The organism is Spirosoma spitsbergense DSM 19989 (assembly GCF_000374085.1).
GTDB classification, from domain to species: Bacteria; Bacteroidota; Bacteroidia; order Cytophagales; family Spirosomataceae; genus Spirosoma; species Spirosoma spitsbergense.
Genome location: NZ_KB893444.1, coordinates 1 through 57,671 on the forward strand (window position 1 = coordinate 1; position 57,671 = coordinate 57,671).

At 53.5% G+C, this 57,671-nt stretch carries 55 protein-coding genes; 20 read left to right on the forward strand and 35 right to left on the reverse strand.

The annotated features are described in order from the left end of the window. Nucleotides 1–315 precede the first annotated feature (315 nt). The 12 genes from B157_RS0107640 to B157_RS0107695 all read right to left on the reverse strand — a co-directional run bounded on the left by B157_RS0107640 (nucleotide 316) and on the right by B157_RS0107695 (nucleotide 8,476). Entirely contained in the window at nucleotides 316–1,215 is a 900-nt protein-coding gene (locus tag B157_RS0107640) for a UbiA family prenyltransferase (protein WP_020602765.1), read from the reverse strand. After that, nucleotides 1,216–1,860, reverse strand: a complete 645-nt coding sequence (msrA, locus tag B157_RS0107645) for a peptide-methionine (S)-S-oxide reductase MsrA (RefSeq protein ID WP_020602766.1) — start codon at nucleotides 1,858–1,860, stop codon at nucleotides 1,216–1,218. Between the two features lie 41 nt (nucleotides 1,861–1,901). Further along, nucleotides 1,902–2,396, reverse strand: coding sequence for a peptide-methionine (R)-S-oxide reductase MsrB (gene msrB, locus B157_RS0107650; protein WP_020602767.1), 495 nt, complete (start codon nucleotides 2,394–2,396; stop codon nucleotides 1,902–1,904). Nucleotides 2,397–2,414: 18 nt separating this feature from the next. Continuing rightward, nucleotides 2,415–3,620, reverse strand: a complete 1,206-nt coding sequence (locus B157_RS0107655; RefSeq protein ID WP_041951965.1) for a type III polyketide synthase — start codon at nucleotides 3,618–3,620, stop codon at nucleotides 2,415–2,417. A gap of 13 nt (nucleotides 3,621–3,633) precedes the next feature. Continuing rightward, the gene (locus B157_RS0107660) at nucleotides 3,634–4,194 is read right to left on the reverse strand and encodes a YceI family protein (protein ID WP_020602769.1); all 561 of its coding nucleotides are present in this window, start codon (nucleotides 4,192–4,194) and stop codon (nucleotides 3,634–3,636) included. A gap of 146 nt (nucleotides 4,195–4,340) precedes the next feature. Then, the gene (locus tag B157_RS0107665) at nucleotides 4,341–5,075 is read right to left on the reverse strand and encodes a hypothetical protein (RefSeq protein WP_020602770.1); all 735 of its coding nucleotides are present in this window, start codon (nucleotides 5,073–5,075) and stop codon (nucleotides 4,341–4,343) included. Nucleotides 5,076–5,122: 47 nt separating this feature from the next. Beyond that, nucleotides 5,123–5,599, reverse strand: coding sequence for a DM13 domain-containing protein (locus B157_RS0107670; RefSeq protein WP_020602771.1), 477 nt, complete (start codon nucleotides 5,597–5,599; stop codon nucleotides 5,123–5,125). 125 nt (nucleotides 5,600–5,724) lie between these two features. After that, nucleotides 5,725–6,492, reverse strand: a complete 768-nt coding sequence (locus B157_RS0107675) for a DUF1223 domain-containing protein (protein WP_020602772.1) — start codon at nucleotides 6,490–6,492, stop codon at nucleotides 5,725–5,727. A 61-nt stretch (nucleotides 6,493–6,553) separates the two neighbouring features. Then, nucleotides 6,554–7,003 carry a YHS domain-containing (seleno)protein gene (locus tag B157_RS0107680; protein WP_026308561.1) on the reverse strand — a complete coding sequence of 150 codons (450 nt, stop codon included), beginning with the start codon at nucleotides 7,001–7,003 and terminating at the stop codon, nucleotides 6,554–6,556. A 14-nt stretch (nucleotides 7,004–7,017) separates the two neighbouring features. After that, a complete protein-coding gene (locus tag B157_RS0107685) occupies nucleotides 7,018–7,431 on the reverse strand; it encodes a DoxX family protein (protein ID WP_020602774.1) in 414 nt (137 codons plus the stop codon). 12 nt (nucleotides 7,432–7,443) lie between these two features. Continuing rightward, nucleotides 7,444–7,962, reverse strand: coding sequence for a hypothetical protein (locus B157_RS0107690; protein WP_020602775.1), 519 nt, complete (start codon nucleotides 7,960–7,962; stop codon nucleotides 7,444–7,446). A gap of 13 nt (nucleotides 7,963–7,975) precedes the next feature. Then, nucleotides 7,976–8,476, reverse strand: coding sequence for a YHS domain-containing (seleno)protein (locus B157_RS0107695; RefSeq protein ID WP_041951961.1), 501 nt, complete (start codon nucleotides 8,474–8,476; stop codon nucleotides 7,976–7,978). Between the two features lie 326 nt (nucleotides 8,477–8,802). On the opposite strand from B157_RS0107695, the gene B157_RS36725 reads away from it, so the two are divergent. The 9 genes from B157_RS36725 to dprA all read left to right on the forward strand — a co-directional run bounded on the left by B157_RS36725 (nucleotide 8,803) and on the right by dprA (nucleotide 20,795). Next, complete coding sequence (locus B157_RS36725; RefSeq protein WP_020602777.1) at nucleotides 8,803–12,720, forward strand: hybrid sensor histidine kinase/response regulator; 3,918 nt, start codon at nucleotides 8,803–8,805, stop codon at nucleotides 12,718–12,720. Continuing rightward, nucleotides 12,699–14,192 carry a sigma-54-dependent transcriptional regulator gene (locus B157_RS0107705; RefSeq protein WP_052646978.1) on the forward strand — a complete coding sequence of 498 codons (1,494 nt, stop codon included), beginning with the start codon at nucleotides 12,699–12,701 and terminating at the stop codon, nucleotides 14,190–14,192. The genes B157_RS36725 and B157_RS0107705 overlap by 22 nt, the downstream gene beginning before the upstream one ends. A 184-nt stretch (nucleotides 14,193–14,376) precedes the next feature. Further along, nucleotides 14,377–15,159 (forward strand): NRDE family protein, encoded by a 783-nt coding sequence (locus B157_RS0107710; RefSeq protein ID WP_020602779.1) that lies wholly within the window; start codon nucleotides 14,377–14,379, stop codon nucleotides 15,157–15,159. Further along, nucleotides 15,137–16,309 (forward strand): ATP-grasp domain-containing protein, encoded by a 1,173-nt coding sequence (locus B157_RS0107715; RefSeq protein ID WP_020602780.1) that lies wholly within the window; start codon nucleotides 15,137–15,139, stop codon nucleotides 16,307–16,309. Before B157_RS0107710 ends, B157_RS0107715 begins: the two co-directional genes overlap by 23 nt. After that, entirely contained in the window at nucleotides 16,306–16,929 is a 624-nt protein-coding gene (locus B157_RS0107720; protein ID WP_020602781.1) for a LysE family translocator, read from the forward strand. Before B157_RS0107715 ends, B157_RS0107720 begins: the two co-directional genes overlap by 4 nt. Nucleotides 16,930–16,979: 50 nt before the next feature. After that, nucleotides 16,980–17,798: an alpha/beta fold hydrolase gene (locus tag B157_RS34700; RefSeq protein ID WP_020602782.1), complete on the forward strand. Its 819-nt coding sequence runs from the start codon at nucleotides 16,980–16,982 to the stop codon at nucleotides 17,796–17,798. A 77-nt stretch (nucleotides 17,799–17,875) separates the two neighbouring features. Continuing rightward, nucleotides 17,876–18,487 carry a DUF4254 domain-containing protein gene (locus B157_RS0107730; protein WP_020602783.1) on the forward strand — a complete coding sequence of 204 codons (612 nt, stop codon included), beginning with the start codon at nucleotides 17,876–17,878 and terminating at the stop codon, nucleotides 18,485–18,487. Next, nucleotides 18,487–19,557, forward strand: coding sequence for a glycosyltransferase family 9 protein (locus B157_RS0107735; protein WP_020602784.1), 1,071 nt, complete (start codon nucleotides 18,487–18,489; stop codon nucleotides 19,555–19,557). The genes B157_RS0107730 and B157_RS0107735 overlap by 1 nt, the downstream gene beginning before the upstream one ends. Before the next feature lie 113 nt (nucleotides 19,558–19,670). Beyond that, complete coding sequence (gene dprA / locus B157_RS0107740) at nucleotides 19,671–20,795, forward strand: DNA-processing protein DprA (RefSeq protein ID WP_020602785.1); 1,125 nt, start codon at nucleotides 19,671–19,673, stop codon at nucleotides 20,793–20,795. Nucleotides 20,796–20,816: 21 nt separating this feature from the next. Here the strand turns inward: dprA and B157_RS0107745 are convergent, their stop codons facing one another. The 8 genes from B157_RS0107745 to B157_RS0107780 all read right to left on the reverse strand — a co-directional run bounded on the left by B157_RS0107745 (nucleotide 20,817) and on the right by B157_RS0107780 (nucleotide 30,445). After that, complete coding sequence (locus tag B157_RS0107745; RefSeq protein WP_020602786.1) at nucleotides 20,817–21,608, reverse strand: glucosamine-6-phosphate deaminase; 792 nt, start codon at nucleotides 21,606–21,608, stop codon at nucleotides 20,817–20,819. After that, the gene (nagA, locus tag B157_RS0107750) at nucleotides 21,605–22,807 is read right to left on the reverse strand and encodes an N-acetylglucosamine-6-phosphate deacetylase (protein ID WP_020602787.1); all 1,203 of its coding nucleotides are present in this window, start codon (nucleotides 22,805–22,807) and stop codon (nucleotides 21,605–21,607) included. Before nagA ends, B157_RS0107745 begins: the two co-directional genes overlap by 4 nt. Next, nucleotides 22,795–24,117: a sugar MFS transporter gene (locus tag B157_RS0107755; protein WP_020602788.1), complete on the reverse strand. Its 1,323-nt coding sequence runs from the start codon at nucleotides 24,115–24,117 to the stop codon at nucleotides 22,795–22,797. Before B157_RS0107755 ends, nagA begins: the two co-directional genes overlap by 13 nt. A gap of 15 nt (nucleotides 24,118–24,132) precedes the next feature. Next, entirely contained in the window at nucleotides 24,133–25,500 is a 1,368-nt protein-coding gene (locus B157_RS0107760; protein ID WP_020602789.1) for a Gfo/Idh/MocA family protein, read from the reverse strand. A 31-nt stretch (nucleotides 25,501–25,531) separates the two neighbouring features. Further along, on the reverse strand, nucleotides 25,532–26,542 hold the full coding sequence (locus B157_RS0107765; RefSeq protein ID WP_020602790.1) for a Gfo/Idh/MocA family protein: 1,011 nt from the start codon (nucleotides 26,540–26,542) through the stop codon (nucleotides 25,532–25,534). Nucleotides 26,543–26,796: 254 nt separating this feature from the next. Next, complete coding sequence (locus tag B157_RS0107770) at nucleotides 26,797–28,095, reverse strand: PQQ-dependent sugar dehydrogenase (protein ID WP_020602791.1); 1,299 nt, start codon at nucleotides 28,093–28,095, stop codon at nucleotides 26,797–26,799. A 21-nt stretch (nucleotides 28,096–28,116) separates the two neighbouring features. After that, nucleotides 28,117–29,319, reverse strand: coding sequence for a chromate efflux transporter (gene chrA / locus B157_RS0107775; RefSeq protein WP_020602792.1), 1,203 nt, complete (start codon nucleotides 29,317–29,319; stop codon nucleotides 28,117–28,119). A 166-nt stretch (nucleotides 29,320–29,485) separates the two neighbouring features. Then, nucleotides 29,486–30,445 (reverse strand): isopenicillin N synthase family dioxygenase, encoded by a 960-nt coding sequence (locus tag B157_RS0107780; protein ID WP_020602793.1) that lies wholly within the window; start codon nucleotides 30,443–30,445, stop codon nucleotides 29,486–29,488. 215 nt (nucleotides 30,446–30,660) lie between these two features. Here B157_RS0107780 and B157_RS0107785 point away from each other — a divergent pair, with 215 nt between their 5' ends. Beyond that, nucleotides 30,661–31,620 carry an SGNH/GDSL hydrolase family protein gene (locus B157_RS0107785; protein WP_020602794.1) on the forward strand — a complete coding sequence of 320 codons (960 nt, stop codon included), beginning with the start codon at nucleotides 30,661–30,663 and terminating at the stop codon, nucleotides 31,618–31,620. Nucleotides 31,621–31,936: 316 nt separating this feature from the next. On the opposite strand, the gene B157_RS0107790 is transcribed toward B157_RS0107785, so the two are convergent. From B157_RS0107790 to B157_RS0107800, 3 genes are all read right to left on the reverse strand, one after another. Next, nucleotides 31,937–32,638 carry a superoxide dismutase gene (locus tag B157_RS0107790; protein WP_020602795.1) on the reverse strand — a complete coding sequence of 234 codons (702 nt, stop codon included), beginning with the start codon at nucleotides 32,636–32,638 and terminating at the stop codon, nucleotides 31,937–31,939. A 142-nt stretch (nucleotides 32,639–32,780) separates the two neighbouring features. Beyond that, nucleotides 32,781–33,392, reverse strand: a complete 612-nt coding sequence (recR, locus tag B157_RS0107795) for a recombination mediator RecR (protein ID WP_020602796.1) — start codon at nucleotides 33,390–33,392, stop codon at nucleotides 32,781–32,783. Between the two features lie 108 nt (nucleotides 33,393–33,500). Beyond that, nucleotides 33,501–33,791, reverse strand: coding sequence for an ATP-dependent Clp protease adaptor ClpS (locus tag B157_RS0107800; protein WP_020602797.1), 291 nt, complete (start codon nucleotides 33,789–33,791; stop codon nucleotides 33,501–33,503). Between the two features lie 112 nt (nucleotides 33,792–33,903). Here B157_RS0107800 and B157_RS0107805 point away from each other — a divergent pair, with 112 nt between their 5' ends. Next, nucleotides 33,904–35,367, forward strand: a complete 1,464-nt coding sequence (locus tag B157_RS0107805) for a sodium:solute symporter (RefSeq protein WP_020602798.1) — start codon at nucleotides 33,904–33,906, stop codon at nucleotides 35,365–35,367. Nucleotides 35,368–35,545: 178 nt separating this feature from the next. On the opposite strand, the gene B157_RS0107810 is transcribed toward B157_RS0107805, so the two are convergent. The 3 genes from B157_RS0107810 to B157_RS0107820 all read right to left on the reverse strand — a co-directional run bounded on the left by B157_RS0107810 (nucleotide 35,546) and on the right by B157_RS0107820 (nucleotide 39,707). Beyond that, nucleotides 35,546–38,077 (reverse strand): PAS domain S-box protein, encoded by a 2,532-nt coding sequence (locus B157_RS0107810; protein WP_020602799.1) that lies wholly within the window; start codon nucleotides 38,075–38,077, stop codon nucleotides 35,546–35,548. 256 nt (nucleotides 38,078–38,333) lie between these two features. Next, nucleotides 38,334–39,158 (reverse strand): 1,4-dihydroxy-2-naphthoyl-CoA synthase, encoded by an 825-nt coding sequence (gene menB / locus B157_RS0107815; RefSeq protein WP_020602800.1) that lies wholly within the window; start codon nucleotides 39,156–39,158, stop codon nucleotides 38,334–38,336. An 84-nt stretch (nucleotides 39,159–39,242) separates the two neighbouring features. Continuing rightward, nucleotides 39,243–39,707: a DUF2452 domain-containing protein gene (locus B157_RS0107820; RefSeq protein WP_020602801.1), complete on the reverse strand. Its 465-nt coding sequence runs from the start codon at nucleotides 39,705–39,707 to the stop codon at nucleotides 39,243–39,245. Nucleotides 39,708–39,826: 119 nt separating this feature from the next. Here B157_RS0107820 and B157_RS0107825 point away from each other — a divergent pair, with 119 nt between their 5' ends. From B157_RS0107825 to B157_RS0107835, 3 genes are all read left to right on the forward strand, one after another. After that, on the forward strand, nucleotides 39,827–40,294 hold the full coding sequence (locus tag B157_RS0107825) for a QcrA and Rieske domain-containing protein (RefSeq protein WP_026308562.1): 468 nt from the start codon (nucleotides 39,827–39,829) through the stop codon (nucleotides 40,292–40,294). A 79-nt stretch (nucleotides 40,295–40,373) separates the two neighbouring features. Next, a complete protein-coding gene (locus B157_RS0107830) occupies nucleotides 40,374–41,444 on the forward strand; it encodes an AMP-binding protein (RefSeq protein WP_020602803.1) in 1,071 nt (356 codons plus the stop codon). A gap of 26 nt (nucleotides 41,445–41,470) precedes the next feature. Continuing rightward, on the forward strand, nucleotides 41,471–42,211 hold the full coding sequence (locus B157_RS0107835) for a hypothetical protein (protein WP_020602804.1): 741 nt from the start codon (nucleotides 41,471–41,473) through the stop codon (nucleotides 42,209–42,211). Here the strand turns inward: B157_RS0107835 and B157_RS0107840 are convergent. The 9 genes from B157_RS0107840 to B157_RS0107880 all read right to left on the reverse strand — a co-directional run bounded on the left by B157_RS0107840 (nucleotide 42,206) and on the right by B157_RS0107880 (nucleotide 51,286). Then, a complete protein-coding gene (locus tag B157_RS0107840; protein WP_245565040.1) occupies nucleotides 42,206–42,913 on the reverse strand; it encodes a class I SAM-dependent methyltransferase in 708 nt (235 codons plus the stop codon). The genes B157_RS0107835 and B157_RS0107840 overlap by 6 nt on opposite strands. Before the next feature lie 68 nt (nucleotides 42,914–42,981). Beyond that, nucleotides 42,982–43,623, reverse strand: a complete 642-nt coding sequence (locus B157_RS34705) for a Uma2 family endonuclease (protein ID WP_020602806.1) — start codon at nucleotides 43,621–43,623, stop codon at nucleotides 42,982–42,984. Between the two features lie 114 nt (nucleotides 43,624–43,737). Further along, entirely contained in the window at nucleotides 43,738–46,101 is a 2,364-nt protein-coding gene (locus B157_RS0107850; RefSeq protein WP_020602807.1) for a glycoside hydrolase family 65 protein, read from the reverse strand. 30 nt (nucleotides 46,102–46,131) lie between these two features. Beyond that, the gene (locus B157_RS0107855; protein ID WP_020602808.1) at nucleotides 46,132–46,575 is read right to left on the reverse strand and encodes a type II toxin-antitoxin system VapC family toxin; all 444 of its coding nucleotides are present in this window, start codon (nucleotides 46,573–46,575) and stop codon (nucleotides 46,132–46,134) included. Then, entirely contained in the window at nucleotides 46,572–46,781 is a 210-nt protein-coding gene (locus B157_RS0107860; RefSeq protein WP_020602809.1) for a hypothetical protein, read from the reverse strand. The genes B157_RS0107855 and B157_RS0107860 overlap by 4 nt, the downstream gene beginning before the upstream one ends. A 5-nt stretch (nucleotides 46,782–46,786) precedes the next feature. Beyond that, the gene (locus B157_RS0107865; RefSeq protein WP_020602810.1) at nucleotides 46,787–47,383 is read right to left on the reverse strand and encodes a DinB family protein; all 597 of its coding nucleotides are present in this window, start codon (nucleotides 47,381–47,383) and stop codon (nucleotides 46,787–46,789) included. Between the two features lie 11 nt (nucleotides 47,384–47,394). Then, nucleotides 47,395–48,000 carry a nucleotidyltransferase family protein gene (locus B157_RS0107870; protein ID WP_020602811.1) on the reverse strand — a complete coding sequence of 202 codons (606 nt, stop codon included), beginning with the start codon at nucleotides 47,998–48,000 and terminating at the stop codon, nucleotides 47,395–47,397. A gap of 81 nt (nucleotides 48,001–48,081) precedes the next feature. After that, nucleotides 48,082–50,073, reverse strand: coding sequence for an alpha/beta hydrolase family protein (locus B157_RS0107875; RefSeq protein WP_020602812.1), 1,992 nt, complete (start codon nucleotides 50,071–50,073; stop codon nucleotides 48,082–48,084). 217 nt (nucleotides 50,074–50,290) lie between these two features. Beyond that, nucleotides 50,291–51,286 carry a type I phosphomannose isomerase catalytic subunit gene (locus tag B157_RS0107880; RefSeq protein WP_026308564.1) on the reverse strand — a complete coding sequence of 332 codons (996 nt, stop codon included), beginning with the start codon at nucleotides 51,284–51,286 and terminating at the stop codon, nucleotides 50,291–50,293. 334 nt (nucleotides 51,287–51,620) lie between these two features. Here B157_RS0107880 and B157_RS0107885 point away from each other — a divergent pair, with 334 nt between their 5' ends. From B157_RS0107885 to B157_RS0107915, 6 genes are all read left to right on the forward strand, one after another. Further along, nucleotides 51,621–53,924, forward strand: a complete 2,304-nt coding sequence (locus B157_RS0107885) for a glycoside hydrolase family 20 protein (protein WP_020602814.1) — start codon at nucleotides 51,621–51,623, stop codon at nucleotides 53,922–53,924. Between the two features lie 29 nt (nucleotides 53,925–53,953). Beyond that, complete coding sequence (locus B157_RS0107890; RefSeq protein ID WP_026308565.1) at nucleotides 53,954–54,610, forward strand: DMP19 family protein; 657 nt, start codon at nucleotides 53,954–53,956, stop codon at nucleotides 54,608–54,610. 36 nt (nucleotides 54,611–54,646) lie between these two features. Continuing rightward, nucleotides 54,647–55,330, forward strand: coding sequence for an SIR2 family NAD-dependent protein deacylase (locus tag B157_RS0107895; protein ID WP_020602816.1), 684 nt, complete (start codon nucleotides 54,647–54,649; stop codon nucleotides 55,328–55,330). A 94-nt stretch (nucleotides 55,331–55,424) separates the two neighbouring features. Continuing rightward, nucleotides 55,425–55,607 carry a hypothetical protein gene (locus tag B157_RS40235; protein ID WP_342664693.1) on the forward strand — a complete coding sequence of 61 codons (183 nt, stop codon included), beginning with the start codon at nucleotides 55,425–55,427 and terminating at the stop codon, nucleotides 55,605–55,607. Next, nucleotides 55,604–55,891: a DUF3347 domain-containing protein gene (locus tag B157_RS40240; RefSeq protein ID WP_020602818.1), complete on the forward strand. Its 288-nt coding sequence runs from the start codon at nucleotides 55,604–55,606 to the stop codon at nucleotides 55,889–55,891. The genes B157_RS40235 and B157_RS40240 overlap by 4 nt, the downstream gene beginning before the upstream one ends. Nucleotides 55,892–56,145: 254 nt before the next feature. Further along, entirely contained in the window at nucleotides 56,146–57,567 is a 1,422-nt protein-coding gene (locus tag B157_RS0107915) for a M20/M25/M40 family metallo-hydrolase (protein ID WP_020602820.1), read from the forward strand. Nucleotides 57,568–57,671: the final 104 nt, after the last annotated feature.

The following is a 57,671-nucleotide window of genomic DNA, read 5'->3' on the forward strand; positions in this document are numbered from 1 at the left end:
CGTTACTTTGCATAGGGAGTAGTTGGAGGGGTTTACGTTTAGCGACACAAAACTACCTCAACATCAGCTACTCCCTACTTTTGTCCTGTACTTAGCTTTTCGTCATAATGTTGATCATCTCGAACGCAGGCAAAAATTAGTCAGGCCGTCTTCGATAACCTTGCCCGCTGGCAGGTTGAAGGGTTGCTTAAATCTAACCATAAACTGCTCACAGAAGTAAATAATCTGAGTTATACAGAATCCCCAAAATAGCCCTATACGGTCTCAACTACTTTCCATTTTTGTATTTTCCAGCTGTCCTGTCCCCCACCCTGGTTAGTTCAGTCCCCAGAGAATTATAAAAAACAGGTTTAGCCCGATGCCCGCCAGCAGGGTCATTCGCATGGCCGACCGGTAATCGGCGGCATTGGGATTACGATGCACCCGACTGTACCAACGCACAAAATATACGGTAGCCGGAAGCAGGCAAAGTTGCAGGCCGTAGAAGGGAGCCTGTCCGCGAAAAAAGATGTAAAAGCCAATCATAGTCAGGGCAAACAGGATAGCCGTACACCAAAACGTACCCCGAATGCCCAGCAATCGACTCATGGTCAGGTCGCCCCGTCGGCCATCTTCGGCGTGTTGGTACACCTGCGTAATGGGGTAAACAGCCAGTATATTCAGCGAACAGAGCGTAGCCGCCAGCAGCAACGATGGCTGGAGCAGTTCCGCCACCGGTACCTGATTAATGGCCTGATAGGTAGCCAGATAGGTTAGCCCTCCCTGGCATGAACCCACAATCAGCCAGCTTAGTACGGGGTATTTTTTCAGCCGGATACGGTCGTAGCTGTAGGCTCTGGAGATGAGTCCGTATACGAGCAGATACCCCACAAACGGCCACCCTACCCCTATGCCAAGCAGCAACGCCAGCGCATCGAGACCCAGCGCCACCCACCACAAGGTTCGGTCGACGGGGGGCGGAGAGGCCAGCATCCCGATGCTGTCTTCGTCCTTATCGTAGTAGCTGTTATAGGCGTGACTGGCCGGATACAGCAACAGGTGAATAATTAGCACCACCGCCCAGGTTCGGCCCACATCCGGGTGGGCCGACTGGCTGAGGGCAAACCAGAAAACCGGCAGCAAAAAAAAAGAGAAGGGCACCCGCAGATGCAACCCTATATCCCGCAGGCTCATGGCCGACCGGATTTTTGGTGAACTATTTACGGGTGCTTCCATTTAACTATCCAATTTTAGTTTACCATGCATGGCCTTCCTTAGTTTTTCCACCTTGGGGAGCGACACGCGTTGAATGTATGGCTGATCGGGATGCAATTTGCAATAATTCTGGTGGTAGTTTTCGGCGGGATAGAACACCGTAAAAGGCGTTATTTCCGTTACCACCGGCCCGGCATAGTGTTTTTCGGCATTGACCCGCCGGATAGCCGCTTCGATTTCGGCTTTTTCGGCCGGGGTGCGGTAAAAAGCCACCGAGCGGTAATCGCGCCCGGCATCGGGTCCCTGCCGGTTGAGTGTAGTGGGATCGTGCCCGGCAAAAAAGGCCGTGAGCAGGTCCGTGTAGCGAATCACGTTGGGGTCATAATAGACCTGTACCGATTCGGCATGCCCCGTTCTGTCCGTGCCTACTTCCTGATACGTGGGGTTTTTAACCGTTCCACCGGCATAGCCCGAGATAACCTCCCGAACGCCAATGAGTTGATCGAACCCTTCTTCCTGCGCCCAGAAACAGCCACCGGCAAAGGTAGCCACTGCTTCGCCCGGTTTTAGTTTGGGCAACTTCGCCGGTGATGCATCGGGGGTTTGGCCCTGAACGTAACCCGCCAGTAAGCCGATACTGATGATAATGGATTGAATGAATTTCATGGTTTCGGGGCCTGAATAAGGCCGGTTAACAAAACAGACATTTATTTCTTGACAAATTCAAGGGCTACCCCGTTCATGCAGTAACGCAACCCTGTTGGTTTAGGCCCATCGTTGAATACGTGGCCGAGGTGCGCATCGCATACCGCGCACTGAACCTCTGTACGAACCATGCCGTATTGAGAATCGCGCAATTCTTTCACCACATTTTTACTGATGGGCGCGTAAAAACTTGGCCAGCCCGTACCGGACTCAAACTTGGTTTCTGACTGAAACAGAGGTTCGTGACAACCCACGCAGCGGTACTCACCATGCGCGTGATTGCTGGCCAGCGGACTGGTATAGGGGCGTTCGGTGCCCTGCTGCCGGGTCACGGCGAATACATCGGGCGACAGTATCATCTTCCACTCGGCTTCCGATTTCTCCACCCGACGGGGCGGTTTACCGCCATCAACGGGGCGGAAGGAAGCGGTTATCAGTGTGATAAGACCGGCAATCGCCAGCCCTGTCAGGTAATTAAACAAGGTACTACGTTTCATCTTTGTAAATCTAATATGTTAGTGAAAATCAACTAATTCAACGGGTTCGGATAGTGCGTAATGGTCAGCAACCGGCCATTCGACCTGCGCCACCAGCAACATCGATTCGAGCGTTAGTCCCGGCCCGAAGGCAATGCCGGCAATGGTTTGGGTAAACCCGTCGGGCATCGGACCGGTTGCACAGGCAGTAGCTTCGGCCAGTTCGTTCCAGATTGCTTTCAGCACGAACAGTACCGAGGCCGACGACATATTTCCGTACTGATCCAGTACATCGTAGGCATGGTGGGTCTTGGTCCGGTCAATCGCAAACTCGGTTTCGATCAGGTCCAGAATTCGCCGTCCGCCCGGATGCAGGGCAAAATAGTCGATGTCAGCCACCGCCAGCCCATTCTGGTTCAGGATGCGGTGCAGCACGTGGCCGATGTGGTGCCGGATCACGTCCGGCACCTGCTGGCTCAGCACCATATCGAACCCCTGATTACCAATCGTCCAGGCCATCTCGTCGCGACCGTCGGGCAGCAGGTCGCACTGAAACGACTGGAGCCGGAACGACTGATCGGGGTGGGCCTGTCCCTGCACCAATACCGCAGCGGCTCCATCGCTGAATAGTGCGTTGGCCAGCCAGTTCGATACCTCATTCGACTTCTGAAAATGAATGGTGCATAACTCAATACACACCACCAGCACGTTTGCCTGCGGATCGGCCCGCACAATGGCGTCCGCTGCTTTCAGGCCATTGAAAGCGCCGTAACACCCCATAAAACCAATCAGCAGCCGCTGCGTCGTTCCCGGCAATCCCAACGCTTCGACCAGGTCAATATCGGGGCCCGGCGCGTAAAATCCGGTACAACTCACCACAATCAGGTGCGTAACCGACCGAACCGCGAAAGCGGGGTAATTGGCCAGGCAATCCCGAACGGCCCGCAGGGCCAGTGGCATGGCCTCCCGTTTGTACACCTCCATGCGCTGCCCAACCGACGGAAAAGGCTCCAGGTCCGGTGTGTTCGGGTAAAAGGTAAATTCTCCGTTTGTCTGGCTGTAGTCCGGCAACACCGAGTACCGGCGACTTATTTTCGTTTGCCGATAGAGTGCCCCCATCCGTCGTTGCGCGGGTTCATCGAGCTGGAGCGCATTCGCCATAAAATGGGCCAGTTGCGTCTGCGCGTGTTCGTGCTCCGGCACTGCCGTGCCAATAGCATTGATAAAACTTCCGGGTCGATTCATGTACATAAACCTGTTAATTGGTCGCTACGGCAGTACCCGCCGACTGGGCCTGAATGGACAGGGAGATCGTTGCGTCGTTACTCATCAGCATACTACGACCGCCCACGTCGTAATCCCGCCGATCTATGGCAAACTCACCCGAGAATTGGGCCGTTTCGCCGGATTGACTAACCGTAAACGGAATCGTTACGGTGCGGGTCGTTCCCTTGAGGGTCAGCGCAAACGTACCCACGTACTTGTTAGCCCCTTTTTTCTCGATACGCGTCGACTTGAGACTAATTTTAGGGTGTCTGGCCACGTCAAAGTATTCTTCTTTTTTGAGGTGGTTATCCCGTAACCCGATGCCGGTATCGACGGTAGCGGCATCGACGCTGGCCGAAAACTGGGCTTTTTCGGGTGCAGCCGGATCAAATACCAGGCTACCGGTAAAGCCGCTGAATGAGCCATTCACATTTAACCCGGCATTACGGATTTTAAAGGCAACAGTAGCTTTAACAGGCTTCCAGTTTGGCTGAGCCATAACCGAAAAAGTGATGAACAGGGCAACAAGAAGAGAAAGAATGCACTTAGTCATGTGGTTTACGATTTGAAGTTTACAGTTTTTTATTTTTGGTTTGTATTCTTTGGCTTACGGTTCCAGGTTGGCTGATGCAACATGAACACTGTCTGTCATAAACTGCTCTGGTGACCGGCGAACCCTGAAACCTCCAACAAAAAACCTTAAAAATGATACGAAACGGCCAGCAGGGGCATGGCGTTTTTAGCCCGGAACCGGTCGTTCTCGAGCGTCAGTTTTCGCAGGGTGGTGTATTCATTGAACTGGAAGCCAAGGCCACCGCGTACACTCAATTTTGGCGTAAACCGATACCGGATGTAGGCTTCGGAGTTCAGACTCCCCCGGTCGCTGTCGCTGATGAGCAGCAGGTTGAACGCCGTTGGTTTTGCTTCCTGAGTCGTTCCACTCAGCGATGACCGCACGGGGCTGTTGGCCGTGAAGGTACCCCTCTGATTACCACCGAAACTAACCCCAATGGCATCGATGTTGAAACCAACCTCCAGTTTCCGGGATATTGCGTACTCCAGGTTGATACTGATATTGAGCGAGTTGATCTGGGTTTTGGAAAAGCGTATCGTGTCGATATTGGCAATGATATCCTCACTGAACAGGGCCACGATACTCTCAGTGCCGGAGGTCAGTTTGGCGGGGGCTGTCCGGTAATCGGTATTGCTGCCAAAGGCCGAGGTAAACCGCAGCCCGTAGCCAATCCGGAAGCGGTGCGACTGTCCCAGCCCGTGCAACCGGTTCAGCGACAGGGCAACGGTGGTAAAATCCCCTTTGGAGGCCAGACTCAGGTCGAGCACCTGAGTCGTCTTTTTAAAATCATGCGGATCACCCGACTGGGCGAAACTAAACACGGGTAAACTGAGCAATAGCAGGAGTCTAAGCGTTTTCATAGCGTATTGGAAAATGGATTTGACTGATTGGCAGATGAGACGGATACTTACTTAAGGGTGGCGGAGCCAAACAGTACGCCGAAGGCTTTGCACCAGATAAGCACCGTCTTGTGTTGGCTGGGGTTGTAGCTGGTGGGTAAATCGAGCGAGAAATTACCGGTCTGGGTGAGCTTCGACACTTCAAGGAAGTTGGTCAGGGCCACGTCTTCGGCCACATAGATCCGCAAATCCGGCCCACCTTCGGTCGAGAAATCAGTGAAGGTCAGTCTCCGGCCTCCTCCCTGTTCGTACACCTTCACTGTCCCTTTCACGACATGCACGGCGTTGACAAAAGAACCCTGCAGGAGTAGTTTACGGCCCGTAGTGTCGGTGGAAGCAATGGGGTTACCGGGCGTAGTGGTGCCGGTGGTCGTATCAGGAACCGGGTCCGCAGATTTGGTGCAGGCACTCAGCCCGGCAATCAGTAAGAAGGAAAACAAAACGCCCCATTGGCGTATCCGAAAAATCAATTCGTTTATAAACATGGCTTGGGTGGTTTAAGGATTAGTGAAGAGTTATGAGTGTAGAGCACAGAATAGTTTATGAGCGCAATTAATTGACAATAAGACAGTTAATGGTTACACACCCTGCACTATACATTCTACACTTTTCATTCCTTTAACAGGTTGATTTGCGAAGCGCCCCGAACATCCAGTTTTTGCTGACCCTGGACATAGGCGACTACCGCTCCGTTTCCGGCATCGAATCCGGCGGGTAACGTCAGGGTCGCGGTACCGGTGGTGGTGGCCGGTACCGTTTGGAAAACCCGGACAACGTTGTTGTGGGCTAGTTTCCGCCCGGCATTTTCGCCCCGCAGCACAGTCGTGTAAGCAGTTTTACTCACCAGGGCAATGTTCAGCACGGCGTTCGTGAGTTCGCCGTCGAGTTGGTAGGTGACCGTGCGGGTCGTTGTGGACGGGGCCGCTATGGTTAACTGCACACTAGCCGTAGCAGGATGACTCAGGGCGGAAGCCAGCCCGCTGCTTTGCTTTGCCCGATTTGAGCCGACAAATTCCTGCTGCCCGTTCACTACTTCCTGCGGAGTATAGGCACCATTTAACCCGAAATACTCGCCGTACTGGTACTGCCGTTGGGTAAACGCGTGATTGCTGAACGGGTCTTTCCAGCCCAGCCGGTCCCAGTAGTCGACGTGGAACGACAGCCCGATGATGTTACGATTCGTTTTGGCGGCTTCCGTAATGGTTTCCGTGAGCAGGTGATCGGCAGCCGGGCAACTCGAACAGCCTTCCGACGTGAATAATTCGACGACCGCTACCGGTTCGTGTTTGATGCTTTTGTCCGGTATGTAGCTGCTGACGACCAGCGTGGCACAGACTACGGCCAGTGATAAAAAGACTGCTTTACGTTTGGTTGACATGGTTTTGATTGATTACGTGATGAACGAGTAGCTAACCGGAGTCGGTTGGCCCGTTTTTGGGCTATTCTTTCGCATTTTTCAGTTTCGGCCAGTTCTGGTCAGCCTGCTGAATATTGTCAGCCTGACGCTGTACCCATTTAGTTTTCACCTTCGGATTGTAGTTGAGGTACAGTTTGTCGTCGACGATGGTCCAGGCTTCAGGGTCGGTGGGAGCTTTATGGCCTTGCGAAAGACCGTAGGCACAATAACCACCATACTGCGGCATATACCGGTCCGGGTCTGCTTTGAACGCATCACGATTGGCCGCGCTGGCAAACAGCCAATTCGTTTCTTTATGGGTGTAGCTGTAATTGGGGTTGCCTTTAACGGGTTTGTTCTCCGTGAAATAAGCAACCGGATCGTAGCCCCGGATGGCCTGATTGTCGGACGAAAATACCGCAGCCTCCTGGCCAAACGATAGGGTCACACTGAGCATCAACAGAGTAAGTAATTGACAGAAAACGGGTTTCATAGCAGACTGATAAATTAATTAGTTGGCAAAATCTTTCTGCGCCAGGTGCCAAGCATGGGGATCCAGTCGTGGCGGGTGATGGACAAAATGGTCAGGCAACTGGCGGCAACAACCAGGGCCAGTATAAACAGATACCCCCCATCGCCCTGTACCTCGATACCCAGCACCGTCAGGTGCGATACGATAGCACCCAGCATAACGCCCAGTCCCAGTCCGGCCCCAATCCAGGACGTGGCCGGAATTAAAATGAGGATGGAAGCAATCAGCTCAGCGATACCGGAACCGTAACGGCCCCAGGGTTCGATGCCCAGCGTCGAAAAAATATAAATACTTTCGGGCTGACCGGTAAACTTGAAATACAGCGTCTGGAGCATGATCAGAGCAGCTACCAGACGGGCAATCCAGAAAATAATGAGTTGAACGTTCATGGGTAACAGGGTTTAGGTAAGTGTTTGCGTTAATGAAGATTGGTGCTGTACGGTAGCGTAGGCGATACCAAAATTGGCCGGGATACGTACGTGCGGAAAAGTCTTTTCCAGTCCGATTCGGATAATAGCCGAATGATGGATGGCGTGTTCGATGTTGTAGAGCAGTTCCCGAAAAAACGTGGTGGTAATCGTCACGTCGGGTTCGGCATCGGCCGAATAGGAAGCCTCGAAGCACAGTATCCGGTCGTCGGTATAGGTCTGGAGCCGGCAAACCATCTGTTTCATGGTGTCAATAGCCACCTGCGGGTCATTTTCGAGTTCAGTCTGCCGCACCCGCTGGTCGTAGTTGATGTGACTGGTCCGGTAGCCCGTCAGGGCAATGGCGTAACACTCCAGGACGTGGCGGAGGTGCTTTCCGATAGAAGCCCCAAACAGCAGATCCAGCGGCTGGCTGAACTCTTCGGGGGTTAGTTGTTCGCTGATGGCGGTGAGCTGGCCAAAAATATCGGTTGAAATTTGCTGTAATCTCATGGGGATACGGCGGTTATTTGGCCAAAAGTGCAGCCCAGTTCTGATCGGCTTTTCGCAGAAGAGTCGGTTGATCTTTCTGCCATTTGGGCAGCGTGTTAGTAAACAGCGTATGGTAAAACAAATACAAATGCCCATCGCGTACCTCAAACGTTTCCGGATCGATGGCCACTTTCTCCCCACTGTCGCCCATGGCGTAGGCACACCAGCCCCCGTAGGCGGGTTCGTAGGCCGCTGGTTTTTTCAGGAACTGGTCGCGGTTGGCCGCCGAAGCAAACTGGTAGGTCACCCCATTATAAGTTGTGGCAAACTGGCCCGCCCCTTTCACGGCTTTATGGCTGACGAAATACGCAACCGGGTCGTATCCCTGAATAGCCACTCCTTTACTCAGGTTATATCCCTGAGTCCGGTTACGTTCCGTTTGAGCTTCGGCCGTTGAGAAGGTCAGCAGCAGTAGTATGCCTGCCACTATCAACGGCGCGTTCCTGTGAATGTGGCTTGTGACTGTCGTGAACATGATAGGTAGTACCTTTAGTGCGTTGATACGTTTCTGTATCAGCGTAGAAGCCAAACAACGTGCCATGCCGGGGGAGCGGGTCAAAAAGCCTTTCTAAGGCCATTCGGGGCGATTTCCCTGATACTAACGAGTCGGCCCCGCCCGTGCCAATAGCGACATTTCAGGATAATCCTGAAATATCGGGAGAATAGCCAAAAACCAGTCGGGACAGACGGTAGCCGATTCGCGGACAAGGCCCCGGAAAGGCCTATTCTGTACAAACCCGGAAAGTGGAATGAGAATTGTTATATAATCTCTGAGTCCTACCCATTCTTAACCAGTCATTTATGCAGCGAACAAGGGGTTTATACAGCGTCGTACTGGTCCTGACAATGGCCTTCTCCGTCCGCAGCCAACCGGCGGGCCTGCCATTCATCCAGCACTACGACCCCAACACGTACCGCGCCCACCCCGAAAGCCGGGCTATTGTTCAGGACGGCCAGGGTATGCTTTACGTAGGGAACCAGCACGGGTTGCTAACCTTCGATGGTAGCAACTGGCAACTGACCGGCGTACCGGGTCAGGCCGTTCGTTCGCTGGCCGTCGACTCCACCGACAGGCTCTACATCGGTACAGATACTAATTTTGGCTACCTCCGGGTAGATGGCCAGGGGAAGCATCGATACATTTCCCTGAGCGACAAACTGCCTTCCGGTCAGTTTACACCGTCGGCTGTTACCTGGATAACCTGTTCGGACAGAGGTGTTTATTTTGGCACTGGCAAAGCCGTTTATTATTACCAGCCCGACCGGGCCAACCCATTTAGCCAGTGGAAAACCACGTTGGGTTTTCAGCATGGCAGTTTCGTACAGAACCGGCTTATTGTACAAACAAAAGATGGGCGCGTTCTACAGGCCAGTGCCGAACCAGACACCCTTACTCCGTCAACCAGCACACTAACGGCAATGCCCGGTACCGACCGGCTTATCCACGAACGCATAGCGGCTGTGCTGCCCTACCCCAACAACCGACTCCTGTTCGTTACCTGCCAGGGTGGCTTGTTTCTCTACAACCCGAAGCAGGCTGCCCTCACTCCTTTTCAAACCCAGGCCGACGGCTGGCTCCACCAGGCACGGGTATTCAGGGCCATCTACGTCTGGAATGGCATGACGCACCGCTACATGATTGGCAGTGCCAAAGACGGGGTCAGGATTCTGGACGAACAGGGACACGAAATCCAGCGCATTACCGAAAGCAACGGCCTGCACCGAAATGCCGTATTAAGCCTGTTTTACGACCGCGAAAAATCACTCTGGGTTGGCACCAGCAGCGGCCTCGACCGCATCGAAATAAACCTGCCCGTCAGCCGGTTCGAGAGTAGCTTCAATGTGCGCTCTACGGTACGCGCCATCCGGCGGCACGAAGGCCAACTCTTTATCGGCACCGGACTGGGGCTATACAGCTGGAGTGAAGGCTCCCGTCAGTTTGCGCCCCTGCCCGGCACCGATGCCTCCTGCTGGTCGTTACTGACCGATGGTCCCGACCTGTGGGCGGGTGGCACGGGCTATCTCTGGCGGGTACGCCAGAACCGGGTTGTCGAAACGTTTCTTACCGACGACCAGCCGGTTACGGCCCTGTTACGCCCGGGCCACTACCCTAATCTGCTGCTGGCCACCTCTAGCGGGGGGGTCCGGCTCTATCAGCGTCAGCAAAACCAATGGCGGTACGCCGGTAATCTGGCGGCCATTCGTACCGAGTGCCTTTCGCTGGCCGAAGCCAGGGATGGCACCATCTGGATTGGCACTCACCGGGATGGTTTTTACCAGATAAAACCAGTGCAGGCACTTAGCACCACCACGCCCGTTCAGCACTTCACCACCGACAGTGGGCTGGGGACAGTAAACTGGAGTTATGTTTTTACCACCTCCCTGGGCCTGCATTTCGCGGCTGGCGGTCAGTTTTATCGCTTTCAGCCCACCACGAACCGTTTCATTAGCAACCCTACGTTTGGCCCCATTCTGAAAGGGCTTCGGGCGGACGCCCCTTTTCTGGCCGAAGGCAAGGAACACAGCCTGTGGTTTGCCAATCCGCCGGTGGTGTTCCGACCTGAAACCAGCAACAACTGGAACGCGGACACCCTCAGTCTGAAACCCATTCGGCAGGGAGGCTACGTGGTATATCCCGAAGCGAATGGACTGGTCTGGCTCGGCAATGACGAAGGGCTGTTCCGCTATGATGGGGAACAAATGGTGATGCCCCCCAATTACCCAGCCCTGATTCGGGCAGTACGCCTGCTGGCCAACGACTCGCTGGTGTACGCCGGTAGCGATACGTCCCGACAAACGCGCCTTGTTCTGCCCTATCGGTACCGGGCCGTATCGTTTCAATACGCGGCTACCAGCTACGTGGGCGAAGGCGGTAACGAGTTCCAGGTGCGTCTGGTGGGTGATGCCCAGATGGCCAGCGATTCCGTCTGGTCCGACTGGGCAGCGGGTCGGTGGAGCCGCGAAACGCAAAAAGACTACACCAACCTCCCCGCCGGTAACTATACCTTCTGGGTGCGCGCCCGCGACCCCTACGGCCAGCTCAGCCGCGAAACCCACTTCGCGTTCGAGATTGCCCTGCCCTGGTACCGCGAACCCTGGGCGTATGTCGTGTATATTTTGCTGGCCGCCGGGCTGATTGCCGCTTTAGTACGTTACTACACCCGCCGGCTTACCCTCGATAAAGTAAAACTGGAAACACTGGTGGATGAGCGTACAGCCCAGGTGGTTGAACAAAAAGAAGAGCTGATGGCGCAGTCGGTCCGGTTGCAGATGGCGAAAGAAACGGCCGAATCGGCCAACCGCGCCAAAAGTGAATTTCTGGCCAACATGAGTCACGAACTTCGCACACCACTCAATGGCATTTTGGGCTTTGCCCAGATTCTGCAACGGGATACCAATTTGAACGGGAGTCAGTTACGGGGTCTTGGGGTTATCCGCAGTAGTGGCGAACACCTGCTCACCCTCATCAACGAAGTGCTGGACATTGCCAAGATTGAAGCCCAGCGGTTCGAGTTTCAGCGGGCACCCTTTTTACTCCCCGACCTGTTGCAGAAAGTAGCTATTTTCTTCCGGTCACGGGCCGAACAGAAAGGGCTTACCTTCCTCTACGAGGCCGAATCAAAACTTCCGCCATCCGTGGTAGGCGATGAAAAACGATTAATGCAGGTACTGAATAACCTGCTGAGTAACGCGGTGAAATTTACCGAGCAGGGGCAGGTGACCCTGGCCGTGAGCAGTCAGGAAATAAGACCCGGTACGTTTCGGGTGGTATTCCGGGTGAGCGATACGGGAATCGGTATTCCCCCCGACCGGCAGGCGGAGATTTTCCAGCCTTTTTATCAGGTGCACGGTCAGCGCCAATTCATTGAAGGAACCGGACTGGGACTGGCCATTTCCGACAAATTAGTCGGCCTGATGGGGGGCAATCTAAGTGTCGACAGTACACCCGGACAGGGCAGCGTGTTTACCGTAAGCCTGCCACTCACGGCATCCTCGCCGGGTACGGCTATCCCCGACCAACCTGCCCGCCAGTGCATTACCGGCTACGAGGGCCCACCAAAACGTATTCTGGTGGTTGACGACCACGTCGATAACCGGCTGGTGGTAACTGCCCTGCTGTCGTCGCTGGGGTTTATCGTCGACGAAGCGGTAGACGGGCAACAGGCACTCGATAAACTACAGGAACAGCCGTTACACCTGAACGACCGAACGACTCAACCGCCCGACCTGATTTTGATGGACCTGGTGATGCCCACCCTCAGTGGATTTGATGCGCTGCAAACGCTGCGTCAGTGGCCCGAACTGGCCCACGTAAAAGTAATTGCTTTCTCGGCCAACGTATTCGAGCAAAATCAGCAGCGCAGTCTGCGCGAAGGCTTCGATGATTTTGTGGCCAAGCCGGTCGATGTCGATAACCTGCTCGATAAAGTAGGGCATCACTTACAGCTAACCTGGCAGTGTCATCAGGAAACGCCACCGGAGCCGAACGCCAATGGTCATCAGCACGACCTGCTGCTTCCCCCCGCCGACCTGCTCGAAGGACTGCTTGAGCGGGCCAATCAGAGTGATATTAAGGGTATTCTGGATAAGTTGACTGTCATTGAAACGACAGACGCTGCTTACCAGCCTTTTGCCCGGAAAATACGTCACTGGACTGATGAGTTTGATACCCGTTCTATCCGCACCTACCTGACCGAATGCCTAACGACTGCCTCATGACAACAACGGCTGCCAGTATTTTAGTCGTGGACGACACGCCCCACAACATCAGTATTTTATTCGACGCCCTCAGCCATTACGGCTACCAGGTACTGACCGAACGCGATGGGAAAAGTGCCATCGAACAGATACGCTACGCCCGACCCGACCTCATTTTGCTGGATGTGATGATGCCCGGCATGGATGGTTTCGAGACGTGCCGACGCTTGAAAAGTGACCCGGATACCGCCGATATCCCCGTCATCTTTATGACGGCCATGACCGAAACCATCGATAAAGTCAACGGCTTCAACATGGGGGCGGTCGATTATATCACCAAACCGTTCCAACTGCCCGAAATGATGGCCCGCGTACAAACGCACCTCACCCTCAGGCAGTTACAGCGCGAACTGGAGCAGACCAACGCCCAACTGGAGGAGCGCGTGGCGGAGCGAACCCAGGCATTGACCACGGCCCTGGCCCAACTCGATGCCTCGAAGAATCAGCTACAGGCCGAAAACACTTACCTGCGCGACGAGATTAAGGAAACGGGCGGTTTTGGCGAGATTGTTACGCAGAGTCCTGCCTTTACGCCCATACTCCGAAAAGTGGAACAGGTGGCCCCTACGCCCACCACGGTGCTGATTCTGGGCGAATCCGGCACGGGTAAAGAACTCCTGGCGCGGGCCATCCATCAGCACAGCCCGCGTAAAAACCAGCCCATGATTAAGGTAAACTGCGCGGCCCTGCCCCCTAATCTGTTTGAAAGCGAACTGTTTGGCCACGAGAAAGGCTCGTTTACCGGGGCCGTGAATCAGAAAATCGGCCGCTTCGAACTGGCCAACAAAGGCACTATTTTTCTGGACGAGATCGGGGAGATGCCCCTCGACTTGCAGGTTAAGTTGCTGCGCGTGTTGCAGGAGGGTGAGTTTGAACGCGTGGGAGGCACCAAAACCATCAACGTGCAGGTACGGGTCATTGCGGCCACCAACCGCGACCTCGAAACCGAAGTGCAGGCCGGGAACTTCCGGGCTGATTTATATTATCGACTCAACGTTTTCCCCATCCGAAGCCTGCCCCTGCGCGACCGTAAAGATGACATTCCGGTGCTGGTTCGCCATTTTTGCGACAAACACGGTCCGGCCATGAACCGGCGTATCGAACAGATTCCTACATCGGTTATCAACACGCTGATGGCCTACAACTGGCCCGGTAATGTCCGGGAGCTGGAAAACATTGTGGAACGGGCGTTGATTGGTTCGCCCGGTCGTCAGCTTGAACTGGGCGACTCACCCGGCCTCGACCGAAACAGTGCCCTGGCCCGGTCGGTGTCGCCCCGCACCCTGGAAGAGTGCGAACGGGAACATATTATCTCGGTGCTGGAACAGACCAAATGGAAAGTCAGTGGCGAAAACGGAGCCGCCCGGATTCTGGACATTATCCCGACTACGCTCGAATCGAAGATGAAGAAGCTGGGCATCGTGCGGCCGTAGGAAGGGCGTTTGATCGCTGCCACGCCTAACCAGACTGTTGGTCCGAACTCCCGAAATATCGTCAATGTCAGGTAGGTAGAAAAAGACACTATACTCACAATAGATTAACAGTCAGCAGGTTTACAATAAAATAAAACAGGTACACGCTTTGCCTGTATGTTGAACAAACACAACGTATTTACTCATGTGTACGGTCACCTACCTGCCTTTGTCGCACGGCGGCTTCCTGCTCACGTCGAGCCGGGATGAACAGACCGCCCGCCCGGCGGCCCTGTTTCCCACAGTTCGTACACGGGCTAAACAGACGGTTTACTTTCCGCAGGACCCGCAAAGCACCGGCACCTGGATAGCAGCTTCGTCTCAGTTGACCGTTTGCCTGCTCAACGGGGCCTTTCGGGCGCATACGCCCCAGCCCCCCTACCGGCACAGCCGAGGTTTGGTAGCCCTATCCGTCTTTGATTACCCCTCCACGGCCGACTGGCTGGCCGGCTACAACTTCGCTAACCTGGAACCGTTCACCCTGGTTATCGTGCCATCGAAACAAGCTATCCGGTCACCCGGTAAGGCCAGCGCACATCCGGTAGAAAAATGCCGGGAAATCCGCTGGGATGGTCAGTTGACGCACAGCCGGATACTCGACCCGCAGATGCCCGCCATCTGGTCGTCGGCTACGCTTTACGATAATGCAGTAGCGGCCCGGCGGCAGCAGTGGTTCAGCGACTGGCTGTGGCAGCAACTACCCGGCGGGTTTACCCGGCAGGCTATCCGGGATTTTCACAAACAGGCCGGAGCGGGCGATACCAAAAACGCGGTGCGCATGAGCCGGCCCAACGGGCTGCAAACGGTGAGCCTGACAACGATTCAGCATGACGGCACGCAGGCCAGTATGTGTTACGAAGACTTCCTGACGAACACGGTACGCCACCAACCACTCACTCCTGCCTATGAACACGACCTTGCTCTCTAACCAGACCGACGAGTCGGTCAGCCCGCTGAACAGGAACCGGGTTACCCAACCAGCCACGAACCCCTTATCCACCCCTACCGGCTGGAAACGGCGGATCGAACCGGCCCGCCAATGGCTCACCCGCTTCCTGATTCGGTTGCGGCACTGGGAATACTGGCCGTTCGAGGTGGTATACGTCCCCGTTTTTGCGTACTACCTCTACCTGGCGGCCAAAGCCCGGTCGCTGTTTTTTTTCTCGGCGTCCAACCCCGCTATCGAGAGTGGTGGCCTGCTGGGCGAATCGAAAATAGCCATCATGGACATGATTGATGACCACTTCAAACCCAAAACCTTATTTTTTGGCGAACCCGTTTCGACCGATGAAGTCATCAACCGAATGCTGCTGACGGGGTTCTGGTTTCCCATTATTGCCAAACCCAACCAGGGTGAACGCGGCTGGCGGGTAGAAAAACTAACGTCCGAAGCCGAACTGACCCATTACCTGCTCGACAATCATATGGAACTGATTGTGCAGGAATACGTGGATGAACCCATCGAACTGGGGGTATTTTACCACCGGATGCCGGGGCAGCAAACCGGCACGATCTCGTCGGTGGTCCAGAAAGAATTTTTATCGGTCATGGGCGATGGTCAGTCGAGTCTACGGGCGTTGATTCAGCAGAATGACCGTGCCCTGCTACAACTACCCGTCTTAACCAAACGCTACGGCAGCCAACTGAATGAAGTACCGGCACGGGGCGTTGTTCGTCAACTGATGCCCATCGGGAACCACTGCCGGGGCACGAAATTTATAAACGCCAATTACCTGATCACGCCCGAACTGGTGGCGGTGTTCGACCGGATAAGCCTGCCCATCGAAGGCTTTTACTACGGGCGTTATGACCTCCGGTGCCATTCGGTGAGCGACCTGTACCGGGGAGAAACAATTCGCATCATGGAACTGAACGGGGCGGGTGCTGAACCGGCGCACATCTACCAGCCCGGCTTTTCTCTTTGGGAGGGCTGGCGCACGTTACTCCGGCACTGGTATATCCTGTACACCATCAGCCGGGAAAACCATCGGCGGGGGGTACCCTACATGACCATGCAGCAGGCCTGGTCTATCGGGTTGCGCATCCAGTCCTACAAAAAAACGGAATCCGGCCAATGAGCTATATAATCAGCACCTTTCTGGCCGGTTTGCTCGTCAGTTTTCTGGGCACCCTCCCACCGGGCGTACTCAACGTGACCGTTACGCGGATTACCCTGCAACAGGGACGCAAAGCCGCTTTCTGGTTCGTGCTGGCCTGTGGTCTGGTGGAGTGGGGCTATAGCTACCTGGCCGTGCGGCTGACGCAACTGGTTGTAGAAAACGGGGTTATCCGGTACCTGACCGATGGGCTGACGGCGGTGGTCTTGCTAATCATGGGCATCTACTACCTCCGTAAACCCGCTGCCCAGCCGGTGGCCAGTCAATCTGATGCGACTCCGTTTCGGCTTGGTGTCGGGCTGAGTCTGCTCAATCTGGCCGCCTTTCCCTTCTGGACTATTTATACGACCTTACTCATCCAGAAAGGGTGGGTTAGCCTGATGCACACGCCCGACCTGTTTATCTACGTAACGGGTATTGCCCTGGGTACGCTGGCCGGCTTATGGGTGTTTGTCTGGCTGAGTGGCCGTATCCGGTTGCTACTGACCAGCTACACCCACCGAATCGACCAGCTTACCGGTTTATTACTGGTCGGTTTATCCGTTGTTCAGAGTGTCATCTGGCTGGCCTATCCACTGTGAAGCAACGCAACGGGATGAAAAGACGCCCCTACCTAATCACGGGAGTACTGATGGGAACGTTACTGCTGCTGGCCCAGGGTTGTATGCGCTTCAGAACGAGCGACCAGGAAGCTGTAGCTGATTTCGCGATGGGGGGGCTGACGCTTATCCCCCACAGGCTGGCCATTGGCCATCGAACCATGCACTATATGGCCATTGGAGCACCCGATCAGCCCACACTGGTTTTTGTACATGGGTCACCCGGAAGCTGGGATGCGTTCAGTACCTACCTGAAAGACAGTTTATTACGGGAACGTTATCGAATGGTCAGCCTGGATCGGCCGGGGTTTGGTTATAGTGACTTTGGCGACGCGGTCGGCATTCAGCAACAGTCTGAGTTGATCAGTCCAGTACTACAGCAACTGAATAATGGCCAACCCATGTACCTGATTGGGCACAGCCTGGGTGGACCGATGGTGATCAAACTGGCCGCCGACAATCCCGATTTGCCCATACGCGGACTGGTTATACTGGCGGGGTCTGTTTCTCCCTCCGACGAGCCGCCCGAACGGTGGCGGTACGTACTCGACGTACCACTCCTTCGACTCCTGTTGCCGGGTGCCATGCGTCCCAGCAATCACGAACTGACACTGTTCAAGCAGGATGTTATTACCCTGCAACCGGCTTTTGCCCGCGTCACCTGCCCCGTTTTTATCCTGCACGGTGATAAAGACCCCCTGGTGCCACCGCCCAATGCGCTATATGCCCGGAGAATGCTGGTCAATTCAACCCACGTTGAGCTGATCTGGCTGAAAGGAGCCAACCACTTTATTCCCTGGACGCGCTACAACTACATTCGGGCGGTGTTACTCCGGCTGGACAAACCATAACCAGCTACCCGCCATACCGGGAGTACAGGCCCACTTTTTCGATCAAAACCCATATCTTTGCGGCTGATTAACGACTCATGGACGCTACGTTTGCCAACGACATTTTTCGCGAGAGTATTCAGACCTATCACCAGACCGACCAGGTCGATACTCCCCTTCGTAACCCGTATTCCCCGAACGGCATTGCCTTTCTGCTGTACCAGAAAAACTGGATCGACACGGTGCAGTGGCACCTCGAAGACCTCATCCGAAGCCCATCCATCCGCCCCGACGAACTGGTAGCCATCAAACGGCGAATCGACCAGTCGAACCAGGACCGGACCGACACCGTGGAGCAGATAGACAGCTGGTTTGTCGATCTGTTTTATGGCATCATCCCCAAACCGGAAGCCCGGATGAACTCCGAAACGCCCGCCTGGCTCCTCGACCGGATGTCGATTCTGCAACTCAAACTATACCACTTCCGGGAGCAGGTTGACCGGCAGACTGTTTCGGACGAACACCGCCAGAAAGCGCAGCAAAAGCTGGCCGTACTGACGGAGCAGGAGCAGGATTTAGCCCGCTGCTTCGACGAGTTGATGGAGGACATCCGCAACGGCGACCGCTACATGAAGGTGTACCGGCAGATGAAGATGTATAACGATCCCACCCTGAACCCGGTCCTGTACGGCACGGCATCAAAAGCCTGATGGAGCCGATCAGGAAGCAGATTCTCCTTCTTCGTTTTTCGGCTATGGGCGACGTGGCCCTGCTGGCTCCCGTTGTGCAGGCATTCACCCAACGCTACCCCGACGTACCCATTACGCTGGTTACGCGGCCAAAATTTGCCATATTTTTCAGTGGTTTTCCTAACGTGCATATCGTGGAGGCCGACTTCAACGAGCGGCACAAAGGGTTTGGGGGACTGGTTCGGTTGTTTGGGGAGTTACGGCAACTGGCTCCGGTGGGCATGGTGGTAGATGCCCACCAGAATCTGCGTTCGGGCGTATTGAAAGGTCTATTCCGGCTCATCGGCGTACCTTCCGTCACCATTGACAAAGGAAGGGACGAAAAAAAAGCCCTCACCCGGAAAGAAAATAAAGTACGCCGGCAACTGCCGCATAGTGTAGACCGTTACGCCCAGACATTCGACCGGGCTGGCTTTGCGCTCCAGCCCGCCCGCCCCTTTCAGTTTCCGCCGACTCCTTCCGCCGACTCCGAACTGGCTTCTTTTTTTGATCGGTGCGCTTTACTCAGTAAACCCCGCCCCTGGCTTGGCATCGCCCCGTTTGCCCAGCACACTCAGAAAATGTGGCCCTTTGACCGGTTCGCTCCGTTACTGGCAACCCTGTTCGCGGGCCCACCCCTAACCGTTTTTCTATTCGGTGGGGGGGCGGCAGAAATAGTTCAGCTGGAAACCCTGCGGCAGAAGTTTCCGCAGGTGATATTGGTGGCGGGTCAGCTTTCCATGGCGGCTGAACTAGCACTCATCCGTCAACTCGACGGAATGCTGTGCATGGATTCGGGTAATATGCACCTGGCGGCTTTGAGTGGGGTTCCCGTACTATCCATCTGGGGTGCCACTCACCCCGATGCGGGCTTCGGTCCCTGGGGGCAGGGCGATGAAGCCGTTTTGCAGATACCAGCCGACGTACTGACCTGTCGTCCCTGCTCCGTTTTTGGCAATAAGCCCTGCTGGCGCGGTGATCTGGCTTGCCTGAACGATATTTCCGTCGATGCCTTAGCGGAAAGAGTAAAAAAGATCCTCTCGCTGGCTTAATTTGCAGGTGGTTTATAGTTTATTGTTAGCTGATACGTTCCTCTGTCCTGAGTCGGCCAACGACAAACAAGAGACGACAAACCACAAATTATAAGCCAGTAACCTTCTGCTACGTGTCCACCGATACTCACCATCAAATTGCGCTGACGCTCGTTCCCGGCGTGGGCAGCATCCTCATCCGGCAACTCATCAGCTACTGCGGCTCGGCGCCCGACGTATTCCGGTCTCCGTTAGCGCGGCTGATGAAGGTACCCGGCATCGGTGAAGTAACCGCCCGCGCCATCCTCAAACCGGGTGCGCTGACCGAAGCGGAACAGGTAATGAACCGCCTGTCGACGATGGGGGCGCAAGCCCTGTTTTATACCGACAAGGCGTACCCCGCCCGGCTGAAAGCCCTGTACGATGCTCCCGCCCTGCTGTATTACCAGGGTTCGGGCGAGTTGAATGCGCTGCGCACCATCGGGATTGTTGGCACCCGCCAGGCCACCGATTACGGGCGACGGATTACGGGCGAAATTATCGACGCCATAGCCCCCTACGGCGTCAGCGTTATCAGTGGACTGGCATACGGCATCGACATTGCCGCCCACCGCAACAGTCTGGTAGCCGGTTTACCCACCATTGGCGTCATGGCCAGCGGTCTGGACGTTATTTATCCCAACGTTCACAAAAAGACCGCGCAGGAAATGCTCGTAACGGGTGGCCTGCTCTCAGAAAGTCAGCCCGGCACCAAACCCGATGCCCATCTGTTCCCGGCCCGCAACCGGATTATTGCGGGCCTAAGCGACGTGGTGGTAGTGGTGGAAGCCGCCACCAAAGGCGGGGCACTCATCACGGCCGAATATGCCAATAACTACCACCGGGAGGTTTTTGCCGTGCCCGGTCAGTTGACGCAGACTTTTTCGGCAGGGTGTAACAAACTAATCCGGGAAAATAAAGCGCAGATTTATACCAGCCCGAAAGATATCATTGAAACCCTTAACTGGGACCAGGTGGCGCGGGGACTCAATGAGCAGACGTTACGGAAACCGTCCCTGCCACCCCTGCCGGTGGATATGACAGAGGAAGAAAGTCAGGTGATGGCTCTGTTGCGCCAGTCGGTGGATGTACACATCGACGAACTAAGCTGGAAGAGCCAGATTCCGATGGGCCGACTGGCTTCCCTCCTGCTCAGCCTGGAATTTCGGGGATTTGTGCGCTCGCTGCCCGGCAAGAAATACGCCGTCGTGTACGTGTGATAAAACCGGACCTTTCCAGACCTAACGGCTTTCCCAGTATAGTTTGGCACTATCCTGATCGATAAACAGGGTCGTATCGGGATGCGACCGCAGGCAGGTAGACGGGTATTTTTCCGAAATAGCCTCAACCAGCGTATGGTAAATGGCCTGCGCCTTGTGGCGACCGGGTACCATGCAAAACAGATGAGGTGCCCGGATGAGTGCCGGAATCGTTAGGGTCAGGGCCTGCTCCGGTACCTGCTCCAGCGAAGCAAAACAACCATCATGTACCTGCTGCACCCGGCTCGTCTGGTCCAGTTGCACGGGTTTCACCAGGTCGGGGTCGTTGAAATCGGCCACGTGGGGGTCGTTGAAGGCGATGTGGCAATTTTCGCCGATACCCAGGCACACCATATCCGTGGGGTATTGTTCCAGCAGGGCGCTGTACCGCTGTCGTTCCGTTTCCAGATCGGGGGCGTTTCCGTTGATGTAAAACACCTCCCCTATGGAGACTTTATCGAAAAGCCGCTGTTTCAGGTAGCGCCCGAAATTCTGCGGGGCATCGTCGGGCAGTCCGAGGTATTCGTCCATGTGAAACGCCCGAACGCGCTGCCAGTCAATGTCATGTTCCTGCACCAGCGCATCCAGAAATTCATTCTGGGACGGGGCCGAGGCAAAGATCATATTGACAAATGATTGTTTCCGGGTCAATTCCCGGATTGTATCCCCCACGGCCCGTGCGGCCAGCTGGCCTAATTCAGGTCGGTTTTTGGCTATGTTGACCTGTAGTTTGTCAACCTGGAATGGCTGGTTAGCCGGTATTGCTGACGTCATGTGGTTACCTGGTATTTATCGGTAGTTGAATGGACTAGTTCCCCCCCTACAATGGTCGAGTGAATGGTTAACTGGTCGTCGAAAATAACGATATCCGCATCTTTCCCCACGGCCAGCGTCCCTTTCCGATTGTCGACACCCATGATGCGGGCGGGCGTGGTGCTGGCCATCCGAACGGCATCCGGCAGGGAAACATCGGCCATTTGTACCATGTTGCGGACGAGCCGGTTTGTGGTGGCCACGCTTCCGGCGAAAGCGGTTCGGTCGGGCAGCTTGGCCACGCCGTCTTCCACAATCACCTTCAGGCCGTTTTTCTGCGAGCCGAGGGTACTTTCACCTTCCGGCATACCGGCAGCCCGCATGGCATCGGTAATCAACGCGGTTCGGTCGGCCCCTTTTATTTTGTACACCAGTTTGAGCAACGGCGGAGGTAGGTGGACCCCATCGGCAATGATTTCAACATCCATATCCAGCAGAAACGCACTCTCGACTACCCCGGCATAGCGATAAGCGTTCCGGCGCGTCACGCCCGACATGCACGAGTACAGGTGCGTTGCCAGCGAGTAACCCGCTTCGTAAGCCAGCAGTACCTCTTCGTAAATAGCGTCGGTATGGGCTACGGCGGCCAGAATTCCTTTCTCCCGCAGCCGTCGGCCAAAGGGAATGGCACCGGGTAACTCCGGGGCGGCACTCCACCGCACAATGGACGATGAATAGGCCAGGATTTCTTCGTACTCCCGCGGGTCGGGGTTGCGGATGTACCGTGGGTCCTGCGCTCCCCGCTGACTCTGCGCCAGATAAGGCCCTTCCAGGTGCATACCCAGGAGATTTGCCCCGCGGGGGTTGTTTCGGCGGGCCTGCTCAAAAGCATCCAGCGTCTTGAACAGATCCTCTTTTTCGGCCGTGAGGGTGGTGGGCACCAGCGAGGTTGTGCCGTAGCGGGCGTGCAATTCGGCGATGGTCAGAAAAGCGGCTTCGGTGCCATCCATAAAGTCGCAGCCCCCACCGCCATGCACGTGAATATCGATAAAGCCGGGAGCGATGTAGCGGCCACCCGCATCCAGTTCCGTGGCATCCGGCACGTCCACCTCACGCTCATGAACGCCCACAATAAGGCCATCCTGAATAACCAGGGTGCCCCCCCGAATAAGCCGGTAGGGTGTGATGAGTATGCCGTTTGTAATTTTCAGAAGCCCCATGTCCGTACTTTATGGCCTTTAATGGCGTAAAAAACCAGGTACAGGTAACAGGGCAACAGCACCCAGTAGGCCGTTCGGAGGTCGAACCGGTCGGCAAAGTACCCGTAGAACAGGGGTAAAATGGCGTTGCCGCACAGCCCCATAATCAGGATAGAAGCCCCCAGTTTGGTAAACCGCCCCAGCCCATCCAGCGCCAGCGGCCAGATACCCGCCCATATTAACGAGTTGGCCAGCCCCAGCAGTACCACAAACCAGATGGACACATCGGCCGCGTGGCCAAGCAGGGTTACCGGACCACGGGCAAAAATAATGAGCAGCGTAAACAGCGTTCCCAGCCCGGTACAAATCCGCAACGCATTGACCTGACTGATGAAACGGGGAATGGCGATAATGCCCAGCACGTAGCCGCAAATGGTGCAGAACAGCGTGTATGACGGAAAGACTTTAGCCTCCAGCAGGTTGATACCCATCGACCCGGCATAGCCGATAATGGTGTCGATGGCAATGACTTGTGTACCCACGTGCAGGAAGATGGCCATGGCTCCCAGCACCAGGTGCGGAAACTGGACAATGCTGGTTTTTTGAGCGTTAGCGGTCGCCACGTCCGGGCTTTCCTGTTCCGTGTTTAGTTCGGGAAGGGGTGATCGGTAGACCAGGTAGCCCAGCACCAGAAGAAAGGTGCCCAGCACGGCGTAGGGCAGCATTACCCGGCGCACCAGTTCGTCCAGGGCCGCTCCCCGTTCCGCTGGTCCCATGTTCCCCAGTTGAGCGAATAAATCGGTATCGGTGGGGCGCAGGATAACAGCGGCAAATACCAGTGGCGACAGGATACCAGCGGCCTTGTTGCAGATACCCATGAGGCTGATTCGCTGGGCAGCCCGTTCCTGCGGCCCCAGAATGGTAATATACGGGTTGGCGGCCGTTTGCAGAATAGACAATCCGATGCCAATGGTAAACAACCCCATCAGAAAAAAGCCATAAGTGCGGGTCTGGGCCGCGGGAATGAAAATAAATGCCCCCAGCGCCATCACCCAGAAACCGATCATCATCCCTTTTTTGAACCCGACCGCTTTGAGCAGGTAGGAGGCCGGCACCGACATGATGAAGTAGGCGATGTAAAAGGCAAAGGCCACCAGATAAGCCTGAAAACTGGTCAGTTCGCAGGCTATTTTAAAGTACGGAATCAGGATTGAATTGACCCACGACACGAAACCGAATATAAAAAACATAATCCCGATGAGCCCGATGGATACCAGTGTATCCCGACGGGTAAGGTTACTGGCATCAATGGGTATCGCAGCTGCTTTCATAGTACATTACAGACTTTAGACGGTAGGTTCCCAGCCTTTCTGGTAGTCCCGTTGCCAGAGTTTTTGGGCTTCCGGGTTGTTTTTGATGTGGCCGTTGGCGGGGTCGATGGTCAGCATACCGCCGGAGCGCAGGGCAATGTTTCCCAACTGTGCCAGCAGCGTACTCTGATGACCGCCCACAATATCGGAAGCCAGGGCCGTCCCTTCCTTGATTCCGTCGAAGAAGTTCTGGATGTGGATCGCGTCCAGCGCCTGCGAGGGGTCCATCCGATTGCGGGGGTCGATGACGAGATCATTTTTCACAGCCTTGACCAGTTTATTTTCCAGGTCGAACACTTTGTACGAGTTACCCGATTCGATAAGGACCGAACCCGTCTCCCCGTAAAAGATTACCCCAACACTGGTGCCCTCCACGGTGCGTCCATTGCAGCTTCGCCCCTCCCACGTCATGGCTGTGTTGTTGGGAAACTCCAGACTGATTACCTGCGTGTCGGGCGTTTGCCAGTCGTCCTTGTAGCGGTAACGCCCACCGGACGATGTGACTTTGGTGGGATAGGTTACGCCCAGGCCCCAGCGCATCAGGTCGAGCATATGGGTGCCGTTATTGAGGGCTTCGCCGGTGCCCCAGTGCCAGAACCAGTGCCAGTTGTAATGCAGGATATTGTCTTTGAAGGCCCGCCGGGGTGCGGGGCCCTGCCACAGGTCGTAATTCAGCCAGGCCGGTACGGGGGCTTCTTTACCAATACCAATCGATGGCCGGTTGTTGGTGTACCAGCCCTTCACAAAGTAAGGCCGACCGATGGCCCCGCTGTGGACTTCCTGAATAGCCTGTGCCACATTGGGCCACGACCGGCGCTGATTGCCCATCTGAATCACGTTCTTATAGTTCTTCGCGACCGCCACCAGCAGTTCACCCTCGTGGGGGTTATGACTACACGGCTTTTCGAGGTAAACGTGCTTCCCGGCTTTAGACGCGAGGATGGCGGCCGGTGCGTGCCAGTGGTCGGGGGCGGCAATCACCAGCGCGTCCAGGTCCTTATCCTCCAGCGCCTTCCGGAAATCGGGTTGATTTTTCGGCTTCGACTGCTGAATACGTTCTACTGTTGCCAGGCATTTATCAGCCGCCCGACTATCCACATCCGAAACGGAGATGACTTCACAGTTGGGCTGAAGGGCGAAGTTACCGGCCAGTGCCAGTCCCCGGCTGTTGACGCCCATCATGCCCACCCGAACCTTTTCGTTGGCGCCCAGAATACGTGCGTAACTCCGGGCACTAAAACCGGGCAGCACCCCTCCTGCCGACAGCACAGCGGTAGCCGTAATCGTTTTTTTGATGAACGTCCGGCGGGCATTGTCGGGGCTGGTCGATTGGGGAGTATCCATAGAGATTATCGTTTTCTATCTGGTCAGGGGCTTACTTTTTTACTTTTTCGAATACGCTGGCCAGAGTCACAGAGGCACCACCGCGCCGTTTACTTTCGTCGGCGGCTTCCATGAACGCAAACAGCTCAATGGTTTCTTCGGGCGATACGGGCGGGATGCCGGTTTCGAAGTACCTGATGATTTCCGTCAGCAGCGGCTCGTAGCCATTGTAGGGCCCCAGCCGGACGTTGCCGGATGTCAGGTAAACCGTTCCACCGTAGTCGTGCTTGCCCGTTCGGGTTCCCCGGAAGGTACCGATTCGCCCGTCGGCCCAGGTTCCCGTTACGACATCCGTGCTGTCCGTATGCGTCCGCACCACCGACTGGCAACCCGTTCCCATGGCGGCATAGAGCGCTTCAACTCCGTGAATACCGTACCAGAACAGATCGGGATGCGTTTTTTCCAGCACCGCCGGACTAAACGTATCGGCCCCCAGAACATGGCTTTTATCAATACCCGCCATGCCGGTGATGTACCGAAGGGACGACGCCGAAAAGAGGGGAATTTTATAGCTTCCTGACGCGTCAAAAATAGCGACAACGTCGGCCAGCGAAGCGGCCATGGGTTTGTCGATAAACACACGTTTTCCGGCTTTCAGCACGGGCATGACCTGTTCCCGGTGCAGCCGTCCGTCATTGGTTTCCAGGAGGACAACGTCCACGTTTTTGAGCAGTTCATCAATCGAATTCACGATGGCAACCCCCTGCTTTTCCACTTCCTCCGTGTAGCCTGGTATCCGTTTCGCGCTGCTTTCAATATCCCGGCTACCATACGGATAAGCCGCCACAACTTTATACCCTTTGTAGTCGGCACTGGCTCCGGCACTGTTGAGCACCTTCACGAAGGCCGTACTGTGGGACGTATCCAGTCCGATCATACCAACCCGTTTACCCGTTTCAACCGGGTCAATAGTCAGCCAGTCAAGGCGGGGCGTAGTCAACATTATACTACTGAGGGCGGCATTCCGGACAAATGTTCTTCGCGTCTGAATCAGAGGGTCCATGCAAGTACGAACTGGCTAAGGAAGCGGGCTACTAAAGCCGCTATCCATCTACTAAAGCCATTGGGGTCGGTTCTATAATGATGTTAGCGTCTATCAGGTTTCGGCAAGCCATTTTTTAACGAGGCTGGCGAGGAATATCTTCGTCCGTAACTGCTGCTATACCTGCATAAATACCTCATCCTCAACAAAAAAGAGCAGCACGCAATGTCCTGCTCTTTTTTCATCAAAGTACCCGGCTGTTGAGTCAACCTCCCTTACCGGCTGATGCGGAGAATACGACCCTGTGCATCATCGGTAATGAGGTAGATAGACCCGTCAGCGGCCTGCGTCACGTAGCGCATCCGCTGTTTCTGATCGACCAGTAACTGCTCCTCTCCTACTACCCGGTTGTTCTCAATCACCAGCCGGTCCAGGTGCATACCCCGGAGGGCGGCTACGAACAGGTTGTTTTTCCATTCGGGAAACATGGTACCCGTATAAAACATAATACCACTGGGGGCAATGGATGGGTCCCAGTAATAGACCGGCTGTTCCATGCCTTCCTGCATTGTTTTGCCCCCGTTTACCGGTTCGCCACTGTATTCGATGCCGTAGGCAATAAAGGGCCAGCCGTAATCAGCACCCGGACGAATAATGTTGAGTTCATCCCCCGCGTTGGGACCGTGTTCACTTTCCCAGAGGTCGCCGGTTTGCGGGTGGAAAGCCAGTCCCTGCGGATTCCGGTGGCCCATCGACCAGATTTCGGGCAGGGCTTTCGGATTACCATTGGCCGTTGTCCTATAAGGATTATCGGCAGCAGCCGTTCCGTCTTTATTAATTCGGATTATTTTTCCCAGCGACGAATCGAGTGCCTGTGCTTTCTTGCGAATTTCGTCGTCGAATCGCTCCCCGAAGGTAACGTACAGACGTCCCTGCGCGTCGAACAGCATCCGGGAGCCATTGTGGTTAGGACCACTGTATACGGGCGATGCGCGGTAAATAACCTGCACATTTTCCAGTTTCGTTTCGTCGGTCGACAGGCGGGCGCGGGCTACGGAGGTAACGCTACCGCCCGCAACGGGCTCTACATAGCACCAGAAAACCTGCCGGGTCGTAGCAAAGTCCGGGTCGAGTTTAACGTCGTATAACCCACCATCACCTTCAGCGCGAACGGCGGGAACACCGGCAATTTCTTTCCCCACCACCCCCTGCTGTGTCACGATGCGCATCGTTCCTCTTTTTTCCGTCACCAGCATCCGGCCATCGGGCAGAAATACCAGCCCCCAGGGTTGAACCAGCCCGCTGGCCACGGTCGTCACGGTAAATGTCGTCGTTGATTTTATGCTGCCAATCCTTGTTTGCCCCGGAAAAGCAGGTCGCTGATCCTTCGCCATCGTTGGCCGCGTTTCAACAGGCGCCCCCGTTTCGGAGCGGGGCGATGTGACGGCCCGGTTCTGACTGAAACCGGCATAACTGGTCAGCACAAGAACCATTGTCAGGCAACCGATAAAGGGCATCCTTACACGGGTAGCCAGCACCAGGGTATTCATCAACAGGTCAGAAAAAGAGTTCATAGAGCAATTAGTAAGTTTTTTTCATAGCAACACGCCAGCGACTAATCCAACCAGAATCAGCGCGTAGGGAGGAATTTTCGTGTACAGTAATACCCCCATGGTAAGCAATACAACGACGACCGATGGCCAGTGCGGGGCCATTGGCTCGAACAGGGCGATGGCCGCAGCAGCCGTTAAACCGGTACTGGCCGCGTTGATACCACTCAGGGAAGCCCGTACCACGCGGTAGCGTTTGAGTTGCTCCCAAAACCGGTACACAAAGAAAATAAGGAACGTACCGGGCAGGAAAATACCGGCGGTAGATACCACACTACCCCAGAACTGCCCCTGCATGCCCATGTCCCGCAGGGAGAGTGCGCCAATGTACGAAGCAAAGGAAAATACGGGGCCGGGCATGGCCTGAACCAGCCCCAGCCCCGACAGAAACTCCTCGCGGGTGAGGTAGTGCTTAAACGCCACAAATTCGTTATACAGCATGGGGGTCAGCACCTGCCCGCCCCCAAATACGAAACTGCCGTTCCGGTAGAAGTTCTCGAACAGCCGCACAGGCAGCAACTGCGTGTAGGCTCCCAGTAAAGCCGCCCCGATGAACACGCCCAGCCATAGAAAAAAATTAGCCCACTGCACACGCAGGGGCTGCTTCTCCATCCGTTTCTGTTTCTGATAGGTCAGGGCCGTAATCAAACCACCGGCCGCAATAACGAAGGGAGTCATAAACGGCGACCGGAACAGATAGGCCACGAGCGTGGCAGTCAGGGCCAGGGCCAGTGTTATTTTGTCTTTGATAACCTTCTGCCCGATTCGGTACCCGGCCACGACCATAAACCCAACGGCCATGGGCTGAATGAACCGGGTAAATTGCAGAGACAACTGGTGTTTTTCCAGGTAGTAAATCCCCATCCCGGCTGCCGTCATTACACTAACGGCGGGCAACACCCAGATGAGCAGGGTAAGGTAAGCGAGGTTGGGGCCACCGATTTTAAACCCCAAAGCCGTGATCGTCTGTGTGGAGGTTGGCCCCGGCAGCACCTGCCCCAGTGCGTTCAGTTCCAGCAGTTCCTCTTCGGTCAGATAGCGTCGTTTCTGAACCAGTCGTTCATAAAACATGGCCAGGTGTACCTGCGGCCCGCCGAACGTGGTAAGCGCAAGAATCAGTACATCTTTCAGGAAGATGAAATACCGGATTCGGCGTACGGGCTGGGCAGTCGTTAAGTAGGGCAGCATACTACTTTAGGTCATTTAGGTATCATTCCTGGTCATTGGTTGTCATTCAATGGTCATTCCAGGTCGTATGTGAGTCGCTCTAACATACATAAACCACATATTGACCAAAAAATAACCATCAATACAATGAAATGACAACCAATGACTACTAAATAACCATTAATGACTACTTTTTCTTAAGCCCCAGTTCCATCAGTCGCTCATCCAGAAATGCCCCGGCGGTCATGTCGACATACAGTTTTGGGTGCTGGGTGTCCACGCAACTATCCAGACAGCTCAGGTTCATCTCGGCGCGGGGATGCATAAAGAAGGGGATCGAATACCGCGACTGGTTCATCTTCTCCCGCGGTGGGTTCACCACCTGGTGAATGGTCGACTTCAGTTTGTGGTTGGTGAGCCGGTCAAGCATATCGCCCACGTTCACCACTACCTGATCGGGCAGGGCGGTAATGCCAATCCATTTGCCATCGCGCCGGAGCACTTCCAGCCCATCGGCCGAAGCACCCATCAGCAGCGTAATTAGGTTAATGTCGCCGTGCGCAGCCGCCCGAACGGCTCCGTCGGGCGTTTTGTCGGGGTCGAGGGGGAAGTAATGCAACGCCCGCAGAATGCTGTCGCCATTACGAACTTTATCGTCGAAGTAATTTTCGGGCAGTTCAAGGTATAGCGCAATGGCCCGCAGGAGTTGTTTCCCGGCGTTTTCGAGGGTTCGGTACGCCGTTACGGTTGCTTCCCCGAATTCGGGGTATTCTTCGGGCAGAATATTGGCGGGCATGTCCCCTTCCGGCTCCGGTTGCCCAATGTGGTAGAACTCTTTCAGATCGGCCACTTTAAATCCTTTGGCGGTTTCCTTTCCTTTGCCAATGTAGCCGCGCTGCCCGTTCAGTTCCGGGTGCTCGTACTGCTGCTTAACGCTGTCGGGCGAGGAGAAAAAAGCCTGCGCCGACGAATAGAGTTTCTTCGTCAGTTCTTCCGTCAGGCCGTGGTTGCGGATAGCCACAAAACCAATTTGATTAAAAGCCCGGCCCAGGTCCTGCACGAAGCGCGCTTTTCTGTCGGGGTCACCGGACGTAAAATCTGCCAGATCCAGTGACGGTATTTCGTTATATAATTCCTCTGTAGCCATTGTTGATACTCAATTTAGGCAAAAATACAAAAGATTACCCAAACGCAGCGATTCGCTTTTTTTGGGTAATTCAACCAGGCAGCAAGCTCGTTGTCTGGCTCCAGAAAGCATATTCTGCCTCATGCAGTTGGTCCATTCGATTGCCGGGGTGGACATAGCGAAGGGTAGATAGTTCCGGAACAGGGTCTTTCTCCAGCGAAATCAACGGTTATAGTATGGTCCATTTTTTTCGATATACTGCCCACTTGCTCCTGTTTTTTTACCTGGCACAATCAAGTCGTCATTGTTACGGCCAATCGCTGTTTCCCCCTACGGTCAAACGGATTGTGTTTCTGGGTAACAGCATCACCTATGCCGGAAAATACGTCACCGCCATCGACATTTACTACCGGTCGCACTACCCAAACCAGCCCATCGAGTTTATCAATGTCGGATTACCGAGCGAAACGGTTTCGGGGCTTTCCGAAGAAGGCCATGCCGGTGGTAAATTTCCCCGCCCCGACCTGCACGAGCGGCTGGGGCGGGTGCTCGCGCAAACCAAACCCGACCTGGTTTTTGCCGGTTATGGCATGAACGACGGCATTTACCTGCCGTTCGATGAGACCCGTTTCCAGCCATTTAAAGACGGTATCGAGTGGCTCCACAATGAGGTGGTGAAAACTGGGGCCGCAATCGTTCATCTTACACCACCGGTTTATGATGACCTGAAGGGTGGGCAACCGGGGTACGGTGCCGTCCTCGACCGGTATTCGGACTGGTTGCTTGAGCAGAAAACGGCCAGAAACTGGCGGGTAATCGATGTTCACTACCCGATGAAGGCCTTGCTGGATGCGCACCGAAAAGTGGATTCGACCTACATGATCACCGGGTTTGCCCTGGCCGAAGACGGGGTACATCCGGGCGATGTGGGGCACTGGATCATGGCCAGAGCTATCCTGCTTGGCCTGGGTGCGAAAGCCGTTGCCTCAGTACCGGACCTCAAAGCTGCAATGGCTTCGGTACCAAATGCGGCTCAACTCATCAAACTCATTACCGACCAACAAACCCTGATGAAAGATGCCTGGCTGACAGCAACAGGCCATAAACGCCCCGGCATGAACGCAGGGTTACCGCTGGAAGAAGCCAAAAACAAGGCGGCCACTATCGACACACAAATAAAAGCACTCCTGCCCTGATAAGAGAGGGTGTAGGCCGAGTTTGTCAATCCACAGGCCCGGTGGGCCGTTATCTCTGTAGTAGTGGCTGGGTGATCCGTTTTTTAGCTCCATCGGAGCGGTATCTTAAAGCAAGATACCGCTCCGATGGAGCTAAAACAAACCGACTGCACTTCTTTTCTACAAAGATGATGGTCCGCTGGACCTATTGACAAACTTGTCCTGTCCTGATAAGAGATGATGCCGTTTAAAAGTACCGATATAACGAAAAAGCCGGTCCGCCAATGCAGGGTACTACCCTGTATTGGCGGACCGGCTTGGTTTTTTACCTATTCGATCAGGAAAAGTTTTTCCCTACTTTATTCCAGTCGACTACGTTCCAGAACGCATTGATATAATCAGCGCGTTTGTTCTGGTATTTCAGGTAATAGGCGTGTTCCCAAACGTCGATACCCATGATGGGGGTTCCTTTTTTCTCGGCCAGCGCCATCATCGGATTATCCTGATTGGGGGTCGATATGATTTCGAGGTCATTACCATTTTTAATGAGCCACGCCCAGCCTGAACCAAAACGGCCCGTGGCGGCTTTGCTGAACTCCGTTTTGAAGGCATCGAACGAGCCGAACTTCTTATTGATGGCATCGGCCAGTGCCCCTTTTGGTGCACCACCGGCGTTGGGTCCCATGATATTCCAGAAAAACGTGTGGTTCCAGTGCCCACCGGCATTATTCCGAATGGCCGCAGATGTTTTGGCATCGACACTTTTAACGATTTCGTCGATGCTCATCTTCGCCATCTTCTCGTTTTCGGGCATGCCCAGTGCCTTGTTCAGGTTCGTCACGTAGCCCTGATGATGCTTGTCGTGGTGAATTTCCATCGTCATTTTGTCGATGGATGGTTCGAGGGCATCATAGGCGTACGGCAGTGGAGCCAGCGTGAAGTTACCATCGGCGGCAAAAGACGAAGAGCCAAAAGAACGGAAGGCTAACAGGGTGGCCGATGTACCAAAAGCTAGTTTCAAAAATTCAGAGCGATTCATGTGCGTGTTGGTTTTGGGAAACGAAAAATCATTGACAACCGTATCGTCGGTCTATTACTGAAACGGCCCGTATGGGCTAATGTTCGGTAGGCAACGAAAAGAGATTTTCGCACCAGACGTTTACCCGCCTTAGTTACGAAATTTATTCGTAGGCAATCCGGCTCAGGATACTTCGCCCAAGGGTTACTTCGTCGGCGTATTCGAGGTCGCCACCAATGGGGACGCCCCGGGCAATGGTAGAAATTTTGAGGTTGAAAGGTCTCAGTCTCTTTTGTAGGTAGAATGCGGTAGTGTCCCCTTCCATAGTAGGGCTGATGGCCAGAATAATCTCCCGCACCTGTTCCCGTTCCGAACCGGCAAGCCGGGTCATGAGCGAGTCAATCTGCAAATCGCTGGGGCCAACGCCCTCTACCGGCGAGATGATGCCCCCCAGCACATGATAAAGCCCTTTATACTGTGCGGTGTTTTCAATAGCCAGCACATCGCGGGTATCCTCCACCACACAAATCAGCGACTGGTCGCGCTTATGACTGGCGCAGATCGTACATAAATCATGGTCGGACAGGTTGTGACACTTCCGGCAGTATTTGACGTTAGTCCGCATAGCCGTCAGACTCCGGGCCAGCGTTTCGGTTTGATCTTCGTCGCGTTTGAGGAGGTGCAGCACCAGCCGGAGGGCCGTTTTCTTTCCGATACCCGGCAGTTTCGAGACTTCATTCACCGCGTCTTCTATGAGTTTGGAGGGGTATTCCAAGGATTCGCCTAATTAAAGAGTGAAAGAGTGGAAGAAGGAAAGAGTGCCATAACGGAAATCGGCTGACGCATCAACTTTCGCTCTTTCACTCTTTACCACTTTCGCTCTTTAGTTTAATACTTCTGCATTAATACCCCGACGGCAGATTTCATTGCGCATGGGCACCAGTTCATCCCAGGAGCCGTTTTTGACGGAACATTTGCCTTTGTAGTGAATCAGCAGCGTACACTGTTCGGCCTGTTCGGGCGTGTGGGCACAAACGTCGATCAGCGTAGCGATTACATGATCGAAGCTATTGACATCATCGTTGAACACCACCAGGTTATGAACGTCGGTCTCGACTACTTCATCCAGTACATCAACATCGGTCGACCAGTCGTTTTCTTCAAAAGGTTGCATGGAAAATAAAAGCGTGTTTACTTAGCAAATTTACGGCAAAATGACCACTAAAAAAAGTCATTATCGCCTTTATAAGAACCCCACTTGCGGCTGAAAAGTTGCCTTATTCTGCATGAACACTACCCTTGCCTTAGTGATTTTAGTCGTCTATTTCGGCCTGTTGATTGCTGTTTCCTTTTACACGGCCCGGGGTGCCGATACCACTACTTTTTTTACGGCTAACCGGCAATCTCCCTGGTGGTTAGTGGCCTTCGGCATGATTGGCACGTCGCTGTCGGGGGTCACGTTTATTTCGGTGCCGGGTGCGGTGGGGAGCATCGGCTTTTCCTACTTTCAGGTCGTACTGGGCTACATTGTGGGCTACATTGTTATTGGAACCGTACTGATGCCGCTTTATTACCGACTCAACCTGATTTCTATTTACGGCTACCTCGAACAGCGCTTTGGTTTCTGGTCGTATAAGACGGGGGCGGGTTTCTTTATTCTGGCCCGAACCGTTGGTTCGGCCGTTCGGCTCTACGTAGCCGTTGGGGTACTGCAACTGGCGTTGTTCAACGCCCTGGGTGTTCCATTCGAGGTATCGGTTCTGATTACCATTGCCCTGATTTGGGTGTACACCTTTAAAGGGGGCGTTAAAACGATCATTGTAACGGATACCCTCCAGACGGTTTTTCTGGTTACGGCCGTGATATTGACCATAATACTGATTTCACAGCAATTGGGACTGTCATTTAGCGGGCTGGTGCAGACGGTCAAAAACAGCCCGATGTCGCAGGTCTTTTTCTGGGATGCGAATGACCCGAAAAATTTCTTCAAGCAGTTTATTGCCGGAACCTTTATCGCCATCGTCATGACGGGCCTGGATCAGGATTTGATGCAGAAAAACCTGACCTGCAAAAACATCGGCGAAGCCCAGAAAAATATGTTCTGGTTCACTATCACCCTGGTTTTTGTCAACTTCATGTTTCTATCGCTGGGGGTTTTGCTGTACGTTTTTGCCCAGCGCGAAGGCATTACCATTCCTACCCGTACCGACGATCTGTATCCCCTACTGGCCCTGAATCACCTCGGTCTGGTGGTGGGCATTACGTTTTTACTGGGTATCACGGCGGCTACCTACGCCAGTTCCGACTCGGCCCTGACAGCCCTGACCACCTCCTTTTGTGTCGACTTTATGAACGTGGAGAAACGCCCTGAAGCGGAACGGTCACGCATCAAGCAAATCGTTCACATTGGTTTCTCAGTGCTTTTTTATATCGTCATCATCATTTTCCGACAGTTGAACAGTAAGGAAGTCATTACGGCGGTGTTCGATATTGCGGGCTACACCTACGGGCCGCTGCTGGGGTTATATGCCTTTGGTATGTCGAACAAACGCCCGGTTATGGATTGGGTAGTGCCCTTTATTTGCCTAGCCTCGCCGGTGTTGACCTACGTTGTCAATGAAAACTCAGCGGCCTGGTTTGGCGGGTATAAATTTGGTTTTGAGCGGTTACTGCTCAATGGCCTGTTTACGTTTATTGGCCTTTGGGTGGTATCGAAACCGGTAAAAGAAGCCGAACCGGCAGGCGTGTAAGCAAGCGGCCGTATTATCGATACTGATTCCCTGTTTTTAACGTGAGTACGGGATTGATTTTAGTAAATAGCGGGGTAGTTTCAATGGGCAGTATTTTTGTTGTTAATAGTCTGTTTGCCAGACCACTAACAACAAAATAACGATTAATAATAATACCTGACGTTCAACGACAAAGCACTTAAACCGGCAGGTACACGCTGAACGTGCTCCCCTTTCCGGGCTGGCTGGTGGCCGTGATAGCACCCCCGTGGTTAACAACCACTTTTTCGCAAATGGCCAGCCCAATTCCGGTGCCGGTGTAGTGCTGCCTGCCGTGCAATCGCTGGAATACCTGAAAGATGCGGTCTACGTATTTGGGGTCGAACCCAATGCCGTTGTCTGCTATGTCGATACGATAGTAGTTCTCGGCCCAGTGCGTTGGCTTTATGGAAGCAGGCAGTATAAGTGACGAGACTTTTTGGTGACGAATTTTTACGATCGGCGGGGTATCCGGCCGGCGAAACTTGAGGGCGTTACTCAACAGGTTCAAAAAAAGCTGCCCCAGTTGAGAGGCATCTCCGTATAGTCTGGGCATTGATTCGACGATCACCTGCGCGTTCGTTTCGATGATAACCAGGTCCAGATCATTCAGTACTGTGTTGATTACGTCCCTGACAAAAACCAGTTCGACGGTATCCTTTCGGTTCGCTATCCGGGAGAAGGTAAGCAGGTCTTTGATGAGCACCGACATTCGATTGGCCGCTGATTGTATTCGCTCCAGCAGATCGACTCCTTCGCCTAACTGTGTTCCATACTGGTCCTGTAGTAAGTTACCAAAGGATTGAATTTTACGCAGGGGCTCCTGCAAATCGTGCGAGGCAACAAAGGCAAACTGTTCCAGGTTTTGGTTCGACTGAATAAACAGGCGGTTTGTTTCCGCCAGCTCTTCATTGGCCTGAACCAGTTCTTCGTTGGAAGCAGCCAGTTCTTCGTTACTTGTCTCCAGTTCGCCCGTGCGTTCCTTCACCTGCTGCTCCAGTTCGGCAGACAGGTCACGATACCGTTCTTCATTGGCTTTGAGTTCATTTCGATCTATAACCTGCCCGGTCACATCGACTGACATGGCCATGATGGCGTACACCGTACCGGTAGCATCACGCAGGGGCTTAAGGGTAAAATCGAAATAATATGTACTCAGCGATCCACCCACCTCCAGTGCCACAGCAGCCGCCTTTTGTTCGTAGGGTTGAGCCGACGTGAACACGTTATTCAGAATTTGCAGGAAGGGTTGCCCATCGAGTTCAGGCAAAATATCGGTTATCTTCCTGCCAAGTAGAAAATCTCCCTTACCCCAATGGGCAATCATGGCGGAATTGACCACTTCTACCCGCAGTTCCCGACCAACAAACAGACAGGTTGCCACGGGGGCTTCTTCAATGAGCAGGCGGAATCGGCGTTCACTTTCCCGCAGGTTTTGCTCTATTTTTTTTCGCTCCGTAATATTTAGGCTGACAGTTGCCAGCCCAGTCACTTCGCCAGACGTAGCATCCGTAATAGTTACGGCGTTCCATTCAAGCCAGAAAGGATTCCCGGTACGGGCGTTCACAAAGCGAATTTCCTGCGAGAAATAGCCTTTCTCCGGTAGTTCAGCCAGGAGTTTTTGGGCCAGAGGCCAATCCTCAGGATACACACAATCCTGAATAGTTTTCCCGGTAAACGTATCCCAGCCCAGCATGGCCAGGGCAGCCGGGTTACCGTATTGCATGGATGCATCGGTTGCCGCCATGCCAATAAACTCATGGCTGGCCTCCATAATGGCAATCAGCTTCTGTCGTTCTTCTTCCGTTTCCCTTTGCCGGGTTATATCCTGTAGTGTACCGTTGAACCGGTAGGCTACATTGTCATCATTGAACCACGCCCTCCCTTTGGCCCGCACCCTTCGCTCCTGCCCGGTTTTTAGATGTATTATGGTATAATCGACATCGTACTGACCACCTGATTCATAGGTTAATACCTGGCGAATGGTATCCGTTACGCGCTGCCGATCGTTTTCGGCAATGACACTGATTGCCAATGGCAAGTCAATTTCGGCCTCGGACGGTAAGCCAAACCACTCTTTTAGCCGATCATTGCCGGTAAACCGGTTTGTGCGGGGGTTAAGATCCCAGGTGCCCAGTTCAGCGGCTTCAATAGCAAAATGCAGCTGGTCTTTATTTTCGGCGAGCTGTTTCAGATTGACTACTTTTTCGGTGGTTTCCATGCAGGTAGTCAGCACACCTGCCCGTTTACCCGTTTCGTCGATGACAGGGCTACAGCTGAATGTCCAGTACACGTCCTCTATCTTTCCATTGCGACAGATAGGAATACACTGGTCTTCACTCCAGGTGGCTCCCTTCCCGGAAAGAACCTGATCAATTAGTGGCTTGATAACCGGCCATGTTTCTGGCCAAACGGCTTCCCCTGGCCGACCCAATGCATGAGGATGTTTACCATCATTTCCCATGCTGGGTCTGTAGGCATCATTATAAAAACAGGTCAGTTGATCCCCCCAGAAGAGGAACATCGGGAATCTGGAGTTCAGAATAATACTGAGGGTTGTTCGTAAACTCGGCGACCAGGTGTCCGGCGTACCCAAAGACGTTTGCGCCCAGTCAAACGAACGGGTTAAACGACCCATTTCCCCTCCACCTTTCAGAAAAGCATACATATCGGTATGTTGGTTTGACTGCATAAGGCAGAAAATAGCGGTTGAGTGTAAACAAACGGGTCATTCTACATCACTGTAATGCTGTAATAAGGAGTATAAGATAAATGACCAACAAAAACCAGTAGGGATTTGCCCTAAGGATACGTCATAGAGTTAACCCGGCCACTGTACAATATGTTATAACATAAGAACAGGGATCAACCTACATGTAACGAACGGGCCAGTGTACACTGGCCCGTTCGTTACATAGAGGTTGATCCCGATAAGTGATGCAGAGTGATCAGGGAAACTTCGGAAACTTGCTGAAATCTGGCTTTCGTTTCTCCAGGAAGGCATCCTTTCCCTCCTTTGCTTCCTCCGAAAGATAATAGAGCAGAGTAGCGTCGCCCGCTAGTTGCTGAATACCGGCCTGACCGTCGAGTTCGGCATTGAACGACGCTTTGAGCATCCGCAGGGCAATGGGGCTTTTTTCGAGTATTTTCCGGCACCACCCAATAGTTACTTCTTCCAGTTGGTCGAGTGGGGCTACTTTGTTGACCAGGCCCATATCCAGGGCTTCCTGCGCGTCGTACTGGTCGCAGAGAAACCAGATTTCGCGGGCTTTTTTCTGCCCTACTATCCGCGCCAGATACGACGCCCCAAAACCACCATCGAATGAACCCACTTTCGGTCCAGTCTGCCCAAAACGGGCATTATCGGCGGCAATGGTCAGGTCGCAGACCACATGCAGCACATGCCCGCCCCCAATGGCGTACCCTGCCACCATAGCAATAACGGGTTTGGGTATCCGCCGGATTTGCATTTGCAGGTCCAGCACGTTCAGGCGGGGGACACTGTCTTCGCCAATGTAGCCGCCATGCCCCCGCACCGACTGGTCGCCACCGGAGCAGAAGGCTTCGCCCCCTTCGCCCGTCAGAATAACAACGCCAACGCGCTCATCCTGCCGGGCCAGTTCCATCGCTTCCGACATTTCCTTCACGGTTTGGGGCGTGAAGGCGTTCCGTTTGTGCGGGCGATTGATGCTTATTTTGGCGATGCCTTCGTAATAACTGAACAGGATTTCCTGATATTCTTTAATCGGTTCCCAGGGGTAGTTGCTTGTCATAAATTCTTAATGAGTGAATGATAGAATGAATGAGTGAATGATAGACTGAGTGAATGCTGTTAGAAAAACCATTCGCTCAGTCTATCATTCACTCATTGAAAATTCAGTTTCGTGATACTGCACATCCCAGGTATGGTCGGCCATCATCCGGACGGTGGCCAGACAGCGTTCAAACGGGAATTTACGGCCCCATTCGGTCGGGCCAACCATTGAAAGCAGGTCCGTACCATTCTTGCGCGTGTAGAAATGGTAGGTGTGCCCTACCACCGGCTCAAAGCTCATGTGGGCCGAATAAATTCGCTCCGACACCTCCACCCGGTTGCGGATGGCCGTTGCCTGCTCGGCCAGCAGCTGCATTTGTTTATACAACTGGCTCAACTGCATGTCGGTTTGCTCGCGCATGGCTGCAACGGCCCGGCCCGTGATTTTCCCTTTGTCTTCGGGACGAATAACCGCTCCCCCTGCCGTGTGTGCGTAGGCCAGCAGTCCCGGTGATTCGGCAACTTTGTCCGGCGAAATTGGATTGATAAAAACTTTTGCTTCTTCCATACCTGTTTGTTGGGTAACCGCCCTGTAAACGTCTTTGTTCACTGTCGTCGAATGACAAAAAATAACGCATATTTACACCATAAAACGGCATAACGTCACAAAAGTAAATGAAAACCGGCATGGAAACTACCCTCCCGCCCACCGAACATCACGGATCACCCCGGCACACTTTCTTTCGCTCTACCGGTATTGGCCTGGTTACCTTACTTTTAATGCATCTGGCTTTTGGCTGTTCGGGACAGTCGGGAAGTGATACAACGCTGGTTCCGGTCCAGGGTATTAATTTTACGCTGAATCTGACCGATAAGGCCAACGAAAACCTGACCGTTAAGGGCGGATACGTTATAACGAACAATGTTATCATTGCCCAAACCAAAAGCGGCAATTTTGTGGCGGTGTCAGTCAACTGCACCTACGACAAGACAAGGTTAGTCTTTAAGGCCACTGAAAATCAGTTCTATTGCCCGGCCGACCTCTCCCGATTCGACACGACCGGTAAAGTCATTTCCGGCCCGGCTACCCTACCGCTAACTGCCTACAAAATAGAACCGAATGCGGCAGCGGGCACGCTGGTGGTCCATAATTGATACATGATGCAGGATACAGGGTATAGGACTCAGGTTTTATTCATATGCCCTGTATCCTGCATCATACGTCCTCTTGAAAATGTCTCTTTTCCTCACACAACATACAAACTGGCCCGCTCCCCAAACGCCCTACGAAACGGAGGCCCTGGCGTTTTGCCGGGCCTGGTTAGCGGGTCAGGAACGCTTTACGCTACATACGTCCGGCTCCACCGGAACGCCAAAACCGATCACCCTCACGCGGGCACAGATGCAGGCGAGTGCCCGCCTGACCGGCCAAACGCTGGGGTTATTGTCGGGCGATACGGCCCTTGTTTGTCTCAATATCCGCTACGTGGCTGGTATTATGATGCTGGTACGGGGGCTGGAACTGGACCTACCCATGACCATTATCGAACCAGAAGCCAATCCATTTATAAACGTCACGCCTGATACCAATCCCTTTGCCTTTACTGCCCTGGTACCGCTGCAACTGCAGACCATTTTATCGACGGGCAATGAGGGCCAGGTAGCAATGTTGAACGCCATGAAAGCTATTCTGGTGGGAGGAGCTGCTACCAGCCCGGCGCTGGAGCAGGCATTACAAGTCATTAGGGCACCGGTCTACGCGACCTACGGCATGACCGAAACGGTATCGCATGTGGCCCTCCGGCGGCTCAATGGCCCTGACCGGAGCGAGTGGTTTACTGCCCTTGAGGGTGTCGACCTCGGTATCGATGAGCGTGGCTGTCTGCACATCACGTCGGCGGCTACGAATTTTGAGCGTATCCAGACGAACGACGTTGTTGCCCTGCCCGACCCAATGCACTTCCGGTTGCTGGGACGCGCCGACCGGGTCATTAACAGCGGAGGAGTGAAAATACAGCCCGAACAGGTCGAACAGATTATTCAGCAGGTGTTAGCACAAAATCAGGAAAACGGGTTGCCCCGTTTGTTTGTGGCCGGACTGCCCGACGAAAAATTGGGTCAGCGGGTGGTGGTGGTCTGCGAACAGGTTTCCCTTCCCGATGCGCAATGGACAGCCATGCAGGGTGCCATTCGGGAGAAAGCAGGCCCGTACGCCGTACCGAAGGCGTGGATTACAGTTCACCAATTCGCCGAAACACCTACGGGCAAGGTTGACCAGCGGGCTATACTTGCTGGAATACGCTAACTTTGCCGTTTGCCAATTACTGCCTTATGTCTTTTCAACGTCTCCGGATTCGCTACCAGACCGCCCGGTCGCTACCCGCGCCCTACGCCTATTTTTATACCCTTACCGCCCAGCCCACGGCCAATAGCGACATACAGCTGGATCTAGCTATGACGTATCCCGACCGCGACGATATTGACGATGATGAACTGATTGCTGAAGGGTTCACCCGCAACGATGACCTTACCTGGTCTGGACGGTTACCCAAAAACTGGTTTGATACGCTAACAAATCTTGCCCGCGCCACCCGCCTGCAACCGCTGGATGAAGATGCGCTGGGTGAAGACGACGACTTCTGGGAAATTACCCTCGAAACAAGTGGCGAAAAGAAGAAACAGGGTATCCCGAAGAACAGCGACGACTGGCAGTATACGATGCAGGAACTGATTCAGGCCATCTACGAACGCATGAATCGGGAACGGCCTTTTGAACTGACCTACATTGATAACAGCCCCGGTGCTGGTACGCTGGAACGCCGGCTAACGGCTTCCTTTACCGAACGAGCCATTCGGCTTCTGCGGGTTCAGAACCAACGGGAGCAAAGCAGCACGTTGCCCTGGTCCACCTTACAGCAGGTGATGGGCCAGGTATACGAGCATGATTTCGACCCGCAGGATGCTCAGCTAAAACGGCCTTCCCGCAGCGGTCAATGGCTTAACCTGGGCACCGATGAGTGGTACGATATAAGCCGGCTGAAGAGCCTGACCCGGTTCCTGTCCGACTTATAGGTACCACACCTCCGTCGATACCATTCCGCTTACCTGCCCTTTTTGCTTACTGCGTTGTAAACCTGATTCGGCAAGGAGTTTCTGCCAGTCCGCCAGTTCTACGGTTTTGATACCGGCCGTCAGCCGAAAGAAGCGGATCATCGTCCATAGCAGGAGCTTCTGCCACCCGATCCGGGGGTTTACAAAGTCGGTAACGAACCACAAACCACTGGGGTTCAACACCTTTTGGAGTTGGGGAATCAGGCCCGATTGCAGGTACTGTTCGGTGAACAGATCCAGCACGAAGGGCGTCATGATAACGTCGAACGACTTCTCCGGTTTCAGGGACATCTCATCCCCTACCCGAAACACGACCGAACCCGCTATGTTGTGGTTAATCACCCGCTTACTGGCACGGGCCAGCATCTGAGCGGATGCCTCCAGGTAAACAACCTGGTTTGGCTGGCAGTGGATAAGCACCTGCTGGAGTAGCCAGCCCGTGCCGCCCCCCACAATTAGTATGTGTGCGTTGGTCGGAATCTGATTCAGGAATACGACCTGTGCCCGTCGCAGCCGGTGACCGAAGACCAGAAAAGCGAGGAAATCATAAAAAGGAGCGACCCAATCGAAATTTGGCTTTCCAGCGGGCGTATGCTCCATACTGCGTTTGTATTCCTTACGGGAAAGAATCGTTTCTTTCCGAAGCAAATATATCCCGAACAACCGTCATTGTTGACGGATGGCAAAACAGGGAGTCCTATTTACGCCATAATGCGCTCTGTCAGGCAACCTCATGCAAAGGGAAATTTCTTATAAATCGCACTCAGGGCCACGTCATTTCCCAGCACCGGAACGGATTCGGTCAGGTTGTGGGCACTGGTATTGAGCCATAGTCCGGGCGTGTCGGCCCGGACGTACGAGATAACCCACGGCTTGTGCTGACTAACAAACAGTACCTGTTTCAAACCCGGAATCTGCTTATACAACTCCAGTTTTTCGCCCAGGTCAAAAGCCAGGGTGCTTTGTGATAGCACCTCAATGAGCAGCACCGGATTTTTCACGGTGGCCGTTGATACGTTACCACTTGGCAACACCAGATAATCGGGCGGTCCCTGCACAACGCTCACATCCGCATTGACCGAGTCGCCGGTGGCTTCAATGAAGATTTTGATGTTACTGCTATATACAGTCAACTCATCCTGACTGTCGAATAAAGACACCAGTAGATAATTGAGCCGGGAAACCAGCGACTCGTGGGGTAGTGATGCCTGCGACATGGAGATGATTTCGCCGTTTACGTATTCAATAGTGTACTCGCATTGCTCGGCGAAATCCAGGTATTCGTCAAAAGAAGCCTTTACCCGAAGCGTATCGGGGGCCAGTTCGCGCTCGGCAAGGGTTAGCGGCAGTGGATGCAGGACGGTCGTTGTCATAACGGAGTCGGTTATATAGGGTAAATCTACCGAAATTAGCGTTAAAAAAACAGGCCAGCATCGGGTCGATACGGGCCTGTCAGGCATTGGCAGAAGGATAATCTGTCGTATGCTTTATGCTGGAACGTTAACTAATCCTTTCATTTTTACCGTACGTTTGCTGCTGGCTTTTACGACCACCTCTTCACCAAATACGGTCAGCGTAATGGGTTCCTCCGAAAAATTCTCCACCGTAACACCCTGCTGCGTAGTGGTTACCTGCAACATGGCTCCCCGGAACCGAATCTTGAACGACAGAGACTGCCAGTTATCCGGGCAGTAAGGGTCAAGAATGAGTTGGGCGTCATTACCCATGCCCCGTTTCACCCGCATCCCGCCAAACCCTTTCACCACAGCCAGCCAGGTACCGGCCATGCTGGTGATGTGACACCCGTCTTCGGTGTCGTTATTGTAATCGTCGAGGTCGAGCCGGGCGGTGCGGAGATACATCTCGTAGGCCTTGGCCTTCATGCCCAGCTTCGATGCCTGAATGGAGTGTACGCAGGGCGACAGCGATGATTCATGCACCGTCATGGGTTCGTAGAAATCGAAATTCCGCTTCAGGGTTTCCGCATCGAACTCATCCTCAAAGAAATACAGCCCCTGCAGCACATCGGCCTGCTTGATGAAACAAGACCGCAGAATCCGGTCCCAGGACCAGTGCTGGTTGATGGGTCGCTGTCCCCTTGGAATGTCCGAAACCGGCATCAGGTCTTTATCCAGAAAACCTTCCTGTTGCAGAAATACGCCTAGTTGCTCGTCCTGAGGCAGGTACATCTTGTTAATGATATGCCCGGCGGTGGCCAGTTCCTTCTCTTCCCGGAAGTGAATCCGATCAATCAGTTCAGCGTATTTATCGGGGTCCAGGGCTTTCACTGTAGCAACGGCTTCGGTGGTGTAGCGGAGTGTCCAGGCAGCAATGTAGTTGGTATACCAGTTGTTGTTGACGTTGTTTTCGTACTCGTTCGGCCCCGTTACGCCCAGCATGACATACTGCTCTTTCGCGGTCGACCAGTTGACCCGCTGGCTCCAGAACCGACTGATGGCAATGAGCACTTCCAGCCCGTACTCAACCAGGTACTGCTCGTCGCCGGTGTAGCGCACGTAGTCGTAGATGGCGTAGGCGATTGCCCCGTTCCGGTGAATTTCCTCGAACGTGATTTCCCACTCGTTGTGGCACTCTTCGCCGTTCATGGTCACCATCGGGTACAGCGCGGCACCGGCCCGGAACCCCAGTTTCTGCGCATTTTCGATGGCTTTCCCCAGTTGCTTGTACCGATAAACGAGTAGATTTTTGGCTACTTTCTGGTCGGCGGTGGCGAGGTAAAAGGGCAGGCAGTAAGCCTCGGTATCCCAATACGTGCTGCCGCCGTATTTTTCACCCGTAAATCCTTTCGGACCAATGTTTAGTCGCTCGTCTTCGCCGGTATAGGTCTGGTTCAACTGGAAAATATTGAACCGGATACCCTGCTGCGCGGCCATGGTACGATCGTCCGAATCCCCCTCAATGACGATGTCATTCATTTTCCACTTATCGGCCCAGGCCTGCTTCTGCTCGAACAGCATTTTGTCGAAGCCTTTCCGCGTAATCTGCTGCATGTACTGATGCGCCTGCTTCATTAACTCGTCCGAATCGTAATTCAGCGACGACAGGTTTACGCCGTACTTGTAAATGACGGTTTCCTGATTTTGCCGGCAATCGAGTGAGATACGGTTGGCTACGTATTTTTCGTATTTGATAGGCTGCGACTGGAAGTCCACTCGTACGCCATCCTGCTCGATTTCCACGCACATGCCCGTAGCCACGTGAAAATCGGTTTTTCGGGTACGCAGTTCGATATACGCTTCCCCGTAGGCCGTTTCTTTTCGCACTTCATCCCAGAAGGTTTCGTCGTAATTAGCATCCCGGTTCCGAATATCGCCGTTGATGTAGGGCGTAACGGTAATTTTACCATCAAAATTCAGCGGTTTGATGGCGTACCGAATGGCCCCGGCCTCATCGTCGACGATGGAGCAAAACCGTTTGGCATTTACCTGTAGCTGTTTGCCACTTTTCATCACGGCCACAAATGAGCGTTCCAGGTACCCTTCCTGCATGTTGAGCACCCGCCGAAAATCGCGCACCTCGCACTGATTCAAGTCGAGGATTTCGTACTCCACCTCCACGTCGATACCAATCCAGTTGGCGGCATTGAGCACTTTGGCAAAGTATTCGGGATAGCCATTTTTCCACCAGCCCACGCGGGTTTTATCGGGGTAATAAACCCCGGCAACGTAGTTACCCAATAAGGTTTTGCCGGAGTATTTCTCTTCAAACGACCCGCGCCCGCCCAAACGGCCATTGCCCAGCGACATCAGGCTTTCGGTAATTTCATTAAACTCAGGGTGAAAACCTTCTTCAACAATATTCCAGGGGTCTTGCTTAATGTAGTGTTTCATTCAAACTAAATCATAGGTTATTGATACCATTTACAACGTATTAGGATTCCAGACAATGTGCGCAAACTCCCGGGCCAGGGTATTCAGTCGTTCATCGGCACTTGCCAGAATAGGAGATGGATACGTAAGCTGCTGATAAGTGGCCAGCTGAATAGCATCCAACGTACGAAGACTATACCGAATAGCATACGTCTGGATTAACTGCTCAGCAGAGCGGCAAACGGCGTCATGGATTGGCTCTACATAGAAATTAGTAAGCGAGTCGTCGAACGCCTGAGTAGCTACCTGCCATTTTTCCTGTGTAAGTTGCCCCGTGCGGTATTTCGTCGCGAATGAACTTTTAATTTCAATACAGGCTAGTTCTGAAATGAAAATATACGTTTCCGGGTCCTGAATGATAGTGGTTACCTGTGCGCTACCTTTTTCATCCGTGTAGTATTTGACTAAAGCAGACGTATCAAAAAAATAAATCATAGTCTATCTTCACGCTCGTCAATGATAAGTTGACTCAACGACCCTTTCCCCCCTTCAAGGGCCTCCCTAACCTTCAGATAAGCATTATTCTTAATTCGGGTTGGGGGAAGCTGGTCTTTTATCTCAGCGATGTATTTAGAGACCTTTGCCAACTCAGATTCCGACAATTGATTCAACTGCGAGGTCACTTGTTCTTTCAGGCTCATAGTCGTCAACTTTGTATTTTTACAAAAGTATTCATTTCTGCCTTTACGCGCATGGCCTGATTCAGGTGCCGTTCAGTATGTGCCACCAGCATCCGAAACGTGTCGCCCAACCTGATTTTCAGCCATTGGCCGAACAAACTGGCGACTTTCTCCTGATTCCAGTCGAGGTAAACGGCTTTATCCAGTAAGGTATGGAGCAGTGTCTGTAATTCATTGAATTGTTCCAGTACCGCTGCCGGGTCTAAATCAGCCGCGCGCCGGGGTCGGATGATGCCCGGTGCGGGGAGTTTCATTTTCGCCTGAGGGTCAACAATGTGCAACATCACTTTACCTATCCAATCGCTTTCCAGTACCTGATCAGCAGGCTGGGTTTGCAGCAGTCCCAGGGTATCCACTTTGTGCTGTAGGTTCCGGATATAGTAGCGTTCGGCCAGGTTCAGATGTTGTAAACACTCCACAATACTCCAGCCGGGAGAGGATCGGCCAACGGTTGGTTTCCAGCGTAGCTGTTCCTCAGTGAGGGGCGTAAACTCCCGCTCAATGGTTTGCAGTATGACCGAAAGGCGTGTTTGTAGGTCGTGGGCAGTCTCAAGCTTATTCATGGGAATTGGTTTTATTGGGACTGCATCTGTACCTGCTGAAACAACTCGATATCCCGTTTGGAATTAAGGTCGATCCCACCGGCTTCAAACGGTACTTCGGCACAGTCGCTGCGGTGGCGAACGATCACCCACTGCACGCCTTTATCTCCTTCCAGCTGAAGTAATTCATTGATATAATCGCGGTAAAAAAGGGTGGGAACTCCCAGTTGCGTACCGTACCGACAGGCGACAATACCGTTGCTTGTCTCTCTCCGAACGTCGATCATGTGCAGCAGCAGACCCAGCGAAACCAGGGGCTGGTCGGTATGCAAAACCAGTACCGTTTCGATTTCTTTTTTGGTCAGGTACAGGGCGGCCAGACCCGTTTTTAACGACGATGCCTGCCCCGTAGGCCAGTTCGGATTATCGACCAGGGTGACGGGCAAATCGGTCAGTTCGGGAACGATTTGGGCACGCTCGGCTCCCAGCACCACCACAACAGGACCCCGTTGCAGGGCCAGTGCCGTTTCGGTAATTCGGCGAATCAATGACTGCCCTTTATAGTGTAATAACTGTTTGACTCCCCCGCCCATTCGTGACGAGTCGCCAGCCGCCAGTATAATCGTTCCTACGTTCAACACAACCTTTTTTGGTGAAAGACGAAGGTAGGAAAAAAGTAGGAAAAGGGTACGGAGATAAGCGAATAGGACAACATTAGCCTACAGTGTCTTTGCTTTCAAATACTTATCGAACCAGTTCAGGTAGCGTTCGGCGCGGTCTTTCAAATAGCTGGGCGTTGTGATACCGTGAAACTGGCCGGGGTAAATAATCAACTGCGTGGGTACGCCCAGCGACCGGAGTGCCTGATACATCTGTTCGCTACCGGCTACCGGCACGTTGAAATCTTTCTCGCTGGCCATGAACATGGTTGGGGTTTTGATCCGGTCGGCCTTCAGGAACGGGTACGACAGTTTCAGCCATTTTTCGGGATTTTTCCAGGGGGCACCCAGTTCGTTTTCGTACTGGTTCGTGTACTGGTCGATGCCGTACATAGCCAGTTGCAGGGAGCTACCCGCCCCACTAGCGGCTGCCTTAAACCGGGTATCGGTCGCGATGGTATAGTTGGTCAGAATGCCGCCGTAGCTCCAGCCGCCAATACCCAGCCGCTCGGGGTCGGCAATACCTTTCTCCACTACATAATCGGCCGCGCCCAGAATATCCTGTACCTCCTTATTACCCCAGTCGGCGTAGATCGCTTTCGTAAAGTCAAGGCCGCGTCCGTTGCTGCCCCGGTAGTTGACGGCCACTACCGCGTAGCCCCCGGCGGCCATAATCTGGCGGTACAGGTCGAACGAAAACTCATCCTGCCCCACCGGTCCACCGTGGATAAAGAAAATAGTGGGCATTTTTTTGTTGGTGGGTGCATTCGCCGGTTTAAACAGTATGTTCGACACGCTGGTACCATCTTTGCTTTTCGAGGTAAACCCCTCTACCGTAGCCAGTTCCAGTGGAGCCAGAAAAGCATCGCTCACGTGCGTGAGTCGGCGGGGGGTACCATTTTCGAGGGCGTATAACTCGCCGGGCAGTTGTGGTTCACTGAATCCCGCCAGCCAGCTCCCGGCCGATACAGGCTCTAAACTCCCGTAGGACCGGTTGCCACCCGCCACTTTCGTAAATTTCCCATCGGCCAGCGTGTACTGACCCACGTAGGTTTGCCGGTCGTCGGCCACCAGTACCCCAATGGATTGCCCGTCTTTCGACCAGCGGGGGTTACGGACGGGCCGGTCCAGTGCCTTCGACAGTAGTTTCGGTTCACCACCATCCTTACCGATGACCGCCAGCACCGGTTGGTCATACATCAGGAAATCACCCGACGCCGTTGACCGCTGGTACGCAATATACTTACCGTCCGGACTCCACACGGGGTCATTGTCGGAGCCAGTCCAGGTCGTCAGTTGCTTCAGGGCAGCCCCTTTTCGAGCCTCCATTACGTAAATGTCCGTGTTCTGATTTTTGTCCGGTTCGGCCGTACGGTTACTAACAAACGCCAGCTGCTTCCCATCCGGCGACCAGACCGGTGCTGTTTCGTCGTAGTCACCAGTGGTCAGGGTATCGATTTTTTTGGTAGCCATGTCGAACACGTACAGATGCACGGCACTACGTTCCAGATACCCTTTCATGTCGGCCTTGAAGTGGTAGCGGTCCATGACGTAGGGCTTCCGCACTTTCGTTTTGGCCGAATCGGCATAGTCGGGGTCGCGCAGCACCAGGGCTATTTTCTTCCCGTCGGGTGCCCATTCGTAGTCTTCGAGGTCCGTTTTGAGGTCGGTGAGTTTTTTAGCTTCGCCCCCGCGCCGGTCCATCAGCCAGAGTTGTCCCTTTGTGGCACCCTGCCTCGCCGACACAAACGACAGGTATTTCCCATCAGGACTGAACCGGGGCCGCGATTCGCCGTCGGGACTACTGGTGAGCTGCACCGTTTCCTGCCCGTCCCAGCTCACCATCCAGAGGTCGGCATTGCGTTTATCCTTCGTCGTATCGACACTCGACAGTACGTAGGCCACCAATTTCCCATCCGGCGATACCTGCGGATCGTTGATGGTTTGTAGCCGGTAAATATCCTGCGGGGCGATGGGTCTTTTTTTGGCGGGTGTTTGTGCCAGGCTAACCGCAGCAGTCAGCGTTAGTATGCCAAGGAGTATTGTTTTCATGTGTATGAAGTGAGCGTATAGTACCGGATATTGACTAAACGGCAAAATAACCGCTATTTTCGTTGGATAAGGCAGCAACAGACCAAAAAATCTTCGCCCTTTCTCCGCTTATCTATCAAAAAACAACTCCCTCTACCATTGATCTCAATAGGAATCAACAGTAGAGGGATCCATTTCGATGTTTACATCCCAGCGTATCCAACAACGCAGTTCAAGCTTAGGGAACGTAGGTTTCCAGAACGGTCATATCGCCATCAGGAACCAGGGTGACGTTATTGATAGCCGCCGGAATCAGGACACACTGTCCCATAGCGAGTGGTACGCTGTATCCCCCCGGTGCTTCGACGGTGAGTGCCCCCGATACGCAGATGAGAATGACGAACGAGTCGATGTGGGTGTAATCGTGCTCAACTTCCTGGGTAAAATTCAGGACATTGGTCACGAAATAATCACTCGTTACGGCATTCACGCTCTCGTTTTGTTTATGCTCGTAGGGCGTTTTGTAGTGGTCGTAGTGGTGATAGTCGATGGCGTCAACGGCCAGTTCGGTGTGCAGTTCGCGTTTCTGTCCAGTGGTAGCATCCACCCGGTCGAAGTCATAAATCCGGTAGGTAGTATCGGAGGTTTGCTGGATTTCGGCCAGCAACAGTCCTTTTCCAATGTAATGAACCCGCCCGGCGGGCAGAAAAAACACGTCGCCGGGATGGGCCTCTTCCATGTTGAGCAGGTCCTGAATGGTGTTGTCCGCTACGGCTTTCACGTATTCGTCTTTGGTCACCTCCCGGTTGAAGCCCGCGTTGAGTTGCGCTCCTTCGTCGGCCTGCATGATGTACCACATCTCAGTCTTGCCGAAGCCACTTTTACGTTTTGCGGCCAACGCATCATCCGGGTGTACCTGAATGGACAGGTCGTCATTGGCATCGATAAACTTGACCAGGAGCGGAAACCGGTTGCCGTATTTTTCGTACACGTGCTGCCCAACCAGGTCGCCTTTGTACTGCTCGACCAGGTCGCGCAGTGATTTTCCGATAAGGCTACCTTCTTTCACAACCGACACGTTGCCTTCCACATCGGATACCTCCCAGGTTTCGCCACAGTTAGGCAGGGGACGGTCCGGCGATCCGGTAAAGTCTTTGTTGAGGATGGTCTTTATTTTTTGACCACCCCAGATTTTATCTTTAAAAATAGTCTCGAATGTCAGCGGATATAACATAGGGAAACGAACCGCCGAGCGGTCCGGATAATTGAAAAATGATACAGTAACAATGATACTTAAACCGGCAAGATAGGGCAATTGTTGGTTTGGTAACTATCCTGTATCGGGTTATCAGGACCACCGCCCCCAAAGTAAAGCCTGTTGCGGGTTGAGAGCAACGTTACCCACGAACTGGAATGCCTTTTTTGATGGCGTGGATGAATACCGCCTTCAAGGGCGACACTTACACTCTTTTGTCGATCCCCTGCCAATCCAGGGTATTCTGTTTGTCGCTGCTTTAAAAATTCCTCCCTAATTTGCCGCCCGAACCAATCACTACCTATCTGTCCGCATGAAACACCTGTTGCTTTTTTTGGTACTCTCCTTCCCTTCTTTTGCCCAAACCACCGATAATCAGTACAACCTGATTCCCTTCCCCGCCCAGTTTTCCGGTCAGACGGGTCAGTTTACCCTTAGCAGTGCTACCCGCATCGTGATAACCCCGGCTAAAGACCCCGCTGTTCGGGCGGTAGCCCAAACAGTAGCGGGTCAGATTAAGACGGCCAACGGTTTATCGTTATCCGTTTCTCCCACCACCCCGGCCTTAGCCAAAGGTGCCCATATTTTTTTCTCCCTGAATAAAAAACTAACCCTCGGCAATGAGGGCTATAAACTGACCATTACACCAGCCAGAATACTGGCCGAAGCCGCTACACCCAACGGCCTGTTTTATGCCGCGCAAACCCTTCGCCAACTCCTGCCCGCCGGTCAGATGACCACAGCTACCCTACCCGCCTGCGCCATTGCCGATAAGCCACGCTTCGGCTACCGGGGCCTGATGCTGGATGTAGGACGCCATTTCATGCCGGTGCCGTTCGTCAAGAAGTTCATCGACCTGATGGCCCTGCACAAACAGAATACCTTCCACTGGCATTTGACCGAAGACCAGGGCTGGCGTATCGAAATCAAAAAATACCCGAAGCTGACCCAGGTTGGGAGCAAACGCGCCGAATCCATTGTGGGCCAGTATAGCCAGAATTACCCCCAGCAATTCGATGGGAAGCCGGTTAGTGGTTTTTACACGCAGGCCGAAATACGGGATGTGGTGCGCTACGCCCAAAGTCGGTTCGTTACGATTATTCCCGAAATAGAAATGCCCGGCCACGCGCAGGCTGCACTGGCCTCGTATCCCGAACTGGGCTGCGACCCTGCCAAAGGCTATCAGGTCTACACCAAATGGGGTGTTTCGGAGGATGTGTACTGCCCGTCGGAGAAAACGTTTACTTTTTTGCAGGATGTGCTGACAGAAGTGATCGCGTTGTTTCCCGGCAAATACATCCACATCGGGGGCGACGAATGCCCGAAAACGGCCTGGAAAAACAGCGCATTCTGTCAGGACCTGATGAAGAAAAATGGCCTGAAAGATGAGCACGAACTACAAAGCTATTTTATCCGGCGCATCGAGAAATTTCTGAACAGTAAGGGGCGGTCCATCATTGGCTGGGACGAGATTTTAGAGAGCGGCTTAGCGCCCAACGCAACCGTGATGAGCTGGCGCGGTACGGCGGGCGGCATTGCCGCAGCCAAACAAAAGCATACCGTCATCATGTCGCCCGCGGGCACCTGCTACCTTGACTCGTACCAAGGTAACCCCGCCACCGAACCCCTCGCCATTGGCGGCTACCTGCCCCTCGATCAGGTATATGCCTACGAGCCAATGCCCGCCGAACTCTCGGCGGCAGAACAGAAGTACGTTATGGGTGTGCAGGGGAACATCTGGACGGAGTACCTGCCCACCCCCGAAGCGGTCGAATACGCGGCCTTTCCGCGGGCTGTTGCCCTGGCCGAAATTAGCTGGATGCCCGCCGGTACGCATAACTTCGAAGATTTTGCCCTGCGACTCAAAAATCACCTGCCCCAGCTTGACCAGAACTTCGGGCCATCGGTACCCGTCAACTACGCCAAACGACTGTTCGACATTTCGGCCAGTACGCAGCCAAATGCCCAGGGCCAGCTTCAGGTGCAACTGAGTAAACTGGATACCGACAGCCGGATTTTTTACACCATAAACGGCCGGGAACCCAACGAGCGCAGTACCGAATACATTGGCCCCATTACGCTGACAAAAACAACGACTATCCGGGCCATGACACCCACAGGGGGCAAACTTACCCAGACGTTTACCCTCCATAAAGGCAAGAACAAGCCGTACACCTATGCCCAGTCCCCTGCCCCCACCAACGACCCCAAAACGAACAAATTAACCGATGGCGTTCGGGGCGAAACACCCCGCGACCGGCGGCAGTGGGTGAATTTTTTCGGTAACATGGATATAGTCCTGGACCTGGGCGATGTAACGAGCGTTACAAAGGTGTCGCTGAATTTCCTGAAAGTTATCCTGGATAAAAGCTTCCCGCCCACCTCGGTCAACATTGCCCTCTCCAAAGATGGGGCCGATTTCAAAGAAGCCCTTACCCAGCCCATTAATTATGAACTGACCGGCCCCTGGGACATTCTGCCCGTGGTGGCCGATTTTAAAACCGCCCGCGCCCGCTACGTACGAATCAGGGCAAAGAACGCAGGGGAGTGCCCCGCCGGGCACCCCGACGCCGGACAGAAAACCTACTTCTCCACGGATGAAATTGTGGTGGAATAATCGTATATTAGCTAATCAGCGATAACCGAATGCCGACGACTAGAGAGTTCATTGCAGGCATCCTTTTTGTCTTATCCCTAACGCTATTGAGTTGCTCGGAACAGCGAAAGAAACGCGCCACAACCACTACAACAGACACCATGAATGCACAAATGATTGAGTCAATAGAGAATTTCAAAAAGAGACAAATTCACAGCAACCTAACGGCCGAAATTATTGATACAACACCGGATAGTATGTTGCTGCAAACCGTGTTCGACCAGTTGAGTACGAAGCTACCGGAGGATTATCAAAAAGAATACCAGACGGTTACGAACTGGACAAAACCACAACAGGCTATTTACATCATTTGGGTACTGGAAGCGGAAGTAAATAATGGCGGATTTAATCAATTCTACTTCAACTCAAGCGGCCAATTTGCTGACTTGACCGTAGATGCCCTGACACGTGTTGGTGCGAAAAAGTTTGCCGACTTAGCCGCCAGCGCTAATGAAATTTACAAAGCAAATAAGGAAGAAATAGCCAGACATCAGGATGGGACAATGGAAGGCTTTTCCGAATCCTATGAAGACAATCCATTGAACAAACTGGATGACGAATTTTACGACTTATCCAGCAAAGAGAACTTGCAGAAACGTCAGATTGCTTACGTAAGAAGCCACAAAGAATACTTTATTGATAAGTAGTTAACGACTGCATCTGACACTGACCTTACCAATCTAATGAAAAAAATTGTTGTTTTATCCGGCGCGGGTATCAGTGCGGAAAGTGGCATTCCAACGTTCCGGGCATCGGATGGCCTGTGGGAGAACCACCGGATTGAGGATGTTGCCACACCCGAAGCCTGGGAGCGTAACCCAACGCTGGTACAGAATTTTTACAACGAACGCCGGAAACAGGCCCTCAGTGTTCAGCCTAATGCGGGGCACCTGGCTCTGGTGAAACTGGAAGAAAAATACGACGTGACCATCATCACCCAGAACGTCGATAACCTGCACGAAAAAGCGGGTTCTTCAACAGTCATTCACCTGCACGGTGAGTTGTCTAAATCGCGGTCCTGTGTGGATGAAACACTGATTTACGACATCGAAGGCTGGGAGATCAAAGCGGAGGAACGTTGCGAGAAGGGGTCCCCGCTTCGTCCACACATCGTTTGGTTTGGCGAGGCCGTGCCCATGATGGATATCGCTGCGTCCGTAACCCAGGAAGCGGATATATTTATCGTAGTGGGAACGTCGCTGAATGTGTACCCGGCAGCAGGGCTGATATTTGCGGTGCAAAAAGGCGTTCCAATCTACGTAGTTGATCCCTATAGTCCCGAAATACAAAAGCGGGCCAACATAACATTTATCGCCGAACCCGCCACCATTGGCCTGACGCAGCTGGCAGACCAGTTAATGCGTTAATCTCAACCAGAAAAGTAATTATCAACCCATCAGCGTGTAATCGATGCGCAGCGGCCGGGGCGGCTTTTTTCCACCAATAATCGTCAATAACCCAATGAAAATCAACCGTTTGTTCCTGACTATCCTGGGTCTGTTTCTCTTCTCCTTTGCCGCTATGGCTCAGTCGACGGCTCCCGCACTGAAGGCCTATTATGGCGTGAAGAATGCGCTGGTAGCCACCGATGGGGCAAAAACCAAAGCACAGGCATCGACGCGGTCAATACCCTCAGCAACGTGAATGCGGCTACGCTAAAACCGTATGACAGGAAGGCCCTCGCTTCGGCCAGGGCCAGCGCACTGGTCATTAGTAAAACGGGCGATGTAGCCGCCCAACGCAAAGAATTCAAGATCCTGTCGACCAACATGATTGCCCTGGCGAAAGCAACCAAACCCGCTAAAACCTACGTGCAGTATTGCCCGATGGTGAAGGCATCGTGGCTTAGCGAAAGAAAAGACGTGAAGAATCCCTACTACGGCAACGACATGCTGACCTGCGGCAGTACGAAAGAAGTGATTGAGTGATTTTACAGCCGGTTCAACGCGTGCGCTTCCTCAGCGTATTGTAAGCGGTTCTCCGCATCTACCTGAATTATATTATTAGCCATAAATAACTTTACACAAAATAAAATCAATATACATTCAATATTATCCATAAATAATACTAACAATCGCCCTATTTTTAAAATTTACATCTGTTTCCTTTGGATATTGACAGGCTGTTGGGCATATTTGGCTGTAGGACTCATGAACAGGGTCTGTTACCCAACCAAATAACCATGATGAAACGTACGTTTTACGCACTAGCCGTAGTTTGCTTTATGGTGGGTTCCGTTGTGAACGCTCAATCCAAACAGCCAGACTGGAAAGCAGTAGAGGAAGAAACGATGGAGCATTTCCAGGCCATACTGCGGATGAATACCAGCGACCCGCCGGGGATTGAAGCACCGGTTGTTGACTACCTGAAATCGGTGTTACAGAAAGAAGGCATTGAGGTGCAGACATTTGCACTCGACCCTAATCGCCCCAATCTGGTCGCCCGTTTAAAAGGGACGGGGAAGAAGCGTCCACTGCTCATTATGGCTCATACCGATGTGGTCAATGTGGATTCCACCAAGTGGACCTACCCACCCTTCTCGGCTACGCGTAAGGATGGCTACGTGTACGGCAGAGGGTCTGTAGATGATAAGGATAACGTAGCCACGGGCCTGATGGTCATGCTTTTGTTGAAACGGTCGAATGCGATGTTAGACCGCGACGTGATCTTTTTGGCGGAAGCCGGTGAGGAAGGAAACGTCAAATACGGCATCGACTACATGGTCAAAAATCATTGGCCGGCGATAGAAGCCGAGTACTGTTTTGCGGAAGGGGGCGGGGTGCCGCGTACCGGTGGAAAAATCCAGTACGCAACGGTAGCGACGACCGAAAAGATTCCACGCGGAGCCAAACTGGTAGCCAAAGGTATATCGGGGCACGGGTCCGTTCCATTGCAGAGTAACGCCGTTGTCCACATCGCTCAGGCAGTGGCCAAAGTAGCTGCCTGGCAAACGCCCATGCGCCTGAATGAAACGACCACCGCTTTTTTCAAACGGCTGGCAGAAATCAGCACGCCCGAAGAAACAGCCCGCTTTCAGGCTTTGCTAAATGGCAAAAATGCGGATTCGGCCCAGGAATATCTGGCGACAAAGGAACCCCGCTACTATTCAACCCTGCGAACATCCATCTCCCCAACCATCATCAAAGGCGGGTATCGCAGCAACGTAATTCCGTCGGAGGCCGAAGCGACGCTCGATATCCGGGCACTACCCGATGAGGATATGCCCAAATTTCTCGATGCCATGCGCCAGGTAATCAACGACCCGGCGGTAGACATTGTGAGTAACAGTAGTTCTGCCCGGCCCGGAAGCCCCCCCTCAAAACTGAACACGGAGGCATTCAGGGCAGTGGAAGCGTCCGTTAAACGTACGTACAATACCGTTACGTTGCCTACCATGCTCACCGGAGCTACCGATATGTCGTATCTGCGATCGAAGGGAGTACAGTGTTACGGTATTGGCCCCATGACCGACAGTGAAGACGGACCGAAGGGCTTCGGAGCACACAGCGACCAGGAGCGTATTCTGGAAGAAGCCCTGCACAAATTTCTGCGTTTCCAGTGGGACGTAGTTTCCAGTCTCGCCATGCAATCGAGTCCGGAGTAAGCCCTTTGGGTTAACCAACAGGGGTCTCCCTCAATCATCGCTCACCAACGCAACTCCCCGCGCTATCACCCGTTGTAATTGTAACCGGTGGCAGTGCGGGGAGT

Coding starts and splice junctions, on each gene's coding strand:
- B157_RS0107640 (WP_020602765.1), bottom strand. CDS start 1,215: ATGGAAGCACCCGTAAATAGTTCACCAAAAATCCGGTCGGCCATGAGC.
- msrA (WP_020602766.1), bottom strand. CDS start 1,860: ATGAAATTCATTCAATCCATTATCATCAGTATCGGCTTACTGGCGGGT.
- msrB (WP_020602767.1), bottom strand. CDS start 2,396: ATGAAACGTAGTACCTTGTTTAATTACCTGACAGGGCTGGCGATTGCC.
- B157_RS0107655 (WP_041951965.1), bottom strand. CDS start 3,620: ATGAATCGACCCGGAAGTTTTATCAATGCTATTGGCACGGCAGTGCCG.
- B157_RS0107660 (WP_020602769.1), bottom strand. CDS start 4,194: ATGACTAAGTGCATTCTTTCTCTTCTTGTTGCCCTGTTCATCACTTTT.
- B157_RS0107665 (WP_020602770.1), bottom strand. CDS start 5,075: ATGAAAACGCTTAGACTCCTGCTATTGCTCAGTTTACCCGTGTTTAGT.
- B157_RS0107670 (WP_020602771.1), bottom strand. CDS start 5,599: ATGTTTATAAACGAATTGATTTTTCGGATACGCCAATGGGGCGTTTTG.
- B157_RS0107675 (WP_020602772.1), bottom strand. CDS start 6,492: ATGTCAACCAAACGTAAAGCAGTCTTTTTATCACTGGCCGTAGTCTGT.
- B157_RS0107680 (WP_026308561.1), bottom strand. CDS start 7,003: ATGAAACCCGTTTTCTGTCAATTACTTACTCTGTTGATGCTCAGTGTG.
- B157_RS0107685 (WP_020602774.1), bottom strand. CDS start 7,431: ATGAACGTTCAACTCATTATTTTCTGGATTGCCCGTCTGGTAGCTGCT.
- B157_RS0107690 (WP_020602775.1), bottom strand. CDS start 7,962: ATGAGATTACAGCAAATTTCAACCGATATTTTTGGCCAGCTCACCGCC.
- B157_RS0107695 (WP_041951961.1), bottom strand. CDS start 8,476: ATGTTCACGACAGTCACAAGCCACATTCACAGGAACGCGCCGTTGATA.
- B157_RS36725 (WP_020602777.1), top strand. CDS start 8,803: ATGCAGCGAACAAGGGGTTTATACAGCGTCGTACTGGTCCTGACAATG.
- B157_RS0107705 (WP_052646978.1), top strand. CDS start 12,699: ATGCCTAACGACTGCCTCATGACAACAACGGCTGCCAGTATTTTAGTC.
- B157_RS0107710 (WP_020602779.1), top strand. CDS start 14,377: ATGTGTACGGTCACCTACCTGCCTTTGTCGCACGGCGGCTTCCTGCTC.
- B157_RS0107715 (WP_020602780.1), top strand. CDS start 15,137: ATGAACACGACCTTGCTCTCTAACCAGACCGACGAGTCGGTCAGCCCG.
- B157_RS0107720 (WP_020602781.1), top strand. CDS start 16,306: ATGAGCTATATAATCAGCACCTTTCTGGCCGGTTTGCTCGTCAGTTTT.
- B157_RS34700 (WP_020602782.1), top strand. CDS start 16,980: ATGGGAACGTTACTGCTGCTGGCCCAGGGTTGTATGCGCTTCAGAACG.
- B157_RS0107730 (WP_020602783.1), top strand. CDS start 17,876: ATGGACGCTACGTTTGCCAACGACATTTTTCGCGAGAGTATTCAGACC.
- B157_RS0107735 (WP_020602784.1), top strand. CDS start 18,487: ATGGAGCCGATCAGGAAGCAGATTCTCCTTCTTCGTTTTTCGGCTATG.
- B157_RS0107745 (WP_020602786.1), bottom strand. CDS start 21,608: ATGACGTCAGCAATACCGGCTAACCAGCCATTCCAGGTTGACAAACTA.
- nagA (WP_020602787.1), bottom strand. CDS start 22,807: ATGGGGCTTCTGAAAATTACAAACGGCATACTCATCACACCCTACCGG.
- B157_RS0107755 (WP_020602788.1), bottom strand. CDS start 24,117: ATGAAAGCAGCTGCGATACCCATTGATGCCAGTAACCTTACCCGTCGG.
- B157_RS0107760 (WP_020602789.1), bottom strand. CDS start 25,500: ATGGATACTCCCCAATCGACCAGCCCCGACAATGCCCGCCGGACGTTC.
- B157_RS0107765 (WP_020602790.1), bottom strand. CDS start 26,542: ATGGACCCTCTGATTCAGACGCGAAGAACATTTGTCCGGAATGCCGCC.
- B157_RS0107770 (WP_020602791.1), bottom strand. CDS start 28,095: ATGAACTCTTTTTCTGACCTGTTGATGAATACCCTGGTGCTGGCTACC.
- chrA (WP_020602792.1), bottom strand. CDS start 29,319: ATGCTGCCCTACTTAACGACTGCCCAGCCCGTACGCCGAATCCGGTAT.
- B157_RS0107780 (WP_020602793.1), bottom strand. CDS start 30,445: ATGGCTACAGAGGAATTATATAACGAAATACCGTCACTGGATCTGGCA.
- B157_RS0107785 (WP_020602794.1), top strand. CDS start 30,661: ATGGTCCATTTTTTTCGATATACTGCCCACTTGCTCCTGTTTTTTTAC.
- B157_RS0107790 (WP_020602795.1), bottom strand. CDS start 32,638: ATGAATCGCTCTGAATTTTTGAAACTAGCTTTTGGTACATCGGCCACC.
- B157_RS0107800 (WP_020602797.1), bottom strand. CDS start 33,791: ATGCAACCTTTTGAAGAAAACGACTGGTCGACCGATGTTGATGTACTG.
- B157_RS0107805 (WP_020602798.1), top strand. CDS start 33,904: ATGAACACTACCCTTGCCTTAGTGATTTTAGTCGTCTATTTCGGCCTG.
- B157_RS0107810 (WP_020602799.1), bottom strand. CDS start 38,077: ATGCAGTCAAACCAACATACCGATATGTATGCTTTTCTGAAAGGTGGA.
- menB (WP_020602800.1), bottom strand. CDS start 39,158: ATGACAAGCAACTACCCCTGGGAACCGATTAAAGAATATCAGGAAATC.
- B157_RS0107820 (WP_020602801.1), bottom strand. CDS start 39,707: ATGGAAGAAGCAAAAGTTTTTATCAATCCAATTTCGCCGGACAAAGTT.
- B157_RS0107825 (WP_026308562.1), top strand. CDS start 39,827: ATGGAAACTACCCTCCCGCCCACCGAACATCACGGATCACCCCGGCAC.
- B157_RS0107830 (WP_020602803.1), top strand. CDS start 40,374: ATGTCTCTTTTCCTCACACAACATACAAACTGGCCCGCTCCCCAAACG.
- B157_RS0107835 (WP_020602804.1), top strand. CDS start 41,471: ATGTCTTTTCAACGTCTCCGGATTCGCTACCAGACCGCCCGGTCGCTA.
- B157_RS34705 (WP_020602806.1), bottom strand. CDS start 43,623: ATGACAACGACCGTCCTGCATCCACTGCCGCTAACCCTTGCCGAGCGC.
- B157_RS0107850 (WP_020602807.1), bottom strand. CDS start 46,101: ATGAAACACTACATTAAGCAAGACCCCTGGAATATTGTTGAAGAAGGT.
- B157_RS0107855 (WP_020602808.1), bottom strand. CDS start 46,575: ATGATTTATTTTTTTGATACGTCTGCTTTAGTCAAATACTACACGGAT.
- B157_RS0107860 (WP_020602809.1), bottom strand. CDS start 46,781: ATGAGCCTGAAAGAACAAGTGACCTCGCAGTTGAATCAATTGTCGGAA.
- B157_RS0107865 (WP_020602810.1), bottom strand. CDS start 47,383: ATGAATAAGCTTGAGACTGCCCACGACCTACAAACACGCCTTTCGGTC.
- B157_RS0107875 (WP_020602812.1), bottom strand. CDS start 50,073: ATGAAAACAATACTCCTTGGCATACTAACGCTGACTGCTGCGGTTAGC.
- B157_RS0107880 (WP_026308564.1), bottom strand. CDS start 51,286: ATGTTATATCCGCTGACATTCGAGACTATTTTTAAAGATAAAATCTGG.
- B157_RS0107885 (WP_020602814.1), top strand. CDS start 51,621: ATGAAACACCTGTTGCTTTTTTTGGTACTCTCCTTCCCTTCTTTTGCC.
- B157_RS0107890 (WP_026308565.1), top strand. CDS start 53,954: ATGCCGACGACTAGAGAGTTCATTGCAGGCATCCTTTTTGTCTTATCC.
- B157_RS0107895 (WP_020602816.1), top strand. CDS start 54,647: ATGAAAAAAATTGTTGTTTTATCCGGCGCGGGTATCAGTGCGGAAAGT.
- B157_RS40235 (WP_342664693.1), top strand. CDS start 55,425: ATGAAAATCAACCGTTTGTTCCTGACTATCCTGGGTCTGTTTCTCTTC.
- B157_RS0107915 (WP_020602820.1), top strand. CDS start 56,146: ATGATGAAACGTACGTTTTACGCACTAGCCGTAGTTTGCTTTATGGTG.